The following is a 57,671-nucleotide window of genomic DNA, read 5'->3' as shown; positions in this document are numbered from 1 at the left end:
TGCTGGAATGTATCGCCATGGAGGAGCGTTTTATCAATCAAGTCAATGGTCTGTTAGCGTGGGTGGAAAGTAGGGAAAAGTCTGATTCGTTTTTCATTCCGCTAGAAGCGGCGACCTTACTTGCTCCGATTCCAAGGCCGAGCAAGAATATCTTTTGTGTGGGGAAAAATTATGCGGAGCATGCGATTGAAATGGGGAGCGCCGAAGGTATCCCTAAGCATGTTATGGTTTTTACCAAAGCGCCAACTACAGTTATTGGTCCTAATGGAACGATTTTACCCCATCATGCTGTAACGAGCCAGCTGGATTATGAAGGAGAACTAGCCGTTATTATTGGAAAAAAGGGCAGGGCGATAAAGAAGGAAGAGGCACTTGATTATGTGTTCGGTTATACCATTGTTAATGATGTAACAGCGCGTGATTTACAATCGAGGCACAACCAATTTTTCATCGGAAAAAGCTTGGATACGACATGCCCAATGGGGCCGTGGATTGTCCATAAAAGTATGATAGACAATCCAAATCATTTGGATATTCAAACAAAGGTAAATGGAGAAGTAAGGCAGAGCTCTAATACCAAGAATTTTATTTTTCCGATTGAAGAGGTCCTAGCCGTACTATCTGCAGGCATGACGCTTGAACCGGGTGATATTATTGCAACGGGCACTCCTGCTGGTGTAGGGAAAGGATTCAAGCCGCCCCAATTTTTGCAGCCTAGCGACCAAATAGATATTTCAATTGAAGGAATCGGTACTTTAATAAACAAGGTTGGGGATAATGAAGCCTACTAACGACTTATAAAGTAACAATTCTACGTTAATCATTATATCTGGGTTCATTTCTTCGTATTTTAAAATTGCCTATGGTATGATAAAGTCGAAAAAAATACATAAGGAGGCAATTTAAATGATTCACGGTCATGTAACAGCTTGGGCTTTAGCTCTAATATTATTTTTTGTAGCGATTTTTTTGAATAAGGGTGGTAAGGCAAAAGGATTTAAAATTGTCCAAATGATTTTAAGAGTACTATATTTGCTAATTATTGGAACCGGAATTGGGATGCTTATTAAGACAGGTTTGGACACTCAACATATTTTAAAAGCTGCGGCAGGACTCTGGATAGTCGGGTTATTTGAAATGATTCTCGGTCGAGTCGCAAATAACAGAAGGACGTCTGTTTTTTGGATCCAGTTTGTAGTTGCATGGGTAATTGTTCTTTATTTAGGTTTTCATGTTTTACATATTTATGATATTTAATACCTATAATGATATTAAACCAAGGCTGCTGAGAATTTAATCCTCGTCAGCCTTTTTATTTTGCGGAAGACGATAATCAAGGGTGACAACATTGGTCTTTGGTTTTAAAATTGGTAGTAGTAGAAAGGAGAGGATCCATATGCTCGTAAAGGTGTTTGCAAATCTTCGGCAAATTTGCGGCGGGGTAACAGTAGAGGTGCAGCCAGATGGGGACCGGGTTATCGATGTGCTTGATAAAATGGTTGTTATGTTCCCTGATTTAAAGGATGAAATTTTTACAGCAGAAAAAGAGCTGCTTCCATTTGTCCATGTGTACGTTAATGGGAGGAATATTATCCATCTTGACAACCTTCAGACTAAGGTCGAGGAAACGGATCAGTTTGCGCTTTTCCCTCCGGTTGCAGGCGGCTGATGTGATAATAAGAGATTTAGAGTTTCGCGGCATTAACCGGGAACACCTCGGTATGTATTTTGAAGAACTCGGAGCTGTACCGATATCGGACAGCTACCCGTACGTCTTTGCAGGGGATGGCTGGAGCGGAAAGATCTTATCCGAAAAGGAAATAGCATTTACTACAAGTTTTAAAGTTAATGCAGTACAAGTCCGTTTTGAAGCGGAGAATGAAGCTGCAATGTTAGAACTCATCAAACAATATCGGTACAAAACAACCAGAATAGGCGGTTAAAAGGCTCCTGCGAAATAAATAACGCAGGAGCCTTTTTTATGCTAATTGATTTTCAGGGTCAATTATACCTAGTTCACGAAGCTTTTCTTCAGGAACCAGTCCGTCTTTCCAGCCGCGGACTTGATAGTATTCTTCAAGCATGATATCCATTCGGCTGACAGCCCCGGCACTGTTTCCAGAAGCAGGTTCTTCAGTGAAACGTTTGGGGAGGAAGTCATCATCACGCTGATTAAAGCCTGCAAGGTTATTATAGTATCGCTCAAGATTATAAATTCTTTCCCCAGCTTTCATCACGTCATCCGCTGTCAATTGGACGCCAGTCATCGCACTATATTGCTCGGCATAATGCTCAGCGTTTTCAGAGAAAGAAGAGAACTTACAAATATTCATAGAATCTGAGAATGCTAACATATCTTGGAATACTTTTAATAATTCGCCCTTACCCTCTGGCTGCAGGCGGTCAGTTGGTTCCGGAATACCAGCAATTTCACTGGCTACGGTATAGCCGCGCAGGTGGCAGGCGCCGCGATTACTTGTTGCATAACCAAGGCCAATACCTTGGATTCCGCGTGGGTCGTAAGCTGGAATAGATTGACCTTTAACGGACATCGATAATTCAGGAGCCCCCCATAGTGCAGTTGCTCTGGCAGGACCTTCAGCAAGAACGCCGCCAAAGCCTTCGCGGAAAGCAATCTTTCTAGTTAATTCAATCATGGAGTCGGCGTCACCCCAGACTAGCTCTTCTGAAATGATCCCTTTTTCAAAAGCCTCCATCGTTACAGAGAAGGCGTGCCCCAGCTCAATCGTATCAAGACCATATTCATTGCAGCGGTCAATCATATAAGAAATTGCTTCCGCATCACTTAATAGACAGTTGGAACCGAGCGACCAGGCAGACTCAAACTCAATACTTTCGACACGTGTCTTATATTTACCATCTTTTACTTCAACCTCAATTTTACAGCCAACCGGGCAGGCATGGCAGGTGTTGTTAGCTACTCGTAAATGGGTGTTAACATATTCACCGCTGTGCTTTTCTGCCTCATCCCAGTGAGTAAGCTGTGAGTTTTTCGTTGGCAGTGCTCCGACTTCATTAATTAGGTTGGTTAACACGTTTGTACCATAAACAGATAGTCCACCTTTATTCGGCGCCGTTAAGCCGCCGTCAAGAATCGCTTTAACCGCTTTTTTGTTGGCTTCCTTATATTCACCATCTAACTTAGGCACCGGCATATTGCCTTTTTGGGCCGCCTTGATCACAATGGCCTTCAATTTTTTATAGCCGGCAACAGCAGCTGTACCGCCGCGGCCTGCTGCCCGGTCATGTTCATTAATAAAGGAGGCAAAGCGAACGGTATTTTCACCTGCTTGACCAATGGTCATGACACTAAGGTCTGACTCACCATATTGGTCTTTCATTGCCTTAATAAATGCTCTGGTACTAGTTCCCCAATAGTCCGAGGCATCACGGATTTCTGCTTTCCCATCTTCAATATAAAGGTAAACTGGCTTGTCGCTTTTTCCGGTGAAAATAATATTATCGATACCAGCCCATTTCAAACGTGCAGCTGTCCAGCCGCCGATATGGGAATCAGTAACAGTACCCGTTAGCGGCGATTTTGTAACCACACAAAGGCGTCCGCTCATCGATGAACGTGAACCGGTTACAGGGCCTGTCATGATACATAGAGCGTTCTCTGCCGACAATGGCTCGACTTCAGGACCGTTATCTAATACATATTTGACCCCAAGTCCCCGGCCGCCAATATACTTTATTGCATCCTCTTCGTTGATGGACCTGTATCCAACGGTCCCTTCCGTTAAATCAACTAGCACTTCTTTGTTTTTAAACCCGCCTAGATTCAAAGTTTTTCCCTCACTTTCAAATTATATTAATCTCTTATCAAATAGCTAAGAGATTTCGCCAAAAATTATCTATAAACCCAATATTTATTATACACTTTTTAGAATATTATTAAAATTAAAAATTATGTAAAGAAAGATAATTTGATATGATTATAGTATTAAGCATGTTTGGATGTAGGAGTTATTTAAAGTCTTTTGGAAAAGAGGAATAATTGATGGATGATTTAGAACGTTATTCAAGACAAATCCTTTTTCGGGCGATTGGGGAAGAGGGACAGCGTAAATTGCTGACAAGCAGAGTTGCTATTGTTGGAGCAGGAGCACTTGGCACCGTGATTGCTAACCATCTTGTTCGTTCCGGTGTTGGGCATATAAGGTTGATTGATCGCGATTTAGTGGAGTTATCCAATCTGCAGCGGCAAACGCTTTTTGATGAAGAAGATGCCAGATTAAATCTTCCTAAGGCAATTGCCGCCCAAAAAAGACTAAATAAAATTAATTCCACCATAACTGTAGAGGCAGTGATTGCAGACTTAAACCTCGATAATGCTGAAGAATTATTAAGCGGATTTGAAGTCATTGTCGATGGCACGGATAATTTCATGACCCGGTTCTTAATTAATGATGTCGCTATTAAAACCGGAACCCCGTGGGTACATGGTGCTGCGGTAAGTTCCAGAGGAATGTTTGCCGTAATAAAACCAGGGATTACTCCATGCTATCGCTGTCTGTTTCCACATGTGCCGTCCGGAACGGGTGAAACATGTGATACGGTTGGTGTCCTATCACCGTTAACGGATATTATCGGCTCCTATCAAGCAATGGAAACGATTAAATTATTGGTCGCTACAGATACCACTCCTAACCTAGAACAAATTGATATTTGGGATGTTACCACGATGCAAATGGATATTTCTAAGGGGAGGAATCCGAATTGTCCAGCATGTGCTCAAGGCCAATTTGATTTTCTAGACCGGTCTTCTAATCTTCAGGTGGCCTATACAACGCTATGTGGCCGCAATACCGTTCAAATCAATCCAAGGAATAAACGCGAGCTTGATTTAAAAAAATTGGCTGAGTATCTAAAGGTGAGTGGAAAAGTATCAGGGAATGAATTTCTATTGCGTTTTTACCCTGAAGCAGATATTTCAATTGTCGTATTTAAGGATGCCCGCGTCCTCATCCATGGAACAAATGATATCGTTAAAGCAAAAATGCTCTATGCGAAATATATAGGGAATTAAACTAATCCTGTAAATGAAGAAAAGGCATGGATTTTCCACGCCTTTTCTTTAGCCGATTGGAAAGTATAACTTTCCAATCAGGCATAAGTGCAACTACGCCTCTGTCTTCGCCCTAACGGGCTCGCCAGTCGGCGAGTTTTCTTTATGAAATCATTTTTTCGATTATTAATCTCTTTCCAGTGTTTAAGGTGAATTCGAACCGGTCATTAATCTTTTCAAAGTAGCAAAAATGATGCTGAACGTTACAAATTTGCTCCTGGTTATCGAACACCATAAAGTTCACACCATCTTTTCGCTGTTCATCTGCTAAAAACGATAAATGGTTGTAACAATAAATGCAATCGAAAATGGAGAAGTTTAATGAGTTTAATGTGGTTATGAACTGGAAAAACGCATCATCATTTATCCCGTCTAACAATCTTTCGAGCGAGTAGATTAAATGTTTCTTAATCCGCACTAAATCATGGTCACGGAGCATGATTACTTCATTCCCGATGCGGACTTTACCTGATTCAAACAATATCCCCTTTTTCCAGCGATTCATCCGAAAGATTTCAATCTCCTGCTGCAGATAATCTTCTAACATGGCAGCTTCTTCAGACTCCTCATCAAAAAATATCCATTGATCGTTAATTTGTTCAACAGTTCCTTCGGTATAGGCTCGCTTTTGAATATCGAATAGATGGATTCGTTGTTGTCGATTCATTGTTAACCTCCGTGCCAGATGCTTACATATTCCTTTTTAGACATCTTCCTGAAATTTTATAACCTGATTATTTTAAAAGAGTATGGATAATACTCCCGATAGTGAAAAAATTTGCTTAACGCAAATCCGAATTTCCTATTTCTGGACAATTAACCAAATATCATGGGCTGAATACAATAGACCATGTATTAAATGTCTAGTAGTGGTTAAGGAAGGAGACTAGTACATGTGTGGAATATCTGGATGGATTGATTTTAAGAAAATAATTAGCAAAGAAACTGAACCCCTTACGAAAATGGCCGAAACGCTGGCAAAGAGAGGCCCCGATGAAACGAACATCTGGACAGATACACATGTAGGTTTTGGGCATAAAAGATTAATTGTTGTCGACCCAGCAGGGGGAAGGCAGCCAATGTCCAAGCAAAAAATGGGTTATCATTACACAATTTGCTACAACGGGGAATTATATAACACGGAAGATATCCGCAAAATTCTCCTTACTAAAGGATATTCTTTTAAAGGTCATTCTGATACTGAAGTATTGTTATCCGCCTATATAGAATGGGCGGAAGAATGTGTAAATTATTTAAATGGCATCTATGCCTTTGCAATTTGGGATAGTAAGAGAGAACAACTCTTTATTGGACGAGACCGTCTCGGGGTAAAACCGTTATTTTTCAAAGAACACAAACAAGGACTTATCTTTGCATCGGAACTCAAGGCAATCCTTGCCCATCCTGAAATAAAAACCGAGATCAATCATGAGGGGCTAGCCGAAATTTTTGGAGCAGGACCATCCCGCCCGCCTGGTTCAGGGGTCTTTAAAGGAATAAAAGAACTTAGACCTGCCCATGCGCTAACATTTTCAAGAAATGGTCTGAAGATTTGGCGCTATTGGAATGTAAAAAGTGAGCAACACAAGGACAATGTTGAGGAAACCGCAGAAAAGGTCCGTTTTTTAGTAAGCGATGCGATTACAAGGCAGCTCGTTTCTGATGTACCGTTATGCACCTTCTTATCAGGCGGACTTGATTCAAGTATCATCACAGCCATTGCTGCTAAAGGCTTCTCTAAAGAAAATAAAGGGCAGCTCCATACGTATTCGATTGATTATGAAGGAAATGACCACTATTTTACTGCGAATGAATTCCAGCCGGATGCAGACGGGAAATTCATTCAAATGGTAAGGGATAAATTTGGTACTAAGCACTTTAACAAAACTATTTCACAGCAACAATTAGTAAACGATTTGTTAGAAGCCACACATGTTAGGGATCTTCCGGGTATGGCGGACGTGGATTCCTCGCTGCTCTGGTTTTGCCGGGAGATAAAAAAGGATTTTGTTGTCAGCCTGTCAGGAGAATGTGCCGATGAAATTTTCGGAGGCTACCCATGGTTCCATCGCAAGACCGACTTGGAGCGGCCGGGATTTCCCTGGATGCGCTCTGTTACAGAACGGCATAATTTGTTGAAGCTGCATTGGCAGGAAAGATTGATGTTGAATGAATATTGCCTGGAACAGTATCGCCAGGCAGTGGCTGAAACTCCTAGATTAGAAGGGGAAAGTGCAGAAGAATCAAAACGCAGAGAATTATTCTACATTAATATGATTTGGTTTATGACGACTCTGCTTGATCGAAAAGATCGAATGAGTATGGGGGCTAGCCTGGAGGTCAGAGTACCTTTTGCGGATCACCGTCTTGTCGAGTATGTTTGGAATATCCCCTGGGAGCTGAAAATGTATCAAGGGAGGGAAAAAGGAATCCTTCGTAAAGCCTTTGAGGGGATCCTCCCGGAGGAAGTTCTTTACCGGAAGAAGAGTCCTTATCCCAAAACACATAACCCGGAGTATGTTATGACAATCCAAAAATGGATGGTGGAGATTTTGCAAGATAAGACTTCAGCCTTACATGAATTCTTCGATAGGCAGCAGCTAGAAAGGATTGTCGAGTCCGGAGGGAGTTCCTTTCAAGAGCCTTGGTTTGGACAGCTGATGACTGGGCCGCAATTATTGGCCTACCTTGTGCAGTTACACACATGGTTCAAAGATTACAATATTAACATAGTGAATTAATTGGTCATTATTCTACAAAAAACGCCTGAAATGGTGGATTAAATTTGGAATAAAATCTTTATTAGCTTAAAATGAGTGTAGGGAAGAGGGGCCGCCTTCTTCCTTTTTTAGAGGAGGAAATTAAATGAAAAAAATGACACTCTTTTTGTTCGCATTATTACTATTCTCATCCACTCCTGCACATGCTGCAGTAAAAAAAGAAGGCAGCCTATGGCAGGATGAATCTGTTTATTCTATTATGATTGATCGTTTCAACAATGGCGATATAAAAAATGACACCGATGTTAATGCACAGGATCTGCTAAGCTTTAACGGGGGTGATTTTCGAGGAATTATTGAAAGATTAGATTACATACATGATATGGGATTCACTTCGATTCGCCTGACTCCTATCTTCGACAATGCCAAGAATGGCTACCATGGCTATTGGGTGGAGGACTTTTACAAAACGGACGAGCATTTTGGTACGATTAAGACCTTCCAAGAGCTTGTAAAAGAAGCACATAAACGGAAAATGAAGGTTATAATCGATTTTGTCACAAACAACGTAGCAGCCAGTCATCCGTGGGTAAGTGATGCCAGCAAGCAGGGCTGGTTTCATGAAAAACAGGAAATCAATGATTGGAATAATCAACAGGAGCTGGAAAATGGCTGGGTCGATGGTTTGCCTGACCTTAATCAGGATAATCCTGAGGTGAAAAAATACTTAATTGATGCGGCAAAATGGTGGATTAAGAAAACAGACGTCGATGGGTATAGTCTACCAGAGGTAAACAATGTTCCACTAAGCTTTTGGAATGATTTTTCAAAGGAAGTGAAGAAAGAGAAGAAGGATTTTTTTCTGTTAGGCATAATGTCAAAAAATACTTCCACTGGCTTGAAACAATATGAAACAGCAGGAATAGACAGCCTATTTGATTACAATTACAATGCCCAATTGAGAAAAACGCTGGCAACAACGGATCAATCCTTCAGTAACCTTTATCCAAATGTTGTTGACAGTCAGCCCTCCTTTTTGAGACCAAATTTTATGGATGATGAATATTCTGTAAGATTTACAAATGATATTGTAGAAAAGAGGCAATTCCCTGGCTCTCGCTGGAAAACGGCTTTGACCTATCTTTATACCACCCCAGGAATTCCTATTGTTTATTATGGGACTGAAATCGCCTTAAGCGGGGGAGAAATTCCCGATAACCGCCAGCAAATGAATTTCCGGACAGAGAAAGAACTAATTGATTATATTACCAAGATTGGCGGATTAAGAAATCAGCTGCCATCTTTGACAAGAGGAACGATGGAAATCCTTTATGACAAGCAAGGAATGGTGGTTTATAAAAGAGTCTATCAAGGTGAAACATCGGTTATTGCGATAAACAATACGAGCAAATCGCAGAAGGTCATCTTAACAGCTGAGCAGTTAGCGGAAGGCAAAGAGCTCCGCGGCTTACTCGACGGGGACATTGTCCGCAGTCATGGTAATCAATATATTCTGATAATCGATCGCGATAATTCTGAAATATATGTCCAAACAGAAAAAAGCGGCATTAATATCACACTTATTGCGTCGTTAATTTTTGTCTATATATTAGTCTTTATCTTCCTGTTCTTTATCATCAAAAGGAGAAAAAATAAAAAAATAGAATAAAACGCATCGGCGGAGAACCCGCCGGTGCGTTTTTTTACCCATTTACGATTGTCCCGCCATTGACGTGGATCATTTGACCACTGACAAAGGAAGAATCATCTGATGCCAGGAAAACATAGCTTGGTGCGAGCTCGGATGGCTGTCCGGCTCTTCCCATCGCAGTGGTTGAACCAAATGTCGCTACTTGGTCAGCGGTAAATGTCGATGGGATCAGCGGCGTCCAAATTGGCCCTGGAGCAACACCATTTACTCTGATTCCTTGTGGTGCCAATGATTTTGAAAGCGAGCGGGTAAAGGAGACAATTGCTCCTTTAGTCGCAGAGTAATCCAATAATTGTTCATTACCTTCATAGGCAGTGATGGAAGCAGTGTTTATGATTGATGCACCTTTCTTTAAATAGGGAAGGGCCATTTTTGTCATATAAAAATAGGAAAAAATATTTGTCCGGAATGTTTTTTCGAGCTGAGCAGATGTAATATTCAGCAGGCTTGGCTGTGGATGCTGTTCAGCGGCATTGTTTACAAGAATGTCAAGCTTGCCAAATTCAGTAATTGTATTATTAACAATCTCTTTACAAAATTCTTCATTGCCAATATCGCCAGCAATTAGCAGGCATTTTCGGCCCTCCGCTTCAATGAGCTGCTTTGTCTCTTCCGCATCCTGATGTTCTTCTAAGTAGACAATTACGATATCTGCGCCTTCTTTAGCAAAATAAATAGCGACAGATTTTCCAATACCACTGTCTGCTCCTGTGATGATGGCCGTTTTGCCTGCTAATTTTCCGCCAGCTTGATAATTGGCATCAACAGAGGTTGGCCTAGGTTCCATTTCACTTTCTAGTCCTGGCTGCGTGTTCTGATGCTGGGGTGGAAAGGTCGGCTTTTGATTATTTTGATTACTGCTCATTTACGAAAACCTCCACATGTTTATTCAATTGTTAGTGTTTGATAAATGAGCAAAAATATGAAGACAAAAAAACGGAAGGAATAATAACCCCTTCCGCCGTTTGTTTAGCGATAATTAATAAACTGCACATCCACCGTTAAATCAGCTTCGCGCACCAAAGAAATGATTTTTTGCAAATCGTCGCGGTTTTTACCGGTCACACGTACTTGATCGTCCTGCACCTGACTTTTCACCTTTACACCACTGTTTTTGATAATGGTATTAATCTTTTTGGCATTTTCTTTATCGATACCTTGGACAAGTTTGGCTCTTTGGCGAACGGTGCCGCCGGATGCCTTTTCGATTTTTCCGTAATCTAGGTTTCTAACTGGGATACCTCGTTTAATCATTTTGCTAAATAATACATCTTTTAGCTGGTCCATTTTATATTCATCATCTGAAATTAGGACTAGCTCTTCTTTATCAAGTGAGACTTCACTTTTGCTGCCTTTAAAATCGTAACGCGTACCAATTTCTTTCATTGTTTGTGTAATTGCATTTGTGACCTCAGAAAAGTCTACTTTGGATACAATATCAAATGAGCTGTCTTTAGACATAACCAAACCTCCATTTTATCAACAATAGATGGAAACATTACCTGCAAAAGTTTCCCTTTATGGCTACATTATAGTAAAATATAGCAGTTATAACAAGATTCAGGAAAAGCTCCATGAAAAGAAAAGGGGAGTAATGATGTCATTACAAGAACTTATTGGTCAATCCACTACCTTAACAGTTGCCCGTAAAGCAACTTTCGGCTATTTTTTAACTGATGGAAATGAAGATGTTTTGCTTCATATCAATCAGGCAGATCAAGAATTTCAAGAAGAGGACCAGGTAGAGGTTTTTCTTTATGTTGATTCGGAAGGACGAATTTCCGCTTCAACTACCATCCCGGAAATTGCCGTCGGACGCTATGGATGGGTTAAGGTAACAGATACAAATCCGAAAATTGGTGTTTTCTTAAATATTGGGCTACCAAAGGATATTTTGTTAGGAATAGACGATTTGCCGACACATAAGTCAGTCTGGCCGAAGCCAGGGGATTTAGTCTATATAACTTTAAAGCTGAGCCGCAATTATCTGCTTTATGCGAAGCTCGCCAGCGACCCAATTATAGAATCCATTTCTGTAAAAGCAACAAGAGAAAATTTCAACAAAAATGTTCAGGGACATATTTACCGAACAGCAAAGGTAGGAAGCTGGATTTATACAATTGAGGGATTTAAAGGATTCATTCATGAGTCACAAAGACCACAGGAGCCCCGCTTAGGCGAAATGGTAGAGGGACGGATTATTGATATAAAGGAAGACGGAACGGTAAACATTTCTTTACTCGCAAGGAAAGAGGAATCCCAAGATCAAGATGCAGAACGCATTTACGAATATTTACTGAGTAGAGATGGTTCTATGCCATTCAGCGATAAGAGTATGCCTGAAGAAATACAAGAACGTTTTAACTTAAGTAAGGGGGCGTTTAAGCGTGCCCTCGGAAAATTGATGAAAGAAGGCAAAGCGTATCAAGAAGGCAGCTGGACATATGTCAAGAAAGATTAACAAGATAAGTACATACTCTTTTTTAGATTGATTACACTAATAAGCGTAAGCAATTTGAAAGGGGTAAGGTTATGCCGCATACTTCCGATAATGACAAAAAAGCAAAAGATAATAATGCCCTAAAACACGAAAAGAATATGATGCGCGAGAAAAATCGTCAGGCAGGAAAAAATCAATACTCTAAACAGACAGATCATAAATAAAAAATGAGTGAGGGCGCACCTCACTCATTTTTTTATCGATTAGGTATTTTATTTAAAAAGAAAATTGAGATGGTTCCCGCACCTGTATGAGATCCAACAGCCGAACCAATCGAAGAAATATAGACTTCTTTCGGATGAAATGCTTCCTCAATCAGTGCTTTCATTTCTAATGCCCCTGCTTCATTATCGGCATGGCTAATGCCAATTACTTGTTCCTTCATACCATTTCCGCGCTCGGACATGATTTCGATAATCCGGCGAAACACCTTCTTCTTCCCGCGGATTTTTTCGATTGGAACAAGTTTGCCGTCTTCCACGTTTAATATCGGCTTGATGTTCAATAATCCGCCCAAAAAGGCTGACGCTTTCGAGACACGGCCGCCCTTTGCCAAATAATCTAAATCCTCTACCGTAAATAGATGCTCCATATGCCCGCTTCTAAATCGCACATCTTTTAAAATTTCTTCTTTAGCCACGTTATTTGCGGCTAGCCTTGCTGCTTCCATGACGACAAGACCAGAACCAAGTGATGCACATTTCGTATCAACAATCGTTAAATTAAAGTTTGGATATTTTTCCTTCACTTGGTCAAGAATCATAACAGCGGTTGAATAAGTACCGGATAATGCAGAAGAGAATGCTATGTATATACCGTCTTCATTTTTTTCCGCCATTTCGGTAAAGATTTCCTCAAAGGCAAGCGGAGAAGCTTGAGATGTTTTCGGAACAATTCCATTTCGGATTGCATCATAGACGGTTTTGGGATCAATCGTTTTTACATCTTCAAATTCTTCATCATTAATATGGACCTTCAAGGGGATTAAAGTGACATTATTTTCTTCATAAAAACTTTTTGGTAAATCGCATGCGCTGTCAGCGAGGATTTTTACCTCCATGAAGCTCACCTGCTTTCACATCATATATAGTTTCAGTGTATCGGTTTCACCATAAAAATACAATTATCAAATTGCAGATTATAAATTATAAAGGAGGACACACCATTGTTTTGGCTCCAAACGAAAAAGACAGTCATTGTGATATTCGGTGCTTTATTAAACGCAATTGCGATGAATCTATTTCTGATTCCAGCAAATGTTTATTCAAGCGGCTTTACTGGAATCGCCCAATTACTTTCTAAGGTGTTAAGTGATTATACACCAATCCATATTTCGATGGGTTTTTTATTACTTTTGTTAAATATTCCTGTCGCCATTTTAGGCTGGATAAAGGTAGGAAAATCTTTTACAGTTTATAGTTTTTTAAGTGTCGTCCTTTCCTCCTTATTTCTGACGATGATTCCAATTAAACAATTATCGCATGATATTTTATTAAATGCCGTATTTGGTGGTGTTATATTAGCCATAGGAGTCGGGATTACCTTGAAATGGGGGGCTTCTACAGGTGGTGTTGATATTATTGCCATGGTGTTATCAAGGATGAAGGACAAACCAATTGGACCGTATATGTTTGTATTAAATGGCATCATTATTATGACAGCAGGCCTTCTCTATGGTCCTGAGAAAGCTCTTTACACGCTTGTCGCTTTATACACCTCAACAAGGGTGATTGATTCCATCCATACAAGGCATGCCAAACTTACGGCGATGATTATTACGAAAAAGACGGATGAATTAAAAAAAGCGATTCATGCTTCACTTGTTAGAGGAATCACGATGATTCCGGCAAAAGGGGCATTCTCAAATGAAACAAGAGACATGCTGATGATCGTGATTACCCGCTACGAGCTCTATGATTTAGAAAGAATTATTCAAGAAGTGGACCCCAATGCTTTTACAAATATCATCCAGACAACGGGGGTTTATGGCTTTTTTCGTAGAGATTAACAAAAGCGCAAGCCTCATTTACGCCGCGTATCGACTAGTGCTTTCCAAGTAAATAGGAAAAGCGGAAGTGCCTCTATGGACACCTCCGCTTTTTCTAGGTAATCTGATCAAGCTCTTGCTGCATTTGTTGGAGCTGGGCTTGCTCTGCTACAGTCGAATTGGCATAAGCAGAACTAAGTGCATTCTTTGCCTTTAAGGCAGCAGAATCAAGGTCAGCTGGGTTAGCGGATTTCGCCATCTCAACAAATCTCCGTGCTTCCTGGAACAATTGGTTTCCCATGTTAAATTCCTCCAAGCGAGGATTCGTGCACATTGGCCATTTTCTGAGCTTCCGCTTCAGCGTAGGTCATGTGATAAGGAATACGTTCGGCATGCTTGTTAACGGTATCCTTTCCTTGCTGGACAAAGCGTTTTGATTTGTTTGATTTACCCATTCGAATCCCTCCAATATGCTAAGAAGCTCGTATTGAAACAGCAGCGCTGCCTCACAAAATAGTATGCTCCAAAATGTCTGTCTTCATTTAGGTAAACAATGCCTTGTAAGAACTATAATTTAATATTTAACAAGTCCGTCAAATATTGACCAACACCATCTTCTTCATTCGTTAATGTGACATCATTGGCAATATTTTTCACCTGATCGATCGCATTTCCCATGGCAATCCCATGACCGGCATATTCAAGCATTTCTAGGTCATTATCTTCATCACCAAACGCGACAATTCTTTCGGCTGGAATACCAAAATATTCAGAAGCCTTTTTCAGACCCACTGCCTTGTTTAAACCAACCTTAATAATTTCAATTACATGCCATGGAGCTGCCCAGCTGCGCTGGTCAATTACTTCGGCATGCACTGCGGATAAATGGTCACGAATCGTTTTTAACTGATCCTCCTCGGTATGGATTAGCATACTCGTTGGAGCATCCTGTAGAAAATCAGCTAAATCCCCTGTAGTAATTTTGGGGTTGCCATAGCTAAAAATATCTAAAAGTTTTTCATCGTGATAGTGGAAATAAACATCATCAATCACTTCGGCAATAATATTATGGAACTGAAAGCTTCTGCAAGCTTCGACGATATCTTTCGCTACCTTTACATCAAGAGGCTCGTGATAATAGCCCCAATTAGGATTTCGCGGATGGTGCATAAAGGCCCCGTTAAAATTGACAATGGGCGTGTCCAAATCGAGCTCGTGATAATACATTTCACTGGAACGATAAGGCCTTCCCGTGGCAATCATAACGATGTGTCCATCTTCTCTTGCTTTTTTTAAGATTTCCTTTGTTTTGGCGGAAATTGTTTTATCATCTTTTAATAATGTCCCATCAAGGTCTAATGCAATTAAATGTCTCTCTGTCATAAGGGGTCCCCTTCTTACTATTAATTTTTATCAATCAATGCGTCGCTTTAGGAAAATGTTTGTCTCCATGATACACTAACATTATGGGGAATTATTTTCTCTATACTTACCATGTTAACAATTTTATAGCTAACCTGTAAAAAAATTCACATCAAAAGCTTTAGAAAACAGATATACTAATTTTATTTATACTTGATAATATCAATATATAGGAGTGAATGGAAATGAATGAAGAATTAAAAGAAAATATTATGGGCGCAATGGAGTTAGTTATCGACCCTGAGCTTGGCGTAGATATTGTTAATTTAGGTTTGGTCTACGATGTTGAAATGGATGATGAAGGGCAAGTAACAGTTACGATGACATTAACCTCAATGGGCTGTCCGCTTGCTGGAACGATTGTCGATCAAGTAAAGAGAGCCTTGGCAGATATCCCTGAGGTCAAAGACACAGAAGTAAATATCGTTTGGAATCCGCCATGGAACAAAGAGATGATGTCGCGTTATGCGAAAATAGCCTTAGGAATTCGTTAAGGGGCAGTGAACCAATATGAAAAATAAAATCATATTAGTAAGCTCGAATCAGCTCGGCAGGGGAGACCAAGTACTTGGTGAAAATATCCTTGAAACATTTTTTACGATTTTGAAGCAAAAGGATGAGCTTCCTGTCGCTGTATTTTGTATGAACAGCGGCGTGCTGACGATGACCGAGGATTCGTTTGTTTCCGTACATTTGAAAGAATTAGAAGACAGGGGCACAGAAATTTTTGCCTGTAAAACATGTGCAGACCACTATGGAGTAAGTGAAAAATTGACAGTTGGCAAAATCAGCGGAATGGCTGATTTTATTGACCTAGCGGCTAAACATGAAGTATTAACCATTTCTTAAAACGGGTTCCGTTTCCTATCACAAACATTAAAAATGTAAGATAAAATGAGTGCCAATTTGCATATGAAATTGACACTCGTTTTTTATTGGGGTAAAGCAATTTGTGACGAAATTATATGGAAAATTTGCATAGGAAAATGCACCCCAAATTGTAGGGGTACAATGGCTGTTGCACCTCTACAATATTACCCTCAATTTGGTATACAATTTGTCTTACAAAAAATGCTACACAACACATAATAATTGGATATATATGTTGATGTGAAGTCTTATCCTTCATTGAGTATCCAGTGATATTAAAATACGAGGAGATTTTCCGGTTAGCCGCAGAATAGAGCCCGATTTGGGTGATATAAGCGGAGTTTTTCCGATTAAGCAAAGGAAAATTACCCATTTTCACGTTTTTTGAGTCAATAGTAGGAATCTTTCCGTCTATTTAAGCAATTTTCAGTGCCATTTCCCAATTAAGAGAAATTTCTCCGCTTATTTATCAAAACATGCTGATTCCTCCTCTGAGTCCGCTCTTTTATGGTTGGCGGGAGCAAAAATAGATATTAAAAATGGCTCAGTATAGGGAACTGAGCCATTTTATTTTTTTATGCAAAAACAGATACAAAAGGCAGTACAAATTGGATGCATTTTCGATTGCATTTTCGGGTTTTGCGACAGGAAACGGAACCTGTTAAGATTTTTTCTGCTGTTTTTTTTCCTTCACAAAACGGACATATATAGCCTGTAGGTTGTGAGATAGCTCACTTTTTTATAACTTTAACACCTTTATAATACAAGGTATTAAGGCTGTTTGAGTTTGAAATAGCCGTTTTTGGGAGGCGTTTCATATGGCTTTTAGCCGAGATTTTAATAAAGATCCATTTATCGTAATTTGGGAACTCACCAGGGCATGTCAATTAAAATGCCTGCACTGCCGAGCGGATGCCCAGTATAAAAGGGATCCTCGGGAACTATCGTTTGAAGAGGGTAAACATTTAATTGATCAAATATATGACATGAACAATCCAATGCTTGTATTTACGGGCGGAGATCCGCTCATGAGGGAAGATGTTTTTGAAATTGCGAAATATGCAGTTGAAAAAGGTGTACGTGTTTCAATGACACCAAGTGCGACACCAAATGTTACCAAAGAAGCAATTGAAAAGGCAAAAGAAGTGGGACTTGCACGTTGGGCATTTAGTATTGACGGACCTACAGCAGAGGTTCATGACCATTTCCGCGGCACGGCTGGTTCATTTGACCTCACCATGGAAAAAATTAAATATTTGCATGAAGTTGGATTACCGATTCAGATTAATACGGTTATTTCCAGATACAATATTGAATACCTTGAAGAAATGGCAAAAATGGTTGAAGATTTGAACTGTGTCTTATGGAGTGTCTTTTTCCTCGTTCCGACTGGAAGAGGCCAGGCATCTGATATGATTTCTCCAGTTGAACACGAAAAAGTTTTCAGATGGCTTTATGAACTAAGCAAGCGCGTATCCTTTGATATTAAAACAACAGAAGCCATGCATTACCGCCGTGTTGTGATTCAGCAAAAAATGCGTGAAGCGAAGGAAACGGCAGATGAAATTGATTATTTAAGTGCCTTAACGGAAAAAGGGCTAACAGGCTCAATCGACGGTCTTGGACGTGCACCGAAAGGCGTTAATGACGGAAATGGTTTTGTATTTATTTCGCATATTGGGGATGTGTACCCAAGTGGACTTTTACCTGTCAAGGCCGGTAATATTCGTGAAACTCCTTTAGCAGAAATATACCGTGAGTCGCCAATATTCCAATCGTTAAGAAATCCAGATCTTTATAAAGGGAAATGCGGCGTTTGCGAATTTCGCTATGTATGCGGCGGTTCAAGGTCACGGGCCTATGCGATGACAGGTGATTACCTTGAAAGCGAACCATTCTGTGTCTATATTCCAAAGTCATTAAGAGAAAAACAAGTGCAATAAAAAAACGAGGCTGCCTCACTAATTTGAGACAGCCTCGTAATAGATATTTATGTTATTCTATATTACAGTAAACCGCTGAACAATTTTCACAGCCAATTTCGTCCTTTAAGTATTGTAAATTCAATATCGATATTTTTCCTTTTTTAACAGCAATGATTTTATCACGCTTTAAATCACTAAGAATGCGGTTGGTACTTTCCCGGGAGGTGCCGCAGAAGTTTGCCAGTTCTTGATTCGTTAACGGTAAGTCGATTAAAATTTCGTTGTCTTTTGGAATGCCATAACTATTAGACATCCGAATAAGTGTTGAGAATAGGGCGCCGCGTTTTCCATTTAAGACTAAATCACGAAATTTCGTCTGTGTTTTACGAAAATGGTCACTCATCCATTTCATAAATTCAAACGCTAGCTTACTATTTTGAAAAATTTCACTTTCAATCACTTCTTTTTTAATCGCGACAATTTCACCTTCTTCAAGAACCTTGGCACTTAATAAATATCTTGGGTTGTCAGTAAAAAGGGTTAATTCGCCGCAAATATCGTTTTCCCCACAAATCCTTAAGGAAAGTTCACGGCCGTCTGATGTGATTTTGCTGATTTGAATTTTGCCGGAAACGATAATGTAGAGCTCTTCCGCCAGCATTCCCTCCTGAAAAAGGAAGGTTCCTCTTTCACTTCTAAATTTCCGATCTGCAAATTTAAGCAATTCTTTTATTTCAATTGAATGGGTTGGTTTCATAGTCATCGTCGTCAATTGATTCACCTCTAACTTCTTTTTTTAGCCAATCTATTTTTTTAATCAATTTTTAGGATTCATTAGTATTAGTTTAGCTCAAGACTGGTCAATAAAAAGAAGTAAACAATGACAATATAGTGAAAACTCATCAGATTTTTAAATTTAACTGTGATTATACTGATTTGGAGTGTAAGTCGAAACAATTTAGGGTAAAAAAGTTGATACCAAAAACAATCATTTAATCATTTGTGTACATCTGTTAAGATTAACATACGATTAAAAAGTATTATGATAGTGAATAAAGTAACAGCCATTTTTCTAATAAACTGGTACACTTATAAAAAATAGCTTCTTAAAATAATGGAGTTGATATTAATGGAAAAAACCATTATTAAAGATAAATTAAATAGACCTTTACGTGACTTAAGAATTTCGGTGATTGACCGCTGTAATTTTCGTTGTCAGTACTGTATGCCAGCCGATCAATTTGGGCCAGATTTTGAATTCCTGCCGCGAAGTGCGTTACTGACGTATGAAGAAATTGAACGGCTTGCCAAAATCTTTGTCAGCATAGGTGTGGAAAAAATTCGCTTAACCGGCGGCGAACCTCTATTACGAAAAGATATGCCCATTCTTGTTAAGAAGCTGTCTGCGATTGAAGGTTTAAGTGACATCGGCTTAACAACGAATGGTGTGCTGCTCCCAAAATTGGCAAAGGATTTAAAAGAGGCAGGGCTAAAAAGAGTAAATGTCAGCCTCGATACCTTAAATGATGATTTATTTGGGAAAATTAACGGGCGCGGGGTTGGTACGGGACCTGTACTTAAGGGGATTGATGCAGCGAAACAGGCGGGACTCGGAGTCAAAATCAATATGGTGGTAAAAAAGGGACTAAATGATTCGGAAATTATTCCAATGGCAGAATACTGCAAAAATCACGGCCTTGAGCTTCGCTATATTGAATTCATGGACGTCGGCTCGACAAATGGCTGGAAAATGGATGATGTCATTACAAAAAAGCAGATTTATCATTTATTAAAAGAACGATTTGAATTGGAGCCAGTTGATCCGGCATACTATGGTGAGGTGGCAAAGCTTTACCGCTATAAGGATGTAGACGTGAATGTAGGCTTTATTACTTCGGTCTCAGAATCGTTCTGCACCAGCTGTACCCGTTCTAGGCTTTCCGCAAATGGACAGATTTTTACTTGTTTATTTAATGGAAATGGCCACGATATTCGTAATTTCATGAGACATGGCGCCACTGATGAAGAAATTGTGGCACGCATTACAGCCATTTGGAATGGCCGTGATGATCGATATTCCGACGAAAGAACGGCTGAGACAAATAAAAACCGTAAGAAAATTGAAATGTCCTATATTGGTGGTTAAGACTCTCTACATTAAGAGAGTCTTTTTCTGTACAAAAAAACAGCCTGATTGCCAGGCTGTTTCTAAATTATGCAAGATACCTTGGGAATAAAATATTATTTTCAAGATGGACATGCATGAAGGTTAATCCTTCTAGTGCTTCTAAACGGGCATAGACTAAACGATATGTTCCGCAAGCGTCAAGTGGAAGTTCATAATCAGTTGTTACGGCACGGATTTGGCGTAAAATTTCACCCGCATGATCATGCTCTTTTTCAAGTTCAACAATCATGGCGATTGCTTCTTCACGGTTTTCAACTGTTCCGTCCGCAAGCTGCTTAATTAATGGGAAGACGACTGCTTCTTCTTTAGCCATATGCTCCATTAATTCCTTTTTGAATTCATAAAAGAGTTCATACACTTTAATCAGCTCTGGATGATTGTCTCCATGTACACGTGAAACTTTCGTAACGTATGGGCTAAGCGCGGCTAATTCTTCCTCAGATACGCGATGGTAATTTGTAATCACATGATCAATAATTGTATTTGAGTCTGAATCTGTCCAAACTTCTACATCTTTCTCAGCGTTTTGATATTTTTCAAAAACGACATTTAATTCAGTTATCAAAGTGTCCATATTAAGGCCGTTTTGAGCAACCGCTTCTGATAATGGGATATTGCCGCCGCAGCAAAAGTCGATGTGGTTCTTTTTGAATACGTCACTTGTTTTAGGTAACTCGTTTACAATATCTTTAACTAATGAATTCGAAGTAATTGGGAAAGTCATGATTAAAATCCTCCTTGAATTTTTAAAAGGTAGTTTTATTTCTAACTTAAGCATAATTGAAAACGAAAGTTAATTAGGTGACCTGCATCACACATTCGCTATGATTTTTAATTTTTTCCTTCATTTTTGTGACATTTGATATGTCAGCAAGTTTTCGGTAGGCTTATAATAAAGATTAGCTGTATATAAATTTAGTACATAACGAAAAAACTTACCCGTTTTAGGCAGGAGCTGATTAGTTTGTTAGAAAGAAGAAAAACGATTCCGATAGGAGAAGCCGTCCAAAAAATAATGGAATATCAATTACATGGTGTAACGGAACATGTTTCGATAAATGAAAGCTTTAGCCGTTTTTTATCTGAGGATTTAATAGCGACTAGTGATGTACCTCATTTTGACAGGGCTCCATACGATGGCTTTGCCGTCAGATCAATTGATACCACTGAAGCCTCACAGTCCAATCCAGTCGAATTCGAAGTGGTTGACCATATAGGTGCTGGAATGGTTTCAAAGAAAGTTGTCGGTCAAAATCAGGCCGTGAGAATTATGACCGGTGCGATGATGCCTGAAGGAACAGATGCAGTTGTCATGTTTGAAGTCGCACAGGACTACGAAAAAGATGGAAAGCCATTTATGTCCATTAAACGCAGCTTTAAAAAGGGTGATAATGTTTCCTTTATAGGTGAAGATGCCAAAGAAGGTGAAATTTTAGTTAAAAAAGGGACAGTAATTAATCCTGGTATTCAAGCAATGCTGGCTACATTTGGCTATAACGATGTCCCCGTAGCCAAAAAGCCGCTAGTAGGTCTGTTTGCGACCGGTACAGAGCTGTTAGAAGTATACGAGGAATTAGTTCCAGGGAAGATTCGTAACAGTAATTCTCATATGATTGCTGCCCAAATCGAGAGGGCTGGGGGAAATGTTCATTACTTTGGAAAGCTTCCGGATGAATTCGATACATGCTTTGAAGCAGTCAAAAACGCTTTAAAAGAGGTAGATATGTTAATTACCACTGGAGGTGTGTCGGTAGGTGACTTTGATTACCTTCCTGCAATTTACAAAAAACTAGGTGCCGAGGTATTCTTTAATAAAGTTGCGATGCGTCCCGGAAGTGTGACGACAGTGGCACAGTACAATAGAAAAATTCTATTCGGACTTTCAGGCAATCCTTCCGCCTGTTATGTTGGATTTGAATTGTTTGCCCGGCCAATAATTCGCAGAATGCTATTTTCGAAAAAACCGCACTTACGAAGAGAAAAAGCGATTCTTGAGGTCGACTTTCTTAAGGCAAATCCATTTACGAGATTTGTTCGCAGCTCTGTATTTATCAAAGATGGCAGGTTAAAAGTGGCGCCGAGCGGATTAGATAAGTCAAATATCATTATGAGCCTTTCGGGTGCAAATTCCTTAACGATTCTTCCAGGCGGTACGAGAGGATTTACTGCCGGCAGTGAGGTAGAGGTGTTATTACTTGAGGACCAAACTGGCAGTGAGTGGCCTTGGTAAGGCCTGTTATATTCCAGGTGGTAGGTTATCAAAATAGCGGTAAGACCACTGTAATGGTAAAGCTTATTCAGGCGTTAAGAGACCTGGGATTAACAACAGTTACAATCAAACATCACGGTCACGGCGGCAAACCAGAAGTAATAGAACAAAAGGATTCAACGAGACATCTTTCAGCAGGAGCATCCGCCTCTGTCGTTGAGGGTGATGGAAGACTGATCCTGCAGGCAGAAAATATCAATAGCAGCCTAGAGGACCAAATTAGACTTATGGAATATTTTCAACCTGATGTGCATTTGATTGAAGGTTATAAGTTTGAAAATTATCCGAAATTATTGCTGGTAAGGAATCATAAAGACCTTTCGCTGTTAGCCAAGGTGGACAATATTAAGGTAATAATGTATTGGGAAGAAACGCTGAGAGAACCCCTTAATGAGCAAACAAACATCCCTTGCTTTCCTATTCATGATCAAACAGCCATTCTTTTGTTAGCTCAGACAATAAAAAAGCTTTTTCTCGCAAATCTGTAAAAAAGAAGGCTTTCGCCTTCTTTTTTATTTTGCCTGTCTTAGTTTTTTTCTGAAGACTGCGACACACAGAAGCAGCATTGGAATGAGCAGCTGAATGGAAATAAAATAAAAAGGTGTGGTAGTCCCCATACTATGAATCATTTCTTGAAATGAGGACGCTGACCAAATAGAGAAAAGAATAATTAAAAAACCAAATGGTAAGATAATTGGCTTATAACTTGGCAATTTCAGCCATTGTGAGGTTCCGAGAACGAGCATATAAAAAAACGCCGATAGCTGTACAAAACCACCAAGAACCCAAACGGCTATGACAATTGACTCGACATGTTCAAAAAATGATCCAATGCTAATATATCTCGCCGCTTGAAACACTGGAAATTGAGTGTTGGTAATAATTCCTCCAAATAGAAATATATTTCCTAGATTGATATATACCATTGTCAGGACACTCACAATTACAGACAATATACTCCATTTCATCGCTTTTGTTTCGTCCGATAAAAGAGGAAGCAGGAAGGACAATAACGAAAATTGACTTAACCAAGCATGTGGTGCAAGAGATCCTTTAACAGAAGGTATCCAGCCATCCTCCATGATTGGAAAGATATTTTTTACGTTCAGATCGGGAATTAAGAATAAATAAATCATTACGTAAAGAACCAAGACAATTGGCAAGAAAACAGTAGCACTCCTCCCTAATACTTCTATGCCCCCATGGACAGCAAAAGCACAAGTTAGTGCTATACCTCCAGTAACAACAACTATCGGAGTTTTATGCAAAAAGGCACTTTCGACGAATTCCCCATATTCCCTAAAAGCTATGGCCGTATCATATAAAAGGAAGAATAAGAAGATGAACCCGATGATCTTTCCAAAGGTACGACCAAGAATGAGTTCACTATATTCGACAAGGGTCTTCTTCGGGTAAAGTTTATAGAGTTTAGTTATAATTAAAACAATCAAAAAACCGCTTAAAGCAGCCCAAAGGGGAGAAAGCCATAGATCACGTTTTGCCTGTTGTGCGGTAATAAATGGAATATAAAGAATGGCCGTGGCAACAACGACCGCGTACATAATTAGTGCCATTTGGAAGGAGGAAATTTTCCCTTTTTCAATCATTTTGCTTCATTCCTTTATAAGATACTAACTAATTTCCCAATATCTGCCGATTGGTTTGAAGATAAAGTCAATTAATTGGCTTGGTCCAGGCATGTTAGGGAATAAAATGAGTAAAATAGCAAGCACCCATCCAATCGTAATTACCGTAAAAAACACTACCTGCATTTTCCTTATATTTTTCTTCAGTTTCGGCCATTCATATAAAATGATAAGCATCAATAGAGCCGTTATTCCCAATATCCCTCCCCACTTCATTATTCTCCCCCACCTTTTTTGGCTTTCTCATTGGATAAACCTGTTCTTCTAATATTTACCTTTGTATCGAATGTAACGTCTACTTTTCGGAATATTTCGCTCCATTCGTTTTTCTTCCTTTTCCATGTACCTGGATAATCCCGATGGAACGCTCCTGCAAAGCCAAATATATCAGCATTCATTTTTTTCCGTGCTTTTGATAAAGTCAATCTCTCTCTTTCCTCAATTTCTTGAACAACCATCCGTTTTACTTTTTTTGACGACTTTAGATTTAACAAATTAAGATTTGTTGTATTTTGAATAACTTCTAGATCTGTATCCGTCTTAACCATGATGCTCCAGTTTCCGTTTGAAATCTTAGGAATCAACTGGTTATGGCTTCTTAACAAATTTAATGACACAAAGCCCTTTTCGTCTTTTAAAGAAATCGTAATAATACCTGATTTCATTTCATTTCTCGGCCAAAGTATCCCCCTAGATTCTTTATCGCTCAGTCTCCCGACCATCTTATCTCCTTTCAATACGGCTGACCCTTTAATGAATGGAATGTTCTTCCCCTCGTTAACTTCCAAATTGGACGGTGACATTTTTGCAACCCAAGGAATGACGGCTGCACTAGAATCCCCTGTTAACATTTCCGACAAATCTTTTACAGTTACTTTTACACCTATTTGTGAGTCGACCAATTTGCTCAGCTGTTTAGCAGCGTCCCGCTCCAACTCCGGCATCGACTCCAAAACTTCCTTTGCTGAGTCCATAGAAACAAAAACATCAGCACGTTCGCGTGGATCCGTATGCCCCATCCAAAAATCAATTTGATCCCCAATTCCTTTTTTTGCTAATTTCTCGCCGATAATTAGCACCTCGTTTTGTCCCCAGAAAATCCGCCTTGTAAGCTTCTCTTGGAGCCTAGACATCGCATCAGCAATTGTTACTCCTTCGGCTGATCTAACTAAAGTTTGACTACTAGTACTTCCGCTTGACACCCCTCCTTGTTGTCCGCCTTCTGCCGGTTTTGGTATAAATACTTGGACGGATAGTTCAATCTCCTTATTTTTACTTATATCAACCCCAGTTGCCAAAATGATTGCTAAGTCATTTACTTCTGTACGATCCCAGCATCCGGCAAGCAAAAGTATTATGAGGCAAAGAAGAAGGACTAGGGAAATATATTTATTCTTCCTTCGTCTGAAAAAGTCCATCATTAATCACCACCTTTACTTGGATCGGGTTTCTGATCATGAGGCTGCCGATGCAGGTTCCCTAATTCAGTAGACGAGGATTCCGGAAGAGTGTTCATTGCCCACCAAGGGGCACGAATGAGTACATCCTTTAAATTGTGAATCTTAAGTGGGGCCATTGAATTTAAATACGGAACACCGAAAGAACGTATGGTGCAAAGATGTACGACAATAGCGATAATCCCAAGCATAACCCCTAATAAACCTAATATTCCGGATAATATCATGATTGGAAAGCGCAGCATCCGAATCGCAATTCCTGCAGCATATCTTGGTAGTAAAAACGAGGCGACCCCCGTAATCGCCACCACCATTACCATCGCTGATGAAACAAGACCAGCCGTGGTTGCTGCTTGTCCAATGACAAGTGCGCCAACGATACTTACTGCAGCACCTACTTGTTTCGGCAGTCTTATACCCGCTTCGCGCAATGCCTCAAATGTGATTTCCATAATGAATGCTTCAATCAATGCCGGGAATGGGATTTGCTCACGGCTTTGGGCAATGGTTAAGAGGAGAGATGCTGGGACCATTTCTTGGTGGTACGTAAGAATAGCAACATAAGCTGATGGAGCGAGCAATGCGATAAAAAAGAATAAATAACGCAGCCAACGGATGAATGTACTGATTAAAAATCGGTTGTAGTAATCTTCTGGTGCTTGTAACAAACTTGCGAACGTACATGGAGCAATAAGGGTGAAGGGAGTTCCATCAATCAATATGACAACCCGTCCTTCTAAAAGGCTGGAGGCCGCAACATCCGGCCGTTCTGTTGATAATACTTGCGGGAAAGGCGAAAAAGGGTCATCCTCAATCATTTCCTCGATATACCCGCTTTCCAAAATACCATCGATTTCAATTCGTTCTAACCGATTTGTCACTTCTTTGATTAATGTGTTGCTTGCGATCCCATCAATATAAGCAATGATTACTTGCGTTTCTGTGAACTTACCGATTGTCATTTGTTTCATTTTTAATGCGGGATGGCGAATTTTTCTACGTAAAAGGGAAGTATTTACTCTTAATGTTTCAACAAAACCTTCCCTCGGACCGCGAATAACGGATTCGGCCACAGGATCCTCGATTCCCCGTTTCTCCCACTTTGGTAAACCTATAGAAATTCCTTTTATTTTATTGTTAATAAGAATCACGGGGTTTCCAATTGAAATTTGTTTAATAACATCAGTAATGGTGTGGATTACCAATACATCAGAAACAGCTAATTTCTTACTTACATTTTCAATCGATGTTCCTGGATCAAAGCTTTCCAACTGTACGAGTGGCATGAGAACCTGTTGATCAATTTCCTGAGTATTTGAAAGCCCATCGATATAAATGAGAGCAGCTTTTGTCCGAGCACCGATGGTAAATTCGCGAAATACGACATCGGAGCAATCGGTATAAGCTGATTTTAGTAATTCGATATTTTGATTCAAATCTAGATTGATCGGTATGTTGGGTAATTTAGATAGTGTTTCTGTTATTTGCTGGCTTGGAAAACGGTATCCTTTATTTTTTTTATGCTTAAAATAATTCATCAGCAGGATCCCCTTATTAATAATCAAGGTTATTCTTTCCAAAAAAAGCGGGATTATGAGAATTTTGTAGATGACTTAAAGAAAGAGATGAAATTTCTTCACAATTGTAGGTGTCATTATGTGATATGTTTCACTTTTTTTTCTGCTTCGCTACCTTATATTAAAGGCAGATAGGAATAAGGAGTGACGAAGATGAAATTATTTTTACCTAAACAACATGGTGCTTGGGCAATGCTGATCATCCCTTTTTGGCTTGGAGTCATCGATGGGGGGTTTTTATGGCAGCATATCCCGTTTTTTATTGGCTGGCTCTTATTGTATTTGGCAACCTATCCGATGCTCCTCTTATTTAAAAAGAAAAAAATCCCCTTTTATACAAAGTGGACGCTTATTTATATGGTACCCGCATTATTGCTATTAGGCGTCCCATTAGCAGCAAGACCAAGCCTTTTTTATTTTGGACTTTTGATGATGCCGTTTTTTATGATCAATGCTTACTATACTTCAAAAAATCAAGACCGTGCCTTTATGAATGATATTAGCGCTATCTTCGCTTTTTCGATAGCCGGCTTGGCCAGCAATTATTTATATGAGGGTAATGTGAACGCAACAGCGCTTATTTTTACCTTTATTACATCAGTACTATTTTTTATCGGCTGTACCTTTTATGTGAAATCCATGATTAGGGAAAAGAAGAATACAAAGTTCAAATGGATCTCATGGGGGTACCATTTCCTGCTCGTTCTTGTCTGGTTCATAGGTGGTTTTTGGATTGTAGCACTCGCCTTTATTCCGAGCTTGCTTAGAGCGATCCTTTTTTACGGAAAGAAATTATCTCCAAAGCAAATCGGCATTTACGAAATCATAAACTCATGTCTGTTCTTCATTATCATTGCTGTACAAATAATTTTACACAAATAAAAAAAGCCGATACCGGCTTTTTTTTCGTAGAAATTGCTAATCAACCTTACATATTTCTGTTGGACATTCTTCGCAATCGATTTCCCTTTTTAAGTACCCTAAATCATGAATCGTAATCGTGCCCTTATCTATCGAGATGGTGCCAGTTTTTCTTAGGTCGCTCAGTAAGCGGTTTACTACTTCACGGGAAGTGCCGCAGAAATTAGCCAATTCTTGATTGGTTAACGGTAAACCAATCAATATCCCTTTATTGGTTTTAATACCATAGCTATTGCTGATTCGAATCAGTGTGGAATACAAAGCGCCTTTTTTGCCGTGGAGAACCAAGTCACGAAATTTGGTTTGCGTTTTCCGATATTGCAGACTCATCCATTTTATGAATTCAAAGGAAAGTGAGAGATCTTGCGAAAGCTTTTCTTCCAGAATGTCCTTCATAATGACGGCCACTTCACCACTTTCAACAACCCGTGCGCTTAATAAATACCTGGAAGCAGGGGAGAATAAATTTAATTCACCGACAAAATCACCACTAGAGCACATTCTTAATGTAAGCTCCCTTCCGTCAGGAATAATTTTACTAATTTGGAGTATCCCGCTTTGGACTATATACAATTCATCGGCAACAGAACCTTCCTGAAAAAGAAAGGTGCCTTTTTTTATTTTTCTGACATGATGCACCGTATCAAATAGATGGGTAAATGTTACTGGTAATTCTTTAACTGACTGCATGCTCATAACCACCTTTAAAGGTGCGAAATTAATCGCAAATTTGATTTTTTAAAAAATGACAGTCATGATTGGGTTTGTAAGATATTACTATAATTATATTGTTAACCAGGAATAATTAGCAATAAATGTGGAATAAGTTCATATAATCGTCAAAAGTCCTACGACATTTTTATTATTCCTCAGGAAATAACGTCGATGTTTGTAGAAATTTGAAAGAAATTCCTATAATGACAACACCCGAAAAGGAGATAATAGTGAGTAGATGAAAAGGAGGGAAAAGAATGGGCCAAAACCGCCAGTTTAAATCAGGGAAAAAAGCACCAAATAACGGCATTTATATTGAAGAGGGTGAAACGGGAAGTAATGTACTCCATCCCAAACAAATAAAGCTTAAAGCAGGGGATCCATTTCCTGAGACATCGAATGATAACCGGGTTTGGACATATCAGCGCAAGCCTTAATACATGGTAAAAGACAAAGTCATCCAAGCGGGTGGCTTTTTCCCTGTCCAAAATTTTACTCCAGTAATGGATTGTTTTATAATAATGATAATAGGTCAAAAAAGGTCAAATGAGGAGTGTGACAATATGGACTTAAACCGAATGACTGAACGATTGCAACAAGGCTTAATGGTTGCACAGTCAATAGCAGTTAAGAAAAGTCATCAAGAGGTTGATGAACCTCACTTACTTTTGGCGTTAATGGAGCAGGAGGACAGCCTTATTGCTGCCATTCTTGAAAGGGCCGGTTTGCCTGCCGAAAAAATTAAAAACAGCCTTCTGGAATCATTGGCTAAAAAACCTCAAGTTACAGGAGGCGGAGTCCAGCAAGGGAAACTTTATATCACGGCGAAGCTGCAAAAACTACTGGTAAGTGCTGAGGAATTTGCGTCAAAGTTTTCCGATGAGTTTATCTCTGTTGAGCATATTCTCTTGGCTGCTTCGTTTGCAAACGATTCTGAGATGTGGAAGATTGTTAATGCCTTTGGGAAAACAGCGGAAGAAATAGTAAAAGCGATAAAGGAAATAAGGGGGAATCAACGAGTGACATCACAAAATCCGGAAGCTGGATATGATGCTCTAAAGAAATACGGCAGGGATCTCGTTGCCGAGGTAAAGGCCGGAAAAATGGACCCGGTCATTGGAAGGGACACAGAAATCCGCAATGTTATTCGGATTTTATCGAGGAAGACAAAGAACAATCCTGTCCTAATTGGTGAACCTGGTGTAGGGAAGACAGCAATTGTAGAAGGGCTTGCCGAGCGGATTGTCAGGAAGGATGTTCCTGAAGGTTTGAAGGATAAAACGATTTTTTCACTTGATATGAGCGCGCTTATTGCCGGGGCGAAATTCAGGGGCGAGTTTGAAGAAAGACTGAAAGCAGTCCTAAATGAAATCAAAAAAAGTGAAGGGCAGATATTGCTGTTCATTGATGAAATTCATACGATAGTAGGGGCAGGTAAGACAGAAGGAGCCATGGATGCCGGCAATATGTTAAAACCAATGCTTGCCCGCGGTGAGCTTCATTGTATTGGGGCTACAACACTTGATGAGCATCGAAAATATATTGAAAAAGACCCCGCACTTGAGCGGAGGTTTCAGCAGGTACTTGTCCAAGAACCGAATGTTGAAGACACCATTTCCATTTTACGAGGCCTAAAGGAAAGGTATGAGGTACACCACGGAGTGAAAATTCATGATCATGCCTTGGTTGCGGCAGCAACGCTTTCAGACCGTTATATTACTGATCGATTTTTACCGGATAAAGCTATAGACCTTGTTGACGAAGCCTGTGCCCTGATTCGTACCGAAATTGACTCAATGCCGACTGAATTGGATGAAGTAACCCGCAGGGTCATGCAGCTCGAAATTGAAGAAGCTGCTTTAAGAAAAGAGAGTGACGAAGGAAGTAAACTAAGGCTTGAAGTTCTGTTAAAGGAACTTGCTGATTTAAAAGAACAGCTGGATATAATGAAGGCAAAATGGCTGCAAGAGAAACAATGCATTCAGGAATTACAGGACAAACGGGGGAAGCTTGAAAAACTTCGCAGAGAGCTTCAGCAGGCAGAGGATAAATATGATTTAAATAGGGCAGCGGAACTTCGCCATGGACAAATTCCATTAGCGGAAAAGGAACTTAAGGAATTGGAAGCGGAGGCAAGAAAGGGGGAGCGGTTACTTCGTGAGGAGGTGACCGGGGAAGAAATCTCGAATATTGTATCTAGATGGACAGGAATTCCCCTCTCTAAGCTAGTCGAAGGGGAACGAGAAAAGCTGCTCAAATTAGATTCAATTCTGCATGAGCGGGTAATCGGCCAAAATGAAGCCGTCCGATTGGTAACTGATGCAGTCCTCCGGGCAAGGGCGGGAATCAAGGATCCTAACCGGCCGATTGGTTCATTTTTATTTCTTGGGCCGACAGGCGTGGGGAAAACGGAGCTAGCGAAAGCATTGGCAGAGTCGCTATTTGACAGTGAAGAACAGATTATTCGTATTGATATGTCCGAATATATGGAGAAGCATGCCGTCTCTCGCTTAATTGGTGCACCTCCGGGTTATGTCGGCTATGAAGAAGGCGGACAGCTGACTGAAGCGGTACGAAGAAGGCCATATTCGGTTATTTTAATGGACGAAATCGAAAAGGCCCATCCGGAAGTGTTCAATATTCTCCTCCAAGCACTTGATGATGGGCGAATAACGGATTCACAAGGCCGGGTTGTCGACTTTAAGAATACCGTTATTATCATGACCTCCAATATTGGCTCGCATTTTTTATTAGAACGAAGTGAAAATGAGATTGAAATATCTGAAGTGACTAGAGATAGGGTGATGAGTCAGCTAAGGGCCCATTTCCGTCCCGAATTTTTAAATCGAATTGATGAAACCATTCTCTTTAAGCCGCTGTCACTAAGTGAGATAAAAAACATTGTTGTGAAGATGATGAGGGAGCTCGAAAATAGGTTAAAGCAGCAGCAAATTGATATTTCCATTCGTGAGGATGCAAAAGAATTTATCGCTGAAAATGGCTTTGACCCAATCTATGGCGCAAGACCGTTGAAACGTTATATTCAACGGAATATTGAAACCAAACTGGCTCGTGAAATCATTGCAGGGAGAGTAACTGACCAGTCAAAGGTTGAAATCACAATCGAAGATGGAGAAGTGGCATTAACGGTGAATTAAAGCAAGATCATCCTAAGAAAAAAGGTCATCCATATGTATGGAAGACCTTTTTTGTTCAACGATTAATGATTTTCAACTGGCTCATTTGGAATCACAGCGGCAGCAATGAATATCAATACGGTTACCCCAACAGAAACAATAGCACCGGGGATAAAATCAAATTCCGCACCAGGGGTCATTGAACTAACTACATAAGAAAGCATTTGCACTAAAAGAAAGGACCAGAGAAATGTCCAAAAGAATCGCACTATTTTTCACCTCTAACCTATTTTACATCTTTACTCATATTATCATATGTTTTCGAAATAATAAATGGTTTATCAACAATTCTAAAAAAACGCCGAGACCTTTTCAAATATACACAGGAAATAGGCAAACTCCCATTCATCTTTTGTGAAATGACATACAATATTTTGAGGAACTATGTAAAAGGAGATTTATCTATGGAAAATCGCAATTTTCAAATGGATACCCAATGGAATATTATTCATTACCCAGAAAAGCCTGCCGGATTTGGGGTCTTAATCATAGGAGATGAAAGGCATTTTGTCGATGAGAGTAAATGCTTTTGGACACAAAATGAAGGAAAGCTGGCCTTTATCGACCAATTAAAAGAAAAAGGGTACACCATTTTTTCCTCAAATCTATATGGGCGAAACTGGGGAAGCGAAAAAGCTGTTGAGCTTGCGCAAAGATTATACCAGTACGTCATTCGAAGCGAGATCCTTAATAATCAAATTCATATATTGGCTGAAGGAATGGGAGCTCTCGTTGCCGTAAAATTAATGGAAAAGATGGAGGGGTGTATTAGGTCTGTGATCCTTCTAAATCCAATTCTTTCCTTAAAGCACCATATTGAACAGGAAAAGGAGCATAAATTTTTTTATAAAAAATTGATGAGGGAACTATCAGCTGCCCATAAAATGGGCCAAAGGGCGCTAGAAGGCAAAATATCCAGCATGGAGGATACCATTAATCTTGAGTTCGACGTTCCCGTTAAGATTATTCATGTCCTATCTGGTGGAAAATCGTATGCTCAATCAAAACTGTATCAACAAATCATTCGTACTCGAGAAATCCATCCTACTTATATTCTTCCTGAAAAAAAACCACAGCTCGGCAAAATATTTATTAAGTTTTTTAATAGTCATGAAACAGTCCTGTAAGACACCTTCCTCTCCACTAAGAAATATTTCCTTCATGAACCGCATAGGATTCTATAAGGGCTAGATTTGGGGAGGAAGATTTTAATGGACAAGGCCGTTATTTTTGGTGTGTACGAATTTATCAGTTTTCATGCTTGCAAAACGCTGCTTAATAAGGGTGTTGAAGTTGTAGGCATCCACATAGATGAGATAGAAAGTAATTTATTTCGTGAGGAAAAAAGACTTGAGATAGGCAGGAATGCTAACTATAGCGAACAAACATTAGCAGAGTTGGAAAATTGCCGTGAGGAAGCCAACGTAAAAACGGCTTTTATTCTTTCGATATACGATTTATATATCCTTAACAAGGAAGCAATTTTACGAAAAGAAAAGATAATAGAATCGATATTTCACTATTTGCAACGGAATCAAAAAAATATTGAATTAATATTTCTTCTGCCAATTCAAATGCTTGGCGCTAAAAGGGACATAGAATTAACAGATTTCTTAAATAAAACGAAGGGCCAGGTGAAAAATAGCCAATTATTTTATTTACCTGCCATCTACGGACCCTGGCAGCCTGAAGCATTTTTATTTCAACAGGCGATTATTGCAAAATTTCAGAAGCAGGAACTTAAGCTTGCAGACAGGGAATGGACTGGGGATGTTCTATTTGTAGATGATGCAGCGGCATCCATTTTTGAAATTCTGGAAACGAGAAAATACGAGGATCCTCCAAGAAGTTATCTGCTAAAAAGTGGGGAGAAGAGTTATTGGACCAGGTGTGCCGCATTTCTTCATATAAAAGAAGGTTTGGTAAAATCCAATACTCTTGAACCAATGAAAGTGGATCATGAAGTTATCAAGGTTTCCGTAAAGGTAACTTCCATAGCAGATTCTATCACTAAACAAGTAGAACATGTAAATCGTTTATTCCCAACCGGTTTGTAAAGACACCTGGATTTTTATAATCTTAACTCCTGTTAAAAATCCCTAAAACTTAGTGTGTCGGAAATTTATCTTTCCATTTGATTACGCTAAGGTTAGAATAAAAGGAAAAAAGAGTTTCTTTCTATAAATTCGATGGGAAGGAACAGATGTGTAATGGAATGCCTGCCGTTTTAAAGGAGTTGCATGGAATGCTGAACCGTTTCGGAATTATTCTTTTTTGTCTTTTTTTACTTGGAGCCTGCGGGGAAACAAAGTCTTCAGGTAAATTACAGAAAGCGGGCTTGTTAGTTCCTGAAACTGTCAATGACCAGGTATGGGGTACGAAAGGCTTTAAAGGAATGTTGAAGGTACAATCAAAATTTAATATAGATGTCTTTTATAAAGAAGGAATGAATTCAGAAACCGTCGTCGCACGAGCGGTAGAAGAATTCAATCAAAAAGGAGTAAATCTAATTTTTGGCCACGGTTCTGAGTACGCTGAATATTTCAATAATATTTCCAAAAACTATCCCAATATACATTTTGTCAGCTTTAACGGTGATGCAAAAAACTCAAATACAACCAGTTTAAACTTTAAGGCACATGCAATGGGTTTTTTTGGCGGGATGGTTGCAGCCCATATGTCCTCACAGCAAAAGGTGGGTGTGATAGCCGCCTATGAATGGCAGCCGGAGATTGAAGGCTTTTATCAAGGAGCGAAGGCCGAAAATAAACAAATCAATGTCAGTATCGAATACGTTGGCAATTGGGACGATGGAAAAAAGGCGGTTCAATTAGTTGATTCAATGTTGGAAGATGGTGTCGATGTGGTCTATCCAGCTGGTGACGGATTTAATGTTCCGGTTATTGAACGGCTTAAGGAACGCGGATTATTTGCTATTGGCTATGTTTCAGATCAGTCTGACCTCGGGGAATCGACCGTTTTAACAAGCACTATTCAGCAGGTTGATACATTATATGAAAAAGTTGCTGACCAATACAACAATGGAAAGCTAAAATCGGGTAACCTTTCCTTTGATTTTCAAGATGATGTTATCTCCCTTGGTAAATACAGTCCATTAGTTGATAAAAAATTTATTCAGAGTATGAATGAACAAATAATAACCTATCAGAAAACAGGAAAATTGCCGAAATAAAGTGATTATGAAATACATAATAAAAATAAGCTGCCGCCATAATAAGCAGCTTATTTCTTTTTCCAAATTTGTTCAATAAATGGATAAACCTGTTGGAATAATGGCTTTAACCCTTGGACAGATTCCACTAGGGTATCGATATGCCTCATGAGTTCCTCATAATTAATAGTGGATTGGTTATAAGCTTGCTCTTGATATTGTTCACGATGAGGATGCCCTCTTCTACGGCCAAACATGAAAGCAGTGAACGGATCTTGTTCCACTTTTTCTTCTGATTTATGTTCTTCCAAGTTATCTATTTCCAGTTCATCATCTCTTTCTAAACTTTCCCCTTCCTGCGCTTCCATTTTCCATACTTCCCCTTTCCGCATATGTCTTTTTATTAGAATATGATCAAACGAATAAAAGGAATGTACATTAGCGGAGTATAAAAGGAAGAAATAGTTGCCTAACATAGGGTTCATTTGCTAAAATTAGTACCAAGTCTTAATAATTGATATAAAATAAAAAGATGAGCCAAATAAAGAAGGAGCTGGAACTTGTGAGAGCTGGCATTGTTGGAATTGGCAGGTATTTACCAGAGAAAATTGTCACTAATCATGACTTAGAAAAAATCATGGATACCTCGGATGAATGGATTCGTACTAGAACAGGAATCGAGCAAAGACGAATTGCAGCGGATGATGTTGATACATCGGATATGGCATTTTCTGCCGCTCAAAAGGCAATTGAAGATGCAGGAATTACCGCAGGCGAGATTGATTTGATTTTGGTTGCTACGGTTACCCCTGATACGCCGTTTCCCTCTGTTGCCTGCAGGATTCAAGAAAGGTTAGGGGCAGTGAAAGCGGCAGCAATGGATGTTAGCGCGGCATGTGCAGGGTTTATGTATGGAATCGTCACAGCCAAACAATTTATTGAGTCAGAGGTATATAAAAATGTACTTGTAGTGGGTGTTGAAAAGCTTTCTAAAATCACGGATTGGAATGACCGCAATACCGCCGTTTTATTTGGGGACGGAGCTGGAGCCGCTATTATCGGTCCTGTTTCAGGAAACCGAGGGATTTTATCCTTTGAGCTCGGTGCCGACGGAACAGGCGCTAAACACCTGTACCAAGACGAGTATATCATTATGAACGGCCGAGAAGTATTCAAGTTTGCTGTTCGCCAAATGGGCGAGAGCTGTCTCCATGTTTTAGAAAAGGCGGGCTTAACAAAAGAGGATGTTGATTTCCTTATCCCACATCAAGCCAATATACGAATCATGGAAGCATCTCGACAAAGATTAGAACTGCCTGCCGAGAAAATGTCGAAAACAGTGCATAAATATGGCAATACCTCATCGGCGTCGATACCGATTTCGATTGTCGAAGAAGTAGAAGCTGGAAAGATTAAAGATGATGACGTTATCGTCATGGTTGGCTTTGGCGGCGGTCTAACCTGGGGCGCTATTGCGATAAGATGGGGAAAATAGTTTCTGATATTATTAAAATAGGGTAAGTTATAGAGAAAAGGAGATGTACAAATGGAAAAGCGAAGGGTTGTTGTAACTGGCATCGGGGCGGTAACACCGCTGGGACTCGATGCTGATACAACTTGGAAAGGTATATTAGAAGGAAAATCAGGTGTGGGGCCGCTGACAAGAGTCAATGCCGATGAGTATCCGGCAAAGGTAGCAGCGGAAGTAACAGACTTTAATCCGGAAACGTTTATGGATAGAAAAGATGCCAGAAAAATGGACCGTTTTACCCAGTTTGCTGTAGCATCCGCAATAATGGCAGTTAAAGATGCTGATTTAACGATTAATGAAGAAAACTCTCATCGTGTCGGTGTCTGGATTGGTTCTGGAATCGGCGGGATGGAAACCTTTGAACAACAATATGAAATTTTTCAAAAAAGAGGGTACAAACGTGTCAGCCCATTCTTTGTCCCAATGTTAATTCCGGATATGGCCACAGGTCAAGTTTCAATTACACTAGGGGCTAGGGGCTTCAATTCTTGTACCGTTACAGCCTGTGCAACGGGAACGAATTCGATTGGCGATGCCTTTAAAGTAATTCAGCGCGGCGATGCCGATGCTATGGTATCGGGTGGTGCTGAAGCTCCTATTACAAAGATGTCTGTTGCCGGTTTTTGTGCCAATACCGCCCTTTCTACAAATCCAGACCCGCAAACAGCAAGCAGACCATTTGATAAAAATAGGGATGGCTTTGTTATAGGAGAAGGTGCAGGGATTGTTGTTTTGGAAGAATTAGACCATGCCTTAGCACGTGGTGCAAAAATATATGCCGAAATTGTTGGCTACGGGGCAACAGGAGATGCTTACCATATCACCGCACCGGCGCCTGGCGGTGAAGGCGGTGCCAGGGCAATGAAAATGGCGATTAATGATGGCGGGTTGAAGCCTGAGGATATTGATTATGTAAATGCCCATGGTACAAGCACCGAATATAACGATAAATTCGAAACGCTTGCCGTGAAAGAAGTATTTGGCGACCATGCCTACAAACTGGCGATGAGTTCAACAAAATCAATGACCGGTCATCTTCTCGGCGCAGCTGGCGGGATTGAAGCCATCTTTACGGTGCTGGCAATGAGAGACAGTATGCTCCCGCCAACCATTAATTATGAAACACCAGACCCGGATTGTGACCTGGATTACGTCGTAAATACAGCACGTCCAAAAGAAATTAAGGCAGCTATGAGCAATTCACTAGGCTTTGGCGGCCATAACGCCACAATTGTCTTTAAAAAATACGAATAAAAATTAGGCTCGGCCAGAGAGATTTCTGGCCGGGCTTTTTATATTACTAATTCCTAGTAACCAATGAACCTCTTCAGATAACATTCATAAAATGTTCAAGAGGGAGAACTTGCGGTAAATGGGGTGAAGTAATGGGAATCATTCGAACGGATCAATGGCTGCAGGAGGAATTTGCCCTTCCTGTGAAAGTATGCAAAAAGCTGCAGCCATATTTTAAAGACCAAACAGCGAACGTAATATATGACCAATTAGTGAGTTTTGGAATGTACCGGCCATCACGGTCCGCGTTGAACAATTTTAATTGGATGGTGAAACATAAAGCATGGGATAAGGTGGGGCAGTTTTTTCAAAAATATAAAAAAAAATGGAATGGTCCAGACATACCGGTATTTTTGTTTCCGTTAGCGCAGAATAGAGGGTTATTTATTAGAGAAGAAAAAAGTAAAGCAGGAGTATCATTCCCAGATAAAATGTTTCTCTTTCTTTCGCAATATGAAGACCCAAAAGAAATTGAAGCCCTTTTGGTTCACGAATACCACCATGTCTGCAGGCTCAGGATGCTCAATAAAAAAATGCAAGACTACACCCTGCTCGACTCTATCGTCATTGAAGGGCTGGCCGAATATGCCGTATTAAAAAACTGCGGGCAGGAATATTTAGCTAGCTGGTGCAATATGTATTCAGAAAAGGAGATTTCAAGATTTTGGGACCAGTATTTAAAAAAACAGTTAGGCAAGAAAAAAAATGAAAGAGCACATGACGAACTTTTATATGGAGGCGGAAGGGTACCAAAATTACTTGGCTATGCTGTTGGGTATAATATTATTGGAAAATTTTATGAAAAGCATAATTATTCTACAAAACTATCTTTTAAAATTCCAGCGGATAAATACCTATAATCGAAATGAATTCAACCATGAAAAGCCTATTATATCGGGCTTTTTTTATTTCTAATAGTACGAAAGTTAACAATACTATAAAAAAGTCTTGCAATTGTAACAATTCTGTAATAGAATTCTATTTAAATATAACAAATAAACAGAATAATTCAAAAAAGTAAGAAGGTGTATTATGAGCACGAAAAAAATGCTGCGTAATGAGGCACCATTGCTCGAGGTGAAAAATTTAGAGACTGCCTTTGATATTGAAGGAACTGATTATAATGCAGTAGATAATGTTTCGTTTCAAGTTAAGCCGCGGCAAATTGTCGGAATCGTTGGTGAGTCTGGCTGCGGTAAATCTGTTATGAGTTTATCGATTATGAAGCTGCTGCCAAAGGGAATTGGCAAGGTAAAGTCCGGTGAAATCATTTTTGATGGCAAAAATCTTGAAAAAATGTCCGAATCGCAAATCAATAAAATCCGCGGGAAAGATGTTTCGATGATATTCCAAGAGCCAATGACCTCTTTAAATCCAGTATTCACCATTGGCTATCAATTGCAGGAAGTACTTTTTAATCATATGAAGATCTCAAAACAGGAGGCACGGCAGAAAGCCATTGCACTTTTAAAAAGTGTTGGAATTTCCCGGCCGGAAAAACTTGTCGATGAGTATCCGCATCAATTATCTGGCGGAATGAGACAGCGGGTAATGATTGCGATTGCGATTGCTTGCCAGCCAAAATTATTAATCGCTGACGAGCCGACAACAGCTCTTGATGTAACGGTTCAGGCACAAATTCTCGAGCTATTAAAAGAGATTCAAGCCGTAAATGATATGTCCGTCATCCTAATTACTCATGATTTAGGGGTAGTAGCTGAAATGTGTGACGAAGTCATCGTGATGTATGCGGGTAGGATTGTCGAACGTGCTGATGTCGATACTCTTTTCCATAACCCGAAACATCCATATACCACGTTACTCTTGGGAGCTATCCCAAAAATGGATGAACAGGAAGAACGATTAAGCTCGATTCAGGGGATTGTTCCGTCGCTTACGAATATGCCAAAAGTCGGATGCCGATTTGCCCACCGTTGTCCAAAGGCAATGCCCAAATGCTTTACAGTAACCCCTGTACTAGGAGATATCGAACAGGACCATGAAGTTGCCTGTTTGCTCTATGAAACTAGTATACCAAGAGAAGGGGTGAAATAATGAGTGCAATTTCTGTACATAAAGGGAAGGAAAAAACCTCCCGGGAAACTGATAATCTATTAGAAATCAAAAATCTTAAAACCTATTACCCTGTCAAAGGGGGATTTTTCAAACGCACCGTTGGCAATGTAAAGGCGGTTGATAACATCTCTTTTGAAATAAAGAAAGGGGAAACGCTTGGATTAGTAGGCGAATCTGGCTGCGGTAAGTCAACTGCCGGCCGAACGATTTTACGGTTATTAAGACCAACTGATGGAAAGATTATCTTTGATGGTAAAGATATTACCAAAGTTTCTGGTAAATCACTGAGGGATATTCGTAAAGATATGCAAATGGTCTTCCAGGATCCATACGCTTCCTTGAACCCGATGCAAATGGTAGGAGATATTATCGCCGAGCCGATTTACAACTTTACTAGGAAAAGCAAGGCTGAACTAAAGAAAGAAGTCATGGATTTATTAGATAAAGTTGGGTTGCCGCCAGACGCTTATTACAAATATGCACATGAATTTTCCGGCGGTCAGCGTCAAAGAATCGGGATAGCAAGGTCTCTGGCGTTACGTCCGAAATTAATCATTGCCGATGAACCGGTTTCGGCACTCGATGTTTCGGTTCAATCGCAGGTTTTAAACCTATTGAAAGATTTACAAAAGGAATTTGATTTAACCTTTCTATTTATCGCACATGACTTAAGCGTTGTTAAACATATGAGTGATCGTATAGGTGTTATGTACTTAGGTAACATGGTAGAGGTTGCGGATAAAGACCTCCTTTATGCCGAACCTCTCCACCCATATACACAGGCATTAATTTCGGCGATTCCATCTCCAGACCCAAGGATTAAGAAGGAAAGAATCATTTTAAAAGGTGATGTGCCGAGCCCAATCAATCCGCCATCTGGATGCCCATTCCATCCACGCTGTCCAATGGCAATGGAAGAATGTTCGAAGACAAAACCTGTATTAAAGGAGGTGAAGCCATCTCATCGAGTAGCTTGCCACCTTTATTAGAAAAGTGAAAGCGTATAGTCGCTTCCGCTAGTCAGTAATCAAATTTTACCCAAACAAAATTTTTAGGGGGGAAACAAATGAAAAAGAGAAGTATGTTAATGCTTGCTGCATTAATGCTTGTCCTGTCAGCATTTTTGGCAGCATGCAGCGGCGGCGGTGAAAAAGCAGGTACGAAGGACAAAGAAAAAGAGAAAGATAAACCAGCTAGTGGTGAAACAGCTGATAAACCACAGGATGGCGGTACATTAGTGTATGCTTTGGACTCTGCTCCAGAAGGTAAATTTAACTTTTCATTTTATGGAACAGCTACTGATGCAGAAGTAATGGACTTCTTTGATGAAAACTTAATTAAATTTGATGACAAATTACAAGCACAGCCTCATATTGCATCATGGAAAACTGAAGATAATAAGGTTTATGATTTCGAAATTAAAAAAGGTGTAAAATGGCACAATGGCGATGAGTTATCTGTTAAAGACTGGGAATTTGCATTAAAAGTTGTTGCTGACAAGGACTATGAAGGTCCGCGTTTTGAAAACGTTGTAAATATTGTCGGTGCTCAAGATTATCATGATGGAAAAGCACAAGAAATCTCGGGTATTAAAGTAGTAGATGATTACAACATCCAAATTACATTTGATAAAGCACGTGTAAACAACTTGGAAAATCTTTGGACATATCCAATGAACCGTTCTGAATTTAAAGGTTTGGCTGTTAAAGACATGATGTCTTCTGAACAAGTTCGTACTAAGCCTGTAGGATTAGGACCATTTAAAGTGGCAAAAATTGTTCCAGGAGAATCTGTTGAAATGGAACGTTTCGATGATTATTTCGGCGGAAAGCCACATATGGATAAAGTTGTCTTAAAAGTTATCGATCCTTCATTATCTGTTGGTGAACTTAAAAACGGTACACTTGATATGACTTCTTTCCACCCAAGTATTATTGATGAGGTAAAAAAGCTTGATAATGTAGATGCAGTAACATACCCTGGTCTAAGCTACTACTATGTTGGCTTCAGACTTGGTACATGGGATGGCAGTAAAAACGTAATGAATGAACAAAAATATCAAAACATTAAATTACGTGAAGCAATGTACTATGCAATTAACCGTGAAGAGTGGGTTAAAGCGTTCTTCTTCGGTGTAGGTAAACCAGTTAACCGTCCTGTACCAACAAATCACTGGATTGCTGCTGACAATAATGATCTTGAGCAATTCGAGTACAATCCAGAAAAAGCGAAACAATTGTTAGACGAAGCTGGTTATAAAGATGTTGACGGCGATGGCTTCCGTGAAGATCCGAATGGCAAGAAATTTGTTGTAAACTTCGCGCACTACGCAACACAAAACCCAACATTTGAATCTCGTGCAAAAGCGTTGACTCAATATTGGGAAGAAGTTGGCTTAAAATCAAAGCTTACTATGACTGATGCAAACCTTTACTATGACATGCTTGAAAAAGCAGATAAGTCAATGGAAGTATTCTTTGGCGGCTGGTCAACTGGTACTGATCCAGATCCAACTCCACTTTGGAGCTCTAAAGCAGTTTGGAACTATCCTCGCTGGGTAAATGCTGACAGTGACAAATTGCTTGATCAAGCAATTGATATGAGCGTTGTTGGAACAGATGCTGATAAACGTAAAGGCCTTTATGTAGACTGGCAAAAACTATTCATGAAAGAACTTCCTGCTCTACCGATTGCTGAGCTTGAAGAAACAATGGCAGTCAGCAAACGTGTTCAAGATGTTAAATTCTCAGTAGCTGGTATGAACCGTCCAAATGAATGGTGGATTAAAAAATAACCGAAGCAGACTAATATGTAATAGACTTGTGTTAAATGCTTAATATGATTTTATTCAAAACTCATGGAAGTTCAATTGGGTGAGCTTGAAGGAGGTATTCTTTCACTGCTTCTCCCAATTGGACAGCTTGGGTTACATACACCGCTGTGAAACATAAGTTTATAGACAAGGAGAATGCACATGCTGAAGTATGCATTTCGAAGAATTTTGGGCATGATTCCGATGTTATTTCTAATCTCCATTGTAGTCTTTACCTTGGCCAAGCTAATGCCGGGGGATTCTTTTTCAGGAGAAATCGACCCAACAAAAACAAACCCACAATATATCGCTGAAATGCGTGAAAAATTAGGCTATAACGACCCATTACCACAACAGTATTTCCGCTGGATTGGCAATTTCGTTGAAGGTGATTTTGGCAAATCAGCACGATATAAAATAAAAGTATCAGATGTAATTAGTGAAAAACTGCCAAATACATTATTACTAGGCTTTTCTTCTTTATTAATTACCTATATCCTTGCCTTCTTTATGGGATTGTATTCTGGCCGAAAACCATATACAGTTGCAGATAACCTAATCGGAGGTTTAAATTATTTAGGTTTATCAATCCCCTCATTTATCGCTGGGGTATTTGCCATCTTCCTTTTTTCATTTACGCTCGGATGGTTCCCGTCCAATGGTTCAATTGATATCGGCATGACAGAGGGCACACTTGAATATTGGTTAAGCCGCCTTCACCATGTATTTTTACCAGCCGTCGTCTTAGGATTACTAAGTACGGCAAGTTACACGCAATTTTTACGAAATGATATTATTGAAAATAGCCGGAAAGATTTTGTCCGCACAGCCCGTGCAAAAGGGACAGCAGAGAAAAAGATCTACAATGTTCATATTTTAAGGAATTCAATTATTCCGCTTATTACCTTTTTAGGGTTTGATCTAGTTGCCATTATCAGTGGTGCCATCATCACTGAAACGATATTTACTTATCCAGGTTTAGGACAACTATTCTTACAATCTGTCGGAACAAGGGATTACCCAGTTTTAATGACGTTGACAATGTTATTCTCCTTCTTAACACTAATTGGCAACCTTGTTGCTGATATTTTATATGGTGTTGTAGATCCGAGAATTAGGCTAGATTAGGGGGAATAGAGATGGAAATTGTGACACAGAAGGATACAAATATTAGTGCAGCACCCCCGAAAAAAAGTTCATCACAATGGGCAATTGCCCGAAAAAAATTCTTAAAGAATAAACTTGCTTTGACTAGTCTCATTTTTTTATTATTTGTTGCGATTATTTCATTCCTGGCACCGTATATTACCACCGCAGACATTACAAGAATTAATATTGGCGAAATGTCACTTGAGCCATCGAGTAAGCATTGGCTTGGAACAGACAAAGCAGGCCGCGATGTCTTTACAAGATTATTGTATGGCGGCCGAATCTCATTATTAATAGGAATGAGCTGTACGCTATTTGTTATTTTTCTTGGGACATTAATTGGCTCTGTTGCTGGGTATTTTGGTGGTACAGTTGATAGTTTATTAATGAGATTTACTGATTTTATCTTGAACTTCCCTTTTCTAGTGTTTGTAATTGTCTTAAATGCAATCCTTTTTGGGAAAGTGAATGGACTATGGGTTTTAATTGGTGTCATCAGCTTGCTTAGCTGGGGTGGTATCGCAAGGATTGTCCGCAGTAAAATTCTTGCTGAGAAAGAAAATGAATATATTATCGCTGCCATTTCAATTGGCTGTTCACCAGCAAAAATAATAGTCAAACATCTGTTACCTAATGTTTTATCGACAATTATTGTCCAAGCTACGATTACCTTTGCATCAATGATTGTAATTGAATCAGCATTAAGCTTTCTTGGCTTTGGTGTACCGCAAGAGATTCCAAGTTGGGGGAACATGCTTGATTCGGCGATTGAACCAGACGTATTGCAATTTAAACTATGGATTTGGATGCCGCCAGCTATTCTTATCACTATCACCATTTTATCAATTAACTTCATCGGTGAAGGTTTAAAGGATGCCTTTAATCCTAAATCAAGAAGATAAAAATCTACCATGACAAAATGGTAGATTTTTTTTTGCCTAAAAACATACATATTAAATCATCATTAACTACTGGAGCAAAATATATATTAAGGAATAATTTAACTTCCCACTGCCCATACTGATTGACAAACAGTTTCTTGAAGTGAGGGGTTGTATAATGTTGTATCTTCATGATGTTTGGGTAAATTGGTTTGAAGGGGAAGAAAACGGTTATAATGTCTGTCACTTTCATGAATGGCGGAAGGACGATGGGGTGGAGCTGTTAGATCAAGTACCGCTGGTAAAAATCGAGCCGATTTTATTTAGCTATATTGAGAATGATTTGGCAGAGTTACCGGAGCAGCTTCTAGCTGATATTTATCAGAAAGCGTATTTAAGAAAAAACCATGAAAGAGTCCAGCTTGACTATTGCTTTGTTGTAACAGATGGAATTGGAATTTTAGCAATTGATACGATCGGCTATACCATTCCTATTCGAAAAAGCAGAATAATCCCAAGACAAGAGCAGCTTGTTTATGAAATGATTAGTCAGCATGAAGCTAAAAAGTACCTTTATTACGACCAGCCAAAAATGAAAAATTTTCATATTCTGTCGCCTGAGCCGGAACTTATGAGAGGATTAACAAGGAAGGAACGGCAATTAAAACAACTGCTATTTATGGCCCTTGATCAATTGCTCTCATCAAATAATCAAGCAGAAGTGCGGTATTGGTATACCGAGTGGTGTCCAGAGCAATATTCAACAATCCAAGAAATGGACTTTGAAGATGCGAGAGAACAGTTGTTTGAGGAAATCAAATATGGCTGGTCGCACCGGCATGAGTCATTCTGTGAGAATCTAATTAAAGGGCAGCCATTTTTTGAAAAGCTTTGGGAAATGGAGCATGGACCTAAAGTAAACTAAAAGCCTGAACCCAAAAGGTATGTACAAGATACCTTTTGTGGACAGGCTTTTTATTTGGAATAAGCTTATCGTCTTTTTCTCCCAAGCCCCATTGCATTTTCCATTTTTTTAAGGGTCTTGTTTGCCACCTTGTTTGCTTTTTCAGCTCCACGGTCCAAAATGTCGTCAAGTTCACTTGATTCCATTAAACTATAGTATTTGTCTTGAATTGGCTTAAAGAAGTCCACAACCACTTCAGCTAAATCACCTTTAAAATCTCCGTACCCTTTACCTGCATACATTTGCTCTAAATCGGCAATCGATTTTCCTGCCAATATGGAGTAGATGGAGAGCAGATTGGAAACACCTGGTTTATTCTCTTTATCAAATTTAACAATGCCCTCTGAGTCGGTAACTGCAGCTTTAATCTTCTTGATGATTTGATTTGGTTCATCTAATGGTGTGATAAAGGCCTTTTTGTTCGGATCAGACTTACTCATTTTTTTCGTCGGTTCTTGGAGTGACATGACGCGTGCACCAACCTTAGGGATACTGATTTCTGGAACGGTAAGAATGTCATTATATTTTTTGTTAAATCTCTCAGCTAAATCCCTTGTCAATTCCATATGTTGTTTTTGATCTTCACCGACAGGTACGAGGTCAGTGTTATACAATAAAATATCAGCGGCCATTAATGGCGGATAAGTCAATAAACTAGCAGAAACCGCTTCTTTTCCGGCTGATTTATCTTTAAATTGGGTCATACGTTCAAGCTCTCCGATATAGGAAATACACTGCATCATCCATCCGGCCTGAGCATGTGCGGGAACCTCTGATTGAATAAAAAGTGTAGCTTTTTCCGGATCAAGGCCGACTGCTAGATAAAGGGCAGCTAAACTTCTAATGTTTTTACGAAGCGTCCCGGGGTCTTGCGGAACGGTAATCGCATGCTGGTCTACTATACAAAAAAAGCAATTATATTCATTTTGCATATCGACAAACTGCTTTAAGGCCCCAATATAGTTGCCAAGCGTAATCGTACCACTCGGCTGAATACCTGAAAAAATCGTTTTCATAGCAATTTCCTCCTAAATAAAAATAAAAAAAACCATTCATCCCCAAAAAAAGGCTAGGGACGAATGGTTCGCGGTACCACCCTAAATTACTCGAAATTGAGTCACTTTAGCTCCATGATTGTCTTGTTAGACATTCCGGAATCCTTTTAACGCAAGGAAACGTCTACTCCTACTATTTCAATCCTTTTGATAAAAGGTTCAGAAAGAAGCTCAAAAGTCCATTCCGTATTTTTTCGTGTTTGTTTTCACCAGCCACAAACTCTCTGAATCGATTAAGAATACGTACTACTCTTTATCATAGCTTTTTAACTTTATTTGGATTATTCACATTATATATGAATTACCTAATTAATTTCAAGTCAGTTAAAAATAATATGCAAGGAGGGCAATCATCATGAGCAATCCACTGAATAAACCATAAAACAACAAAGGCTTTTGATTAACCGTTATAAGTTGAGATAATCCAGGGACTTCATCGAATCTCCTTTTATCCTTCCCTCTTGAAAAGGCATAATTTAAGGATCGAGAGAAAACATCATAGAACCCACTTTGGATGGTATAAATTAATAATGCTAATAAAAGAAAAACTGCCGTAAAGTAAAAAGATATATTGATATAGCTAACTAGCGAAATATTTCGATAAAAGATAAAAGATAGGATTATAATTGCAACTTGTGTAAGCGTTGCCACGAATAATCTTTTCTTGAAAGCATTTTTCACAAAAAAACCTCCAAAACATTGATGTATTAAGGATTATCATATATATATTATACCCAAAAATCTGTATAAGTCTAAATTATATCACAGGAAAATGTAATGATAACGTAAGAATTGTATCTTTTCTGTAAATTAAATTTGAAAAAGTAATGTACAATTTCTAAAAAATATGTATAATAGGAAATGTAGTAATTTTTCAGAATAATAGAAAAGGGAGGTCTACAAGTGAAGAAATCAAAACTTTCACTACTTTTAGTATTATCACTAGTTCTTAGCATGTTCCTAGCAGCATGTTCAGGCGGAGATAAGAACCAAGGCACAGACACTAGTAAAAATGAAGGCAAAGATAAGCCTGTTACAGAAGAAAGCAAATTAGCTGATAAACAAGAACTTAATGTTTTTGAATCTGCTGAAATTCCTACAATGGACAGCGTTTTAGGAACAGACGTTATGAGTTTCACAACGTTGAATGCTGTAAACGAAGGTATGTATCGTTTAGACCAAGATCAAAAGGTAGTACCTGCTGGTGCTGAAGCAATGCCAGAATACAATGCTGACAAAACAGAATTAACTGTTAAATTAAGAAAAGATGCAAAATGGGCTAATGGGGATCCTGTAACTGCTCATGACTATGTTTATGCATGGCAGCGTGCTATCAACCCTGAGACAAAATCAGAATACGGTCCATATTTCATGGGCGGAAAAGTAAAAAATGCTGATGCAATTGCTGAAGGAAAAGCGAAAGTAGAAGACCTTGGAATTAAAGCTGAAGATGACTATACTTTAAAAATCACTTTAGAAAGAGCAATTCCATACATTGAATCTTTCATTACATTCCAATTGTTCTATCCACAAAATCAAAAGTTTGTTGAAGCACAAGGCGCTGACTATGCTAAAGATGCTGAACACTTACTTTCCAATGGTCCATTTAAGATGACAAAATGGCAAGGCCCTACAGCAACTGAATGGGTTTTAGAGAAAAACGATACTTATCATGGGGCTAAAGATGTAACGTTAACAAAAATCAACATTAACGTTTCTAAAGATCCACAAGCATCTGCGAACGCATTTAATGCAGGTGAAGTTGATATTACACCAAAGCTTGCACAAGCTGCGATTATTCAACAATTTGAAGGATCAAAAGATCTAATCCGTTATCAAGAACCATCTCTTTTCTGGATTAAAATGAACGAGAAGAATAAAGCATTGAAAAACATTAATATCCGTAAAGCAATTGCTTTATCTATTGATAAAAAAGCCTTAGTGGATGATGTATTAGCTAACGGATCTATTGCTGCTGATTTCTTAGTACCTAAAGAATTTGCTTTCCTTGATGGTAAAGATTTCCGCGAAGGTACAAAACCATACCTTGAGATGAATAAAGAAGAAGCTAAAAAACTTTGGGAAAAAGGCTTATCTGAGTTAGGCGTTAAAGAATTAGCTCTTAACTATGTAGGCGGCGATACTGAAACGTCTAAAGTTTCTGATTCATTTATCAAAAATCAGTTAGAAACGAACCTTCCTGGATTAAAGCTGACAATTCAGCCTGTACCATTCAAAATCCGTATCGACCGTGAACAAAAAATGGATTATGATCTATTATTCACTGGTTGGGGTCCTGACTATGCTGACCCAATGACATTTATGGATTTAATGCTTACTGGCGGAGATCACAATAAAATGGATTACAGCAGTGCTGAATATGATAAGCTAGTTAAAGCTGCGCAAACAGATTTAGCTGCGAAAGACCAAGAACGCTGGAAAGCTCTTCAAGACGCTGAAAAAATCTTAATCGAAGATGATGCAGCAATTGTTCCAGTGTATCAACGTTCAGTTAACCTTTTAATTAATCAAAAGGTTCAAGGCTTTGCTCACCATGCATTTGGTCCTGATTATAGTTACCAGTGGATTAAAATCCTTAAATAGTAGCTATACTAATCAAATAGGAAGAGAGTATATTAAATAAAATATACTCTCTTTTTACCTGTATCGGAATTGTCGAAAAATGTCGAAAATTAAACCAATTAGGAGGTGTAGGCATGGCGAAATACTTATTGCAACGTTTTATCTATATGATTATTACGCTGTTCATTGTTGCATCGATAACTTTTTTCCTCATGAAGCTAATTCCTGGAAGTCCATTTAATACTTTCCAAAAACTCTCAGTAGTCCAACAGAACCTTCTATTGGAAAAGTATGGATTGAAGGATCCATTGCCTGTTCAATATTTTAATTATATGAAGAGCCTGGTAATGGGTGATTTAGGAGTCTCCTTCCAATTCAATAATACCCCTGTAACAGAACTGCTTGGAAATCGAATTGGACCATCGGCAATCTTAGGTTTACAGGCAATGGTTTTGGGTGCAATAGTTGGTATCTTTTTAGGTACTATTTCCGCGCTTAAGCAAAATACTTGGATAGACTATGGCTCTACTTTTATTGCTGTAATTGGTAAATCAATTCCTTCATTTATTTTTGCAGGATTGCTGCAGTTTTACATTGCTGTTAAATTAGGCTGGTTTCCTGTTATGTTGTGGAAGGGACCGGAATACACTGTCCTTCCTACAATTGCCTTAGCGATGTTCCCAATATCAATTGCGGCCCGTTTTATGCGAACAGAAATGATTGACGTATTAGGGTCTGATTATATTACTTTGGCAAAGGCAAAGGGTGCAAGCTTTTGGCAAATAAGCGTTAAGCACGCATTAAGAAATGCATTAATTCCTGTAGTTACAGTCATGGGACCATTGGCCGTGAGCTTAATGACAGGTTCATTAGTAATTGAGAAGATTTTTGGAATTCCGGGAATCGGAGAGCAGTTTGTTAAATCAATCAGTACTAATGATTATCCAGTCATTATGGGAACCAATCTTTTATTTGCTGCATTATTCGTAGTCATTATTTTAGTTGTTGATATTCTTTATGGAATTATCGACCCACGTATTCGTATTTCGGGGGGGAAAGCAAAATGATCAACAAAGAAAATACCATTTCTAAGGATATGTTTGCTCCCGCTCATGTTGACCCATCAAAAAGCGAAAAAATTGCTAAGCCAAGTTTGAATTTCTGGCAGGATTCTTGGTTCCGGGTACGGAAAAATAAGGCTGCAGTCGTCAGTATGGTGATACTCGTTATTCTCATTATTATGGCGTTTGTCGGCCCATTACTTTCACCGTATGCTTCCGATACCCAAAATACTAAGCACAATAACCTGCCACCGAGGATCCAAGGTTTAGAGGATGTTCACTGGCTTCCTTTTGACGGTACATTAACCAGAAGAGACGGTGCTGTATATAACGCTTATGAAGTGCGCAAAATTGATGCTTATTATTGGTTTGGCACCGATAATTTAGGACGGGACCTTTTCGCACGGACTTGGGAAGGTACACAGGTTTCATTATTTATTGCGTTCATGGCGGCATTGATTGATATGCTGATAGGGGTATCATATGGAGCCATTTCTGGTTATTTAGGCGGTAGAACAGATAGTATCATGCAGCGGATTATCGAGGTTATTGTCGGTATACCGAACTTGATTGTTGTTGTATTAATGATCATTGTCTTAAAGCCGGGGATAATGCCGATTATCATCGCACTGTCCATAACTGGTTGGACAAGCATGGCGCGTGTTGTCCGCGGGCAAGTATTAAAATTTAAAGGCCAGGAATTTGTCTTGGCGGCTAAAACATTAGGGGCATCGGATACATCGATTATTTTCAAACATATGATTCCAAACATGTTTGGAGTTATTATCATAAATACGATGTTTTCAATTCCGAGTGCCATTTTCTTCGAAGCATTTTTGAGTTTTATTGGATTAGGTCTCCAAGATCCACACTCATCTTTAGGAACATTGGTTAATGATGGATTTGTTTCGATGATTGCTTTCCCATATCAAATGATTATTCCTTCCGTTATGATAGCGCTAATTATGGTATGCTTTAACTTAGTAGCTGACGGATTACGAGATGCATTAGATCCAAAAATGCGAGATTAAAGGCAGGTGAATAGTAGTGGAGAAAGTTTTACAAGTAAAAGATTTAAATATTTCGTTCCATACATTTTCCGGTGAAGTAAAAGCCATCCGCGGTGTTAACTTTGATTTATATAAAGGGGAAACGTTAGCGATTGTTGGTGAATCAGGCTCCGGTAAATCGGTAACAACTAAATCAATTATGCGCTTACTTCCTGAGCACAATTCGGAAATTAAAAGCGGGGAAATTCTTTTTAATGGAAAAGATTTAACGAAATTAAAAGATAGAGAAATGCAAAAAATTAGGGGTCATGATATTTCGATGATCTTTCAAGATCCGATGACATCGCTTAATCCAACCATGAAAATTGGCGGCCAGATTACCGAACCATTAATTAAGCATCAAAACATGAGTAGACATGATGCAAAGGAAAGAGCACTTGACTTATTAAAGCTTGTGGGAATTCCAAAACCGGAGATTCGGATTAACCAATATCCGCACCAATTTTCCGGAGGGATGAGACAAAGGGTTGTCATTGCCATTGCCTTGGCATGTAATCCCAAAATTCTAATCGCTGATGAGCCAACAACGGCACTTGATGTGACGATTCAAGCGCAAATCCTTGAATTAATGAAGGATCTGCAAAAGAAAATTGACACATCGATTATTTTCATCACTCATGACCTTGGTGTTGTAGCCAATGTAGCAGATCGTGTCGCCGTCATGTATGGCGGTAAGATTGTTGAAATTGGAACGGCTGATGAAATTTTCTATAATCCGAAACATCCATACACATGGGGATTAATTAGCTCTATGCCGGATATGGATACAGAAGATGAAGAGTTATTCTCGATTCCAGGCACACCGCCGGATTTATTGGATCCGCCAAAAGGCGATGCGTTTGCACCGCGTAATCCATTTGTTATGAAAATCGATTTAGAGCAAGAGCCACCGTTCTTTAAAGTATCTGAAACGCATTTTGCAGCTACATGGTTATTACATCCAGATGCGCCGCCAGTTGATCCGCCTGTTGCCGTTAAGAGACGTCAAAGTCAATTCTTAGAGATGTCAGGTGTAAACTCTGGGGCTGTTGAATTAGAAAAAAGAAAAAGTCAATTCCCTGGAAAAAAGGAGGGGAAATAAATGGCTGAAAGAAAAAAGTTACTTGAAATAAAAAATTTAAAGCAATATTTTAATGAAGGAAGACCTAATGAAGTTAAAGCAGTTGATGACGTTTCATTTGATATTTATCAAGGTGAAGTCATGGGGCTTGTGGGTGAGTCAGGCTGTGGCAAGTCGACAACAGGACGGACAATCATCCGTTTGTATGATGCTACAGGCGGCGAGGTGCTGTATGACGGAATCAACGTCCATGGCAATAAATCCAAAAAGCAATTAAAAGCTTTTAACCGGAAAATGCAAATGATTTTCCAAGATCCATACGCGTCTCTTAATCCAAGATTAAAAATTGCCGATGTTATTGCTGAGGGCATTGACATTCATGGCTTGGCAAAATCAAAGCAAGAACGGATGGAAAGAGTTTATGAGCTTTTAGAAACAGTGGGATTGAACAGAGAGCACGCTAACCGATACCCGCATGAATTTAGCGGCGGTCAGCGTCAGCGGATTGGAATTGCTCGAGCACTAGCTGTTGAGCCTGAATTTATCATTGCGGATGAACCGATTTCTGCCTTGGATGTTTCCATTCAAGCTCAGGTTGTTAACTTGATGAAAAAGCTGCAAAAAGATAAAGGGCTAACGTATCTTTTCATTGCGCACGACCTTTCAATGGTTAAATATATTAGTGATCGGATTGGTGTAATGTATTTCGGCAGGATGGTTGAGCTGGCATCTGCGGATGATCTTTATCGAAATCCACTTCACCCATATACGCAATCACTTTTATCAGCGATTCCTGCTCCTGATCCAATCAGTGAACGGACACGCAAACGTAAATCCTATGATCCTGCGAGTCATAACTACGGGGACAATGAACCAGTTGAATTTAGAGAAGTTACTCCTGGTCATTTCGTACTTTGTTCAGAAAAGGAATTTAAGCAATACCAAGCACAATCAAAAAATTAATAAAAAAAACGATCTCAAAAAATTGAGATCGTTTTTTAATTATTTTTTATTACCGCCAACTGTTTTCCAGCCAGTCTGGTATTTAGCGCTCTCATCGACAAATTCACTGCGATGTTTGCCACCAAATACTTTTTCACCAATACTGTTTGTGATAACACCCATTAAGGCTGTAATTCCAACGATTAATAAAGCAACAATGGTTAAATCTGTTATGTAAGCACCCATGATAAAAACCCTCCATTATAAGCTTATCAGAATATTCATCATGCCATATTAAATATCCCCTACTTTATATTTTATAAGAACTTGCCTGTTATTGAAAGAGGAAAGTAAATAAACAAGTATTATATTTAGTCGGGAATGAATGCGTTTTCATTTTGAATTGTTAATTGAGAATCAAACTTAATAAAATAGTAAGGTTGGCACATTATAATTTGAATAGAGGGACTTTATTACCAGGATTTTGAACAACCCTCATAAAATACAGGATAGGAGGCGAACATTCTAATAAAAAATATTAAAAGGTTTGAAAAAAATCAATTTGATTCAGTATTATTTTGAAACTTTTGCGTGAATTATTCGTCTAATATAATGTATCAAGGGATTTAGGGTTTATTTTTGTCCGTTTAATTATTTTTGAAAAAAGGATACCTTTATTAGAAACAGTGGTGTATAATTAATGATATAAATTACTTATTTATAATCATTTTAATTACGGATACGTAATATTTCCACATTAAAGAGTTTTAATCTCACAATAGAGGGTATTATTTAAAATGAATCGTAAATAAAAGAGGAGTGTGAACACGGATGGTAACATTATACACTTCACCAAGTTGTACATCATGTAGAAAAGCAAAATCATGGTTGGAAGAGCATGAAATCCCATATACTGAAAGAAATATTTTCTCTGAACCATTATCAATGGAAGAGATTAAAGAAATCCTTCGCATGACCGAAGATGGCACTGATGAAATAATTTCTACGAGATCCAAAACATTTCAAAAATTAGATGTAAACTTAGATGCTATGCCGCTTCAGGCGTTATTTGGATTAATTAAAGAGAATCCAGGCCTGCTGCGCCGGCCAATTATTATCGATGAGAAACGATTGCAGGTTGGTTATAATGAAGATGAGATTAGAAGGTTCTTGCCAAGAAGAGTTAGAACGTTCCACTTGCGTGAAGCACAACGGATGGTAAACTAATAAAAAGGCCTTCATATTCGAAGGCCTTTTTTTTGTAATGTGGCCCCAAAGTTTGAGGTTTTGCCTACATTTTGCTACAATAAATGAAATCATCTAATTTATAGGAAATAGGCGTTATAATGGATTTTTTGATTTTCGTTTTTTTTATTTCCCTTATTAGTACTTTTGTCATAAAATGAGAGTACAGGAGTATTTACTTTTTTAATGGCATGATCTGCTGGGGGTATTTAGTCCCTTCAATATGGAAAATGGAAGGGAGAGGTTATGATGGAGATCGAACGCATTAATGAAAATACAGTTAAATTCTATATTTCCTATGGTGATATAGAAGAAAGAGGATTTGATCGCGAAGAAATTTGGTACAATCGCGAACGCAGTGAAGAACTTTTCTGGGAAATGATGGATGAAGTTCACGGTGCTGAAGAATTCGTCGTTGAAGGTCCACTTTGGATACAAGTCCAAGCTCTTGATAAAGGGTTAGAGGTCCTGGTGACGAAAGCACAGCTTTCCAAGGATGGACAAAAATTTGAGCTCCCTATTCCAAATGATAAAATAAAAGACATACCTGTTGATGAAAAAATAGAAGAGCTCTTGGATCATCATTTTAATCCAAATCATTCTGATGAAGATGATATTTTGCTTGAGGAAGAAACATTAGAATTTCTTCTTGCCTTTAAGGATTTTGAAGATGTCATCAGCTTATCACATCGCACAGGATTAGATGATTTAGTGACAATGCTTTATCACTTTGAAGGAAAGTACTATCTATATACTGAATTTCCCGAGGATTTATTTGAGGAAGACGAAATTGATGATATCTTAAGTGTCTTACTTGAATACGGCTATGAGACACAGCTGACAATCCATCGGATCCAAGAATATGGAAAAGAAATAATTTCTCAAAATGTTTTTGTGGAGTTACGAAAACATTTTAGCTGATAACAGTACCGATTTCAAATTGAAATCGGTATTTTTTGAAACGAAGCTTGGTAGGTGAGTATTCTGAAAAACACAGTAAGGGTTGTCATATTTTTAGCGGTATTATCCGTACTATTGTTTTTCTTTAAGGATCGATTGGAAAGCGGGATATTTGGGTTCTTAAGTGTATTAATATCGCTGTCAGTCATTTTTATTGGATTTGTCATTTTCCTTGAAAACCGCCACCCAACCCAAACTATTACGTGGTTAGTGGTGTTAGGAAGCTTTCCGCTTGTTGGTTTTATTTTTTATCTTCTATTTGGACGAAATTATCGGAAAGAGAAGATGTTTAGAAAGAAATACTTTCTTGATAAACAGGCATTTCTAACGGTTGAAGGCGAAGATGATCCAAGAAATGAGGAAAAGCTTAGCTTAATGGGGGAACACCAGGGGAAATTATTTACCCTCGCGCAAAAACTAGGCAACAGTCCAATTTCTTTTGATACATCTACCAAGGTATTATCCAATGGAGATGAAACGTTTCAGCATATTATTGAACAATTAAAAAGGGCAAGGCACCATATTCACCTTGAATATTATATTGTCCGGGATGATCATATTGGCAGGGAAATCAAAGATATTCTAATAGAAAAAGCAAATCAGGGGGTTAAGATCCGCTTTCTATTTGATGCCGTCGGTTCATGGCAGCTTTCAAAGGCTTATATTCATGACCTGAAAAATGCCGGCATAGAAACGGTTCCCTTTGGTCCAGTAAAATTGCCGTTTTTAAATAATAAATTTAATTTCCGGAATCATCGTAAAATCATTGTGATTGATGGAACGATTGGTTTTGTGGGCGGTTTAAACATTGGCGATGAATATTTAGGGAGAGACAAGTCGATAGGCTATTGGCGTGATACTCATTTAATGCTTAAAGGGGAAGCTGTCCGGACACTGCAGCTTATTTTTTTGCAAGATTGGTATTATATGACAAATCATAGTTTTTTAACAGCGGAATATTTATCACCGCAAATTGATCATGAAAGTCACGGTGGTGTGCAGCTGATTGCCGGTGGACCCGATACTGAATGGAGCGTCATTAAAAATATTTTTTTCTCGATGATTGGTTCTGCAAAAAAATCAGTTTGGATTGCATCTCCGTATTTTATACCCGATGAAGATATTTTTTCGGCAATTAAGGTGGCAGCCCTAAGCGGCATTGATGTCAGGCTGCTCGTACCGAACCGGCCTGATAAACGAATCGTTTTTCATGCATCGAGATCTTATTTTCCTGAACTTTTAGAAGCTGGGGTAAAGGTGTACGAATATGAGCGGGGCTTTATGCATAGCAAGATTGTCATTGTTGATGAAGAACTTGCCTCGATTGGAACATCGAATATGGATATGAGAAGCTTTCATTTAAATTTCGAAGTAAATGCGTTCTTGTTCCGGACGAAAAGCACAGAGAAGCTCGTAGCCGAATATTTAAATGACCTTAAATTTACCAAGCAACTAGATTTTTCAACTTTTCAAAAACGGCATTTGGGACTTAGACTACTTGAATCAACAGCGCGGTTACTTTCGCCGCTTTTATAAGAAAAGCGGAAGCGCCCTGTTCAGCGGCGTATGGCCTGGAGCGCTCCAACCGAGATAAAGGAAACACGAAGAGCGCTCTTCGATT

59 protein-coding genes and 1 other annotated feature (1 of these 60 running past the window's edge) are annotated in these 57,671 nt (G+C 39.1%); of the genes, 39 read left to right on the top strand and 20 right to left on the bottom strand.

The window, feature by feature from the left end; all coding sequences use genetic code 11:
• The 4 genes from BANVL01_RS02535 to BANVL01_RS02520 all read left to right on the top strand — a co-directional run.
• On the top strand, nt 1–791 hold the 3' portion of the coding sequence (locus BANVL01_RS02535; RefSeq protein ID WP_066084272.1) for a fumarylacetoacetate hydrolase family protein. It extends 130 nt beyond the left edge of the window; 791 of the gene's 921 nt are visible here — the last part of the coding sequence; its start codon lies off the left edge, out of view; it ends in the stop codon at nt 789–791.
• A gap of 115 nt (nt 792–906) precedes the next feature.
• Nucleotides 907–1,257, top strand: a complete 351-nt coding sequence (locus tag BANVL01_RS02530) for a YisL family protein (RefSeq protein WP_066084275.1) — start codon at nt 907–909, stop codon at nt 1,255–1,257.
• Nucleotides 1,258–1,396: 139 nt separating this feature from the next.
• The gene (locus tag BANVL01_RS02525; RefSeq protein ID WP_066084277.1) at nt 1,397–1,669 is read left to right on the top strand and encodes a ubiquitin-like small modifier protein 1; all 273 of its coding nucleotides are present in this window, start codon (nt 1,397–1,399) and stop codon (nt 1,667–1,669) included.
• Between the two features lies 1 nt (nt 1,670).
• Nucleotides 1,671–1,943 (top strand): MoaD-like domain-containing protein, encoded by a 273-nt coding sequence (locus BANVL01_RS02520; RefSeq protein WP_066084281.1) that lies wholly within the window; start codon nt 1,671–1,673, stop codon nt 1,941–1,943.
• A gap of 36 nt (nt 1,944–1,979) precedes the next feature.
• Here BANVL01_RS02520 and BANVL01_RS02515 read toward each other — a convergent pair whose 3' ends face one another.
• Nucleotides 1,980–3,809: an aldehyde ferredoxin oxidoreductase family protein gene (locus BANVL01_RS02515; protein WP_066084285.1), complete on the bottom strand. Its 1,830-nt coding sequence runs from the start codon at nt 3,807–3,809 to the stop codon at nt 1,980–1,982.
• A gap of 215 nt (nt 3,810–4,024) precedes the next feature.
• Between BANVL01_RS02515 and BANVL01_RS02510 the strand changes: the two genes are divergently transcribed.
• The gene (locus tag BANVL01_RS02510) at nt 4,025–5,053 is read left to right on the top strand and encodes a ThiF family adenylyltransferase (protein ID WP_066084288.1); all 1,029 of its coding nucleotides are present in this window, start codon (nt 4,025–4,027) and stop codon (nt 5,051–5,053) included.
• 142 nt (nt 5,054–5,195) lie between these two features.
• Here BANVL01_RS02510 and BANVL01_RS02505 read toward each other — a convergent pair whose 3' ends face one another.
• Entirely contained in the window at nt 5,196–5,759 is a 564-nt protein-coding gene (locus BANVL01_RS02505; RefSeq protein WP_066084292.1) for a DUF2777 domain-containing protein, read from the bottom strand.
• A gap of 226 nt (nt 5,760–5,985) precedes the next feature.
• On the opposite strand from BANVL01_RS02505, the gene asnB reads away from it, so the two are divergent.
• Nucleotides 5,986–7,833 carry an asparagine synthase (glutamine-hydrolyzing) gene (asnB, locus tag BANVL01_RS02500; protein ID WP_066084296.1) on the top strand — a complete coding sequence of 616 codons (1,848 nt, stop codon included), beginning with the start codon at nt 5,986–5,988 and terminating at the stop codon, nt 7,831–7,833.
• A 124-nt stretch (nt 7,834–7,957) separates the two neighbouring features.
• Nucleotides 7,958–9,481, top strand: a complete 1,524-nt coding sequence (locus tag BANVL01_RS02495) for an alpha-amylase family glycosyl hydrolase (RefSeq protein ID WP_066084299.1) — start codon at nt 7,958–7,960, stop codon at nt 9,479–9,481.
• Nucleotides 9,482–9,515: 34 nt separating this feature from the next.
• Here the strand turns inward: BANVL01_RS02495 and BANVL01_RS02490 are convergent, their stop codons facing one another.
• A complete protein-coding gene (locus tag BANVL01_RS02490; RefSeq protein ID WP_066084301.1) occupies nt 9,516–10,388 on the bottom strand; it encodes an SDR family oxidoreductase in 873 nt (290 codons plus the stop codon).
• A 104-nt stretch (nt 10,389–10,492) separates the two neighbouring features.
• Entirely contained in the window at nt 10,493–10,984 is a 492-nt protein-coding gene (locus BANVL01_RS02485; RefSeq protein ID WP_066084303.1) for a YajQ family cyclic di-GMP-binding protein, read from the bottom strand.
• A 136-nt stretch (nt 10,985–11,120) separates the two neighbouring features.
• On the opposite strand from BANVL01_RS02485, the gene BANVL01_RS02480 reads away from it, so the two are divergent.
• Together BANVL01_RS02480 and BANVL01_RS26505 are read left to right on the top strand one after the other, a co-directional pair.
• On the top strand, nt 11,121–11,984 hold the full coding sequence (locus BANVL01_RS02480; RefSeq protein ID WP_066084305.1) for a CvfB family protein: 864 nt from the start codon (nt 11,121–11,123) through the stop codon (nt 11,982–11,984).
• 71 nt (nt 11,985–12,055) lie between these two features.
• The gene (locus tag BANVL01_RS26505; protein WP_082804848.1) at nt 12,056–12,187 is read left to right on the top strand and encodes a DUF3941 domain-containing protein; all 132 of its coding nucleotides are present in this window, start codon (nt 12,056–12,058) and stop codon (nt 12,185–12,187) included.
• 32 nt (nt 12,188–12,219) lie between these two features.
• On the opposite strand, the gene BANVL01_RS02475 is transcribed toward BANVL01_RS26505, so the two are convergent.
• Nucleotides 12,220–13,083 (bottom strand): DegV family protein, encoded by an 864-nt coding sequence (locus tag BANVL01_RS02475; protein WP_066084307.1) that lies wholly within the window; start codon nt 13,081–13,083, stop codon nt 12,220–12,222.
• 105 nt (nt 13,084–13,188) lie between these two features.
• Here BANVL01_RS02475 and BANVL01_RS02470 point away from each other — a divergent pair, with 105 nt between their 5' ends.
• Nucleotides 13,189–14,031 carry a YitT family protein gene (locus BANVL01_RS02470; RefSeq protein ID WP_066084308.1) on the top strand — a complete coding sequence of 281 codons (843 nt, stop codon included), beginning with the start codon at nt 13,189–13,191 and terminating at the stop codon, nt 14,029–14,031.
• 94 nt (nt 14,032–14,125) lie between these two features.
• Here the strand turns inward: BANVL01_RS02470 and BANVL01_RS02465 are convergent, their stop codons facing one another.
• The 3 genes from BANVL01_RS02465 to BANVL01_RS02460 all read right to left on the bottom strand — a co-directional run bounded on the left by BANVL01_RS02465 (nt 14,126) and on the right by BANVL01_RS02460 (nt 15,393).
• The gene (locus BANVL01_RS02465) at nt 14,126–14,311 is read right to left on the bottom strand and encodes a DUF3813 domain-containing protein (protein ID WP_066084310.1); all 186 of its coding nucleotides are present in this window, start codon (nt 14,309–14,311) and stop codon (nt 14,126–14,128) included.
• 1 nt (nt 14,312) lies between these two features.
• Entirely contained in the window at nt 14,313–14,465 is a 153-nt protein-coding gene (locus tag BANVL01_RS27645; RefSeq protein WP_169802772.1) for a hypothetical protein, read from the bottom strand.
• 112 nt (nt 14,466–14,577) lie between these two features.
• Entirely contained in the window at nt 14,578–15,393 is an 816-nt protein-coding gene (locus tag BANVL01_RS02460) for a Cof-type HAD-IIB family hydrolase (protein ID WP_066084312.1), read from the bottom strand.
• A gap of 224 nt (nt 15,394–15,617) precedes the next feature.
• Between BANVL01_RS02460 and BANVL01_RS02455 the strand changes: the two genes are divergently transcribed.
• The 3 genes from BANVL01_RS02455 (at nt 15,618) to BANVL01_RS02445 (ending at nt 18,245) form a co-directional block, all read left to right on the top strand.
• Entirely contained in the window at nt 15,618–15,926 is a 309-nt protein-coding gene (locus BANVL01_RS02455; RefSeq protein ID WP_066084314.1) for a metal-sulfur cluster assembly factor, read from the top strand.
• Between the two features lie 16 nt (nt 15,927–15,942).
• Complete coding sequence (locus BANVL01_RS02450) at nt 15,943–16,281, top strand: DsrE family protein (protein WP_066084317.1); 339 nt, start codon at nt 15,943–15,945, stop codon at nt 16,279–16,281.
• Between the two features lie 839 nt (nt 16,282–17,120).
• Nucleotides 17,121–18,245 carry a TIGR04053 family radical SAM/SPASM domain-containing protein gene (locus BANVL01_RS02445; RefSeq protein ID WP_066084320.1) on the top strand — a complete coding sequence of 375 codons (1,125 nt, stop codon included), beginning with the start codon at nt 17,121–17,123 and terminating at the stop codon, nt 18,243–18,245.
• Nucleotides 18,246–18,297: 52 nt separating this feature from the next.
• On the opposite strand, the gene BANVL01_RS02440 is transcribed toward BANVL01_RS02445, so the two are convergent.
• Nucleotides 18,298–18,990: a Crp/Fnr family transcriptional regulator gene (locus BANVL01_RS02440; protein WP_066096228.1), complete on the bottom strand. Its 693-nt coding sequence runs from the start codon at nt 18,988–18,990 to the stop codon at nt 18,298–18,300.
• Between the two features lie 366 nt (nt 18,991–19,356).
• Between BANVL01_RS02440 and moaA the strand changes: the two genes are divergently transcribed.
• On the top strand, nt 19,357–20,373 hold the full coding sequence (moaA, locus tag BANVL01_RS02435; RefSeq protein ID WP_066084323.1) for a GTP 3',8-cyclase MoaA: 1,017 nt from the start codon (nt 19,357–19,359) through the stop codon (nt 20,371–20,373).
• Between the two features lie 67 nt (nt 20,374–20,440).
• Here moaA and ric read toward each other — a convergent pair whose 3' ends face one another.
• Nucleotides 20,441–21,139 (bottom strand): iron-sulfur cluster repair di-iron protein, encoded by a 699-nt coding sequence (gene ric, locus BANVL01_RS02430; protein WP_066084326.1) that lies wholly within the window; start codon nt 21,137–21,139, stop codon nt 20,441–20,443.
• Between the two features lie 240 nt (nt 21,140–21,379).
• Here ric and BANVL01_RS02425 point away from each other — a divergent pair, with 240 nt between their 5' ends.
• Together BANVL01_RS02425 and mobB are read left to right on the top strand one after the other, a co-directional pair.
• Nucleotides 21,380–22,645: a molybdopterin molybdotransferase MoeA gene (locus BANVL01_RS02425; protein ID WP_066084328.1), complete on the top strand. Its 1,266-nt coding sequence runs from the start codon at nt 21,380–21,382 to the stop codon at nt 22,643–22,645.
• Nucleotides 22,633–23,172, top strand: a complete 540-nt coding sequence (gene mobB / locus BANVL01_RS02420; RefSeq protein ID WP_066084330.1) for a molybdopterin-guanine dinucleotide biosynthesis protein B — start codon at nt 22,633–22,635, stop codon at nt 23,170–23,172. The genes BANVL01_RS02425 and mobB overlap by 13 nt, the downstream gene beginning before the upstream one ends.
• Nucleotides 23,173–23,196: 24 nt before the next feature.
• On the opposite strand, the gene BANVL01_RS02415 is transcribed toward mobB, so the two are convergent.
• The 4 genes from BANVL01_RS02415 to BANVL01_RS02400 are packed head-to-tail and all read right to left on the bottom strand — an operon-like array spanning nt 23,197 to nt 27,325.
• The gene (locus BANVL01_RS02415) at nt 23,197–24,291 is read right to left on the bottom strand and encodes a GerAB/ArcD/ProY family transporter (RefSeq protein WP_082804847.1); all 1,095 of its coding nucleotides are present in this window, start codon (nt 24,289–24,291) and stop codon (nt 23,197–23,199) included.
• A 24-nt stretch (nt 24,292–24,315) separates the two neighbouring features.
• The gene (locus BANVL01_RS02410) at nt 24,316–24,546 is read right to left on the bottom strand and encodes a hypothetical protein (RefSeq protein ID WP_066084332.1); all 231 of its coding nucleotides are present in this window, start codon (nt 24,544–24,546) and stop codon (nt 24,316–24,318) included.
• Nucleotides 24,546–25,751, bottom strand: a complete 1,206-nt coding sequence (locus BANVL01_RS02405; RefSeq protein ID WP_066147685.1) for a Ger(x)C family spore germination protein — start codon at nt 25,749–25,751, stop codon at nt 24,546–24,548. The genes BANVL01_RS02410 and BANVL01_RS02405 overlap by 1 nt, the downstream gene beginning before the upstream one ends.
• On the bottom strand, nt 25,751–27,325 hold the full coding sequence (locus tag BANVL01_RS02400; RefSeq protein WP_066084333.1) for a spore germination protein: 1,575 nt from the start codon (nt 27,323–27,325) through the stop codon (nt 25,751–25,753). Before BANVL01_RS02400 ends, BANVL01_RS02405 begins: the two co-directional genes overlap by 1 nt.
• Before the next feature lie 192 nt (nt 27,326–27,517).
• Here BANVL01_RS02400 and BANVL01_RS02395 point away from each other — a divergent pair, with 192 nt between their 5' ends.
• A complete protein-coding gene (locus BANVL01_RS02395; RefSeq protein WP_066084335.1) occupies nt 27,518–28,246 on the top strand; it encodes a YwiC-like family protein in 729 nt (242 codons plus the stop codon).
• A 36-nt stretch (nt 28,247–28,282) separates the two neighbouring features.
• Here BANVL01_RS02395 and BANVL01_RS02390 read toward each other — a convergent pair whose 3' ends face one another.
• A complete protein-coding gene (locus tag BANVL01_RS02390; protein WP_082804846.1) occupies nt 28,283–28,975 on the bottom strand; it encodes a Crp/Fnr family transcriptional regulator in 693 nt (230 codons plus the stop codon).
• 281 nt (nt 28,976–29,256) lie between these two features.
• On the opposite strand from BANVL01_RS02390, the gene BANVL01_RS02385 reads away from it, so the two are divergent.
• Together BANVL01_RS02385 and clpB are read left to right on the top strand one after the other, a co-directional pair.
• Nucleotides 29,257–29,436: a YjzC family protein gene (locus tag BANVL01_RS02385; RefSeq protein ID WP_066084336.1), complete on the top strand. Its 180-nt coding sequence runs from the start codon at nt 29,257–29,259 to the stop codon at nt 29,434–29,436.
• 126 nt (nt 29,437–29,562) lie between these two features.
• Nucleotides 29,563–32,157: an ATP-dependent chaperone ClpB gene (gene clpB, locus BANVL01_RS02380; RefSeq protein WP_066084337.1), complete on the top strand. Its 2,595-nt coding sequence runs from the start codon at nt 29,563–29,565 to the stop codon at nt 32,155–32,157.
• A gap of 62 nt (nt 32,158–32,219) precedes the next feature.
• Here the strand turns inward: clpB and BANVL01_RS02375 are convergent, their stop codons facing one another.
• Nucleotides 32,220–32,405: a YjzD family protein gene (locus BANVL01_RS02375; protein WP_066084338.1), complete on the bottom strand. Its 186-nt coding sequence runs from the start codon at nt 32,403–32,405 to the stop codon at nt 32,220–32,222.
• Between the two features lie 195 nt (nt 32,406–32,600).
• Between BANVL01_RS02375 and BANVL01_RS02370 the strand changes: the two genes are divergently transcribed.
• From BANVL01_RS02370 to BANVL01_RS02360, 3 genes are all read left to right on the top strand, one after another.
• The gene (locus tag BANVL01_RS02370) at nt 32,601–33,323 is read left to right on the top strand and encodes a hydrolase (protein WP_066084340.1); all 723 of its coding nucleotides are present in this window, start codon (nt 32,601–32,603) and stop codon (nt 33,321–33,323) included.
• Between the two features lie 84 nt (nt 33,324–33,407).
• Entirely contained in the window at nt 33,408–34,253 is an 846-nt protein-coding gene (locus tag BANVL01_RS02365) for a hypothetical protein (protein ID WP_066084341.1), read from the top strand.
• 188 nt (nt 34,254–34,441) lie between these two features.
• Nucleotides 34,442–35,389, top strand: a complete 948-nt coding sequence (locus tag BANVL01_RS02360; protein WP_066096241.1) for a BMP family ABC transporter substrate-binding protein — start codon at nt 34,442–34,444, stop codon at nt 35,387–35,389.
• Between the two features lie 50 nt (nt 35,390–35,439).
• Here BANVL01_RS02360 and BANVL01_RS02355 read toward each other — a convergent pair whose 3' ends face one another.
• On the bottom strand, nt 35,440–35,736 hold the full coding sequence (locus tag BANVL01_RS02355; protein ID WP_066084344.1) for a hypothetical protein: 297 nt from the start codon (nt 35,734–35,736) through the stop codon (nt 35,440–35,442).
• A 194-nt stretch (nt 35,737–35,930) separates the two neighbouring features.
• Between BANVL01_RS02355 and BANVL01_RS02350 the strand changes: the two genes are divergently transcribed.
• The 9 genes from BANVL01_RS02350 (at nt 35,931) to BANVL01_RS02310 (ending at nt 46,035) form a co-directional block, all read left to right on the top strand.
• Nucleotides 35,931–36,863 carry a beta-ketoacyl-ACP synthase III gene (locus BANVL01_RS02350; RefSeq protein ID WP_066084399.1) on the top strand — a complete coding sequence of 311 codons (933 nt, stop codon included), beginning with the start codon at nt 35,931–35,933 and terminating at the stop codon, nt 36,861–36,863.
• A gap of 51 nt (nt 36,864–36,914) precedes the next feature.
• Nucleotides 36,915–38,153 (top strand): beta-ketoacyl-ACP synthase II, encoded by a 1,239-nt coding sequence (gene fabF / locus BANVL01_RS02345; RefSeq protein WP_066084400.1) that lies wholly within the window; start codon nt 36,915–36,917, stop codon nt 38,151–38,153.
• Nucleotides 38,154–38,458: 305 nt separating this feature from the next.
• Entirely contained in the window at nt 38,459–39,052 is a 594-nt protein-coding gene (locus BANVL01_RS02340) for a DUF2268 domain-containing putative Zn-dependent protease (protein WP_235845466.1), read from the top strand.
• Nucleotides 39,053–39,224: 172 nt separating this feature from the next.
• The gene (locus tag BANVL01_RS02335) at nt 39,225–40,247 is read left to right on the top strand and encodes an ABC transporter ATP-binding protein (protein ID WP_066084407.1); all 1,023 of its coding nucleotides are present in this window, start codon (nt 39,225–39,227) and stop codon (nt 40,245–40,247) included.
• Entirely contained in the window at nt 40,247–41,257 is a 1,011-nt protein-coding gene (locus tag BANVL01_RS02330; protein ID WP_066084410.1) for an ABC transporter ATP-binding protein, read from the top strand. The genes BANVL01_RS02335 and BANVL01_RS02330 overlap by 1 nt, the downstream gene beginning before the upstream one ends.
• 77 nt (nt 41,258–41,334) lie before the next feature.
• Nucleotides 41,335–43,062: an oligopeptide ABC transporter substrate-binding protein gene (gene opp4A, locus BANVL01_RS02325; protein WP_066084413.1), complete on the top strand. Its 1,728-nt coding sequence runs from the start codon at nt 41,335–41,337 to the stop codon at nt 43,060–43,062.
• Between the two features lie 180 nt (nt 43,063–43,242).
• Complete coding sequence (gene opp4B / locus BANVL01_RS02320; protein WP_066084416.1) at nt 43,243–44,208, top strand: oligopeptide ABC transporter permease; 966 nt, start codon at nt 43,243–43,245, stop codon at nt 44,206–44,208.
• An 11-nt stretch (nt 44,209–44,219) separates the two neighbouring features.
• Nucleotides 44,220–45,131 (top strand): oligopeptide ABC transporter permease, encoded by a 912-nt coding sequence (gene opp4C / locus BANVL01_RS02315; RefSeq protein WP_066084418.1) that lies wholly within the window; start codon nt 44,220–44,222, stop codon nt 45,129–45,131.
• A 157-nt stretch (nt 45,132–45,288) separates the two neighbouring features.
• Entirely contained in the window at nt 45,289–46,035 is a 747-nt protein-coding gene (locus BANVL01_RS02310) for a YjbA family protein (RefSeq protein WP_066084420.1), read from the top strand.
• A gap of 65 nt (nt 46,036–46,100) precedes the next feature.
• Here BANVL01_RS02310 and trpS read toward each other — a convergent pair whose 3' ends face one another.
• The gene (gene trpS, locus BANVL01_RS02305) at nt 46,101–47,090 is read right to left on the bottom strand and encodes a tryptophan--tRNA ligase (RefSeq protein WP_066084423.1); all 990 of its coding nucleotides are present in this window, start codon (nt 47,088–47,090) and stop codon (nt 46,101–46,103) included.
• A 52-nt stretch (nt 47,091–47,142) separates the two neighbouring features.
• Nucleotides 47,143–47,398: a binding site (T-box leader), on the bottom strand.
• 55 nt (nt 47,399–47,453) lie between these two features.
• Complete coding sequence (locus BANVL01_RS02300) at nt 47,454–47,810, bottom strand: DUF3899 domain-containing protein (RefSeq protein ID WP_066084427.1); 357 nt, start codon at nt 47,808–47,810, stop codon at nt 47,454–47,456.
• 222 nt (nt 47,811–48,032) lie between these two features.
• Between BANVL01_RS02300 and BANVL01_RS02295 the strand changes: the two genes are divergently transcribed.
• From BANVL01_RS02295 to BANVL01_RS02275, 5 genes are all read left to right on the top strand, one after another.
• A complete protein-coding gene (locus tag BANVL01_RS02295) occupies nt 48,033–49,733 on the top strand; it encodes a peptide ABC transporter substrate-binding protein (protein ID WP_066084430.1) in 1,701 nt (566 codons plus the stop codon).
• Between the two features lie 113 nt (nt 49,734–49,846).
• Complete coding sequence (gene opp3b, locus BANVL01_RS02290) at nt 49,847–50,779, top strand: oligopeptide ABC transporter permease (protein ID WP_066084432.1); 933 nt, start codon at nt 49,847–49,849, stop codon at nt 50,777–50,779.
• Nucleotides 50,776–51,804: an oligopeptide ABC transporter permease gene (gene opp3C / locus BANVL01_RS02285; RefSeq protein WP_066084435.1), complete on the top strand. Its 1,029-nt coding sequence runs from the start codon at nt 50,776–50,778 to the stop codon at nt 51,802–51,804. Before opp3b ends, opp3C begins: the two co-directional genes overlap by 4 nt.
• A 16-nt stretch (nt 51,805–51,820) precedes the next feature.
• Nucleotides 51,821–52,924 (top strand): ABC transporter ATP-binding protein, encoded by a 1,104-nt coding sequence (locus BANVL01_RS02280; RefSeq protein ID WP_066084441.1) that lies wholly within the window; start codon nt 51,821–51,823, stop codon nt 52,922–52,924.
• The gene (locus BANVL01_RS02275) at nt 52,925–53,866 is read left to right on the top strand and encodes an ABC transporter ATP-binding protein (protein WP_066084444.1); all 942 of its coding nucleotides are present in this window, start codon (nt 52,925–52,927) and stop codon (nt 53,864–53,866) included.
• Between the two features lie 39 nt (nt 53,867–53,905).
• On the opposite strand, the gene BANVL01_RS02270 is transcribed toward BANVL01_RS02275, so the two are convergent.
• Nucleotides 53,906–54,091, bottom strand: coding sequence for a hypothetical protein (locus tag BANVL01_RS02270; RefSeq protein WP_066084447.1), 186 nt, complete (start codon nt 54,089–54,091; stop codon nt 53,906–53,908).
• A 585-nt stretch (nt 54,092–54,676) separates the two neighbouring features.
• Here BANVL01_RS02270 and spxA point away from each other — a divergent pair.
• From spxA to cls, 3 genes are all read left to right on the top strand, one after another.
• A complete protein-coding gene (gene spxA, locus BANVL01_RS02265) occupies nt 54,677–55,072 on the top strand; it encodes a transcriptional regulator SpxA (RefSeq protein WP_066084450.1) in 396 nt (131 codons plus the stop codon).
• Between the two features lie 267 nt (nt 55,073–55,339).
• On the top strand, nt 55,340–56,011 hold the full coding sequence (mecA, locus tag BANVL01_RS02260) for an adaptor protein MecA (RefSeq protein WP_066084453.1): 672 nt from the start codon (nt 55,340–55,342) through the stop codon (nt 56,009–56,011).
• A gap of 63 nt (nt 56,012–56,074) precedes the next feature.
• A complete protein-coding gene (gene cls, locus BANVL01_RS02255; RefSeq protein ID WP_066096244.1) occupies nt 56,075–57,586 on the top strand; it encodes a cardiolipin synthase in 1,512 nt (503 codons plus the stop codon).
• The last annotated feature ends 85 nt before the right edge of the window (nt 57,587–57,671 follow it).

Source organism: Neobacillus novalis NBRC 102450, assembly GCF_001591805.1.
GTDB classification, from domain to species: Bacteria; Bacillota; Bacilli; order Bacillales; family Cytobacillaceae; genus Neobacillus; species Neobacillus novalis.
This window is presented reverse-complemented; position numbering and strand designations above follow the sequence as displayed.

Bases quoted from the DNA above. Each gene is read 5' to 3' on its own strand.
- BANVL01_RS27645 (WP_169802772.1), bottom strand. From the start codon at position 14,465: ATGGGTAAATCAAACAAATCAAAACGCTTTGTCCAGCAAGGAAAGGAT.
- BANVL01_RS02370 (WP_066084340.1), top strand. From the start codon at position 32,601: ATGGAAAATCGCAATTTTCAAATGGATACCCAATGGAATATTATTCAT.
- BANVL01_RS02460 (WP_066084312.1), bottom strand. From the start codon at position 15,393: ATGACAGAGAGACATTTAATTGCATTAGACCTTGATGGGACATTATTA.
- BANVL01_RS02330 (WP_066084410.1), top strand. From the start codon at position 40,247: ATGAGTGCAATTTCTGTACATAAAGGGAAGGAAAAAACCTCCCGGGAA.
- moaA (WP_066084323.1), top strand. From the start codon at position 19,357: ATGGAAAAAACCATTATTAAAGATAAATTAAATAGACCTTTACGTGAC.
- BANVL01_RS02450 (WP_066084317.1), top strand. From the start codon at position 15,943: ATGAAAAATAAAATCATATTAGTAAGCTCGAATCAGCTCGGCAGGGGA.
- BANVL01_RS02445 (WP_066084320.1), top strand. From the start codon at position 17,121: ATGGCTTTTAGCCGAGATTTTAATAAAGATCCATTTATCGTAATTTGG.
- BANVL01_RS02480 (WP_066084305.1), top strand. From the start codon at position 11,121: ATGTCATTACAAGAACTTATTGGTCAATCCACTACCTTAACAGTTGCC.
- BANVL01_RS02440 (WP_066096228.1), bottom strand. From the start codon at position 18,990: ATGACTATGAAACCAACCCATTCAATTGAAATAAAAGAATTGCTTAAA.
- BANVL01_RS02530 (WP_066084275.1), top strand. From the start codon at position 907: ATGATTCACGGTCATGTAACAGCTTGGGCTTTAGCTCTAATATTATTT.
- BANVL01_RS02505 (WP_066084292.1), bottom strand. From the start codon at position 5,759: ATGAATCGACAACAACGAATCCATCTATTCGATATTCAAAAGCGAGCC.
- BANVL01_RS02455 (WP_066084314.1), top strand. From the start codon at position 15,618: ATGAATGAAGAATTAAAAGAAAATATTATGGGCGCAATGGAGTTAGTT.
- opp4C (WP_066084418.1), top strand. From the start codon at position 44,220: ATGGAAATTGTGACACAGAAGGATACAAATATTAGTGCAGCACCCCCG.
- BANVL01_RS02335 (WP_066084407.1), top strand. From the start codon at position 39,225: ATGAGCACGAAAAAAATGCTGCGTAATGAGGCACCATTGCTCGAGGTG.
- asnB (WP_066084296.1), top strand. From the start codon at position 5,986: ATGTGTGGAATATCTGGATGGATTGATTTTAAGAAAATAATTAGCAAA.
- clpB (WP_066084337.1), top strand. From the start codon at position 29,563: ATGGACTTAAACCGAATGACTGAACGATTGCAACAAGGCTTAATGGTT.
- BANVL01_RS02490 (WP_066084301.1), bottom strand. From the start codon at position 10,388: ATGAGCAGTAATCAAAATAATCAAAAGCCGACCTTTCCACCCCAGCAT.
- BANVL01_RS02525 (WP_066084277.1), top strand. From the start codon at position 1,397: ATGCTCGTAAAGGTGTTTGCAAATCTTCGGCAAATTTGCGGCGGGGTA.
- BANVL01_RS26505 (WP_082804848.1), top strand. From the start codon at position 12,056: ATGCCGCATACTTCCGATAATGACAAAAAAGCAAAAGATAATAATGCC.
- BANVL01_RS02410 (WP_066084332.1), bottom strand. From the start codon at position 24,546: ATGAAGTGGGGAGGGATATTGGGAATAACGGCTCTATTGATGCTTATC.
- trpS (WP_066084423.1), bottom strand. From the start codon at position 47,090: ATGAAAACGATTTTTTCAGGTATTCAGCCGAGTGGTACGATTACGCTT.
- BANVL01_RS02310 (WP_066084420.1), top strand. From the start codon at position 45,289: ATGTTGTATCTTCATGATGTTTGGGTAAATTGGTTTGAAGGGGAAGAA.
- BANVL01_RS02510 (WP_066084288.1), top strand. From the start codon at position 4,025: ATGGATGATTTAGAACGTTATTCAAGACAAATCCTTTTTCGGGCGATT.
- BANVL01_RS02275 (WP_066084444.1), top strand. From the start codon at position 52,925: ATGGCTGAAAGAAAAAAGTTACTTGAAATAAAAAATTTAAAGCAATAT.
- mecA (WP_066084453.1), top strand. From the start codon at position 55,340: ATGGAGATCGAACGCATTAATGAAAATACAGTTAAATTCTATATTTCC.
- BANVL01_RS02475 (WP_066084307.1), bottom strand. From the start codon at position 13,083: ATGGAGGTAAAAATCCTCGCTGACAGCGCATGCGATTTACCAAAAAGT.
- opp4B (WP_066084416.1), top strand. From the start codon at position 43,243: ATGCTGAAGTATGCATTTCGAAGAATTTTGGGCATGATTCCGATGTTA.
- spxA (WP_066084450.1), top strand. From the start codon at position 54,677: ATGGTAACATTATACACTTCACCAAGTTGTACATCATGTAGAAAAGCA.
- opp4A (WP_066084413.1), top strand. From the start codon at position 41,335: ATGAAAAAGAGAAGTATGTTAATGCTTGCTGCATTAATGCTTGTCCTG.
- BANVL01_RS02385 (WP_066084336.1), top strand. From the start codon at position 29,257: ATGGGCCAAAACCGCCAGTTTAAATCAGGGAAAAAAGCACCAAATAAC.
- BANVL01_RS02485 (WP_066084303.1), bottom strand. From the start codon at position 10,984: ATGTCTAAAGACAGCTCATTTGATATTGTATCCAAAGTAGACTTTTCT.
- fabF (WP_066084400.1), top strand. From the start codon at position 36,915: ATGGAAAAGCGAAGGGTTGTTGTAACTGGCATCGGGGCGGTAACACCG.
- BANVL01_RS02390 (WP_082804846.1), bottom strand. From the start codon at position 28,975: ATGCAGTCAGTTAAAGAATTACCAGTAACATTTACCCATCTATTTGAT.
- BANVL01_RS02365 (WP_066084341.1), top strand. From the start codon at position 33,408: ATGGACAAGGCCGTTATTTTTGGTGTGTACGAATTTATCAGTTTTCAT.
- BANVL01_RS02395 (WP_066084335.1), top strand. From the start codon at position 27,518: ATGAAATTATTTTTACCTAAACAACATGGTGCTTGGGCAATGCTGATC.
- BANVL01_RS02495 (WP_066084299.1), top strand. From the start codon at position 7,958: ATGAAAAAAATGACACTCTTTTTGTTCGCATTATTACTATTCTCATCC.
- ric (WP_066084326.1), bottom strand. From the start codon at position 21,139: ATGACTTTCCCAATTACTTCGAATTCATTAGTTAAAGATATTGTAAAC.
- BANVL01_RS02270 (WP_066084447.1), bottom strand. From the start codon at position 54,091: ATGGGTGCTTACATAACAGATTTAACCATTGTTGCTTTATTAATCGTT.
- opp3C (WP_066084435.1), top strand. From the start codon at position 50,776: ATGATCAACAAAGAAAATACCATTTCTAAGGATATGTTTGCTCCCGCT.
- BANVL01_RS02340 (WP_235845466.1), top strand. From the start codon at position 38,459: ATGGTGAAACATAAAGCATGGGATAAGGTGGGGCAGTTTTTTCAAAAA.
- opp3b (WP_066084432.1), top strand. From the start codon at position 49,847: ATGGCGAAATACTTATTGCAACGTTTTATCTATATGATTATTACGCTG.
- BANVL01_RS02415 (WP_082804847.1), bottom strand. From the start codon at position 24,291: ATGATTGAAAAAGGGAAAATTTCCTCCTTCCAAATGGCACTAATTATG.
- BANVL01_RS02360 (WP_066096241.1), top strand. From the start codon at position 34,442: ATGCTGAACCGTTTCGGAATTATTCTTTTTTGTCTTTTTTTACTTGGA.
- BANVL01_RS02405 (WP_066147685.1), bottom strand. From the start codon at position 25,751: ATGATGGACTTTTTCAGACGAAGGAAGAATAAATATATTTCCCTAGTC.
- BANVL01_RS02400 (WP_066084333.1), bottom strand. From the start codon at position 27,325: ATGAATTATTTTAAGCATAAAAAAAATAAAGGATACCGTTTTCCAAGC.
- BANVL01_RS02465 (WP_066084310.1), bottom strand. From the start codon at position 14,311: ATGGGAAACCAATTGTTCCAGGAAGCACGGAGATTTGTTGAGATGGCG.
- BANVL01_RS02355 (WP_066084344.1), bottom strand. From the start codon at position 35,736: ATGGAAGCGCAGGAAGGGGAAAGTTTAGAAAGAGATGATGAACTGGAA.